A 57671-nucleotide genomic window follows, 5' to 3' on the forward strand; every position below is an offset into this window, starting at 1 on the left:
CAGTTAATTTGTTCTTTTATATAAAAAGGAGAGTAATAGTCGTCATCATCCAATTTAAATACATAAGGATAAGAAGATTTTTCAATCCCATAATTAAAGCATTCCCATAAAGGAGTATTTTCTGGTAATTGATAAATGGTTACATTTTCATATTCGTTTCCTTTTGCTTGCCATCTATCTATGGACATATTATCTTTGTTCAAGACAACGATAAGTTCTTTTTCAGGATAATTTTGTCGTTCGTAGTTTTCGAACACATCATTCATATGATTATCCCTAATTGTACAAGTAATGATGGAAACCATTTTATACCTCTCCTACATATAATTTAATAAGGATATTCTCCATATTCTTATGCATTTTCCCTATAATGGTGTAGGCAAATATCCTTATCCAATAGTTTTTTACCCAATGTTTCTATTTGTATAGCAAACTAAAAGAGACCCATACTGTTATTTGCATTTCCATTTTCTAACTAAAAAACTCTGTTAAACTTTGGTGTTGATTTTCGCTTCAGGATGTGGTGCAGGAGCAAACAGTAGCGAGTGGCACCCAGATTCGTATTCTCAGGGTAGACCTCCATGGAAATGAAAATTTGCACCATGGAGTATGAAAATACAAGTTTTTATTGCAGTTTGTGTGAGCGGAAGCCCACGAGACTCCTGCGGGAACAGCGAGCCAGGTAAGACCCCACAGGGCGTAAGCCCGAGGGGGCTTGCGGTTCGCCCGCGGAAAGGGAGTGGGCTGCAGCGAATACCAACTCAGTATTTGTATTATACGAGGGTAGACTTCTATGCAATAGTAATTTTGCACCATGAAAAATGAAAATTTTAGCCTGCATAGGAATGAGCGAAGGTCCGTGAGAAAGAGACAGCAGAAGTCGCGAGGAGGCTTGGCAGGTCACCCACGGAAAGCAAGCGGGCCGTAGCGAATGACAACATGATTGATATTTTCACGGTAGCCTAATAAAAAAGAAAGGGAAATGTATTATAATAAATCAATGTTGAATAGGAGTTATGTGTAATGAAGATTTTAACTATTCTCCTCAGCTGGAATCGTCCAGATTTACTTACCCGGACAGTAGAATCCTATTTTGAAAATACATCCTCACCTTTTGAATTCATGATTGTGGATAATGGATCCGATAAAGAGACCTTAAAAACATTGGGGGATTTATCCGGTAAATATAAGATGAATGTTTTGAAGTTAGAAAAAAACATAGGGGGATTAGCATTTAATAAAGCTTTAGGCGGTATCGAATTAAATCCGTATGATTATATTCATTTTTCAGAAAACGATATTGAATACTTACCTGCTTGGGACCAGATTCTCTTAAAAAAACTGGATATTTTTTCTGACATAGGACAAATTTCTCCCTTTTCCCCATTCCCGCAAACATCTCAAGGAGAATTCTCTTGGGAAAAAGCAGCAACGAAAGTATCCAAAAATAAAGAAACGATTTATATGGCAAAACACAATGTAGGAACAACTTCTATTATAAGAAGCAATTTAATTAAAGATGGTCTTCGTTGGACAAATCTAGAACGAAGCAACGGAATTCGCTTCCCACATGATGGCCGCTTTTCCCGTCATGTCAAAAGATTAGGTTGGAAAGTAGCCTTTAATGACCGTTATGTTGTAAAAAACTGGGGGCATACAATCGAAGAACTGCAGAGGGATTTAGATTATTATATCAAGAACCATCAGGCTAAATCATTCCATCGTTTTGAACAAAGGTTGGATGACTTTGGCTATATTATTCAAAAGAATTCATCGGGTAATTTTACATTAAAAAAGAAGTAATGGTTTCTCGTCTATTTACCCACTACTTCTAGGTGAATGAGTATATACTTGTTTCCCTGTGTATGAGGCTATTTCTCTAGTAAAATGGGGGTAACGATGACGATAGTTTCTATCGAGTCTTTCTCCTACCTTTTCGAGGGCGTAGAAATTATCCCACTCATAATCATTTGGTTTATATTTCCTCATTCCTAATCCCTTTAGCATTTTTTTCTCTTTTAAAATAGGGAGCTCTGGAAATCTGTCCATTCCAACAGAAAAGGCAAAGTCAATCAAGATAATCCGATTAAATGTTCCACTCGTATTTCTTGTAACAAAAATATTCCCTGGTCGTATGTCACGATGAACAATCTTCTCTTCAAATAATATCATACCAATTTCTAATAACTGTTTGAAAAACTCCTCCTTCTGCAGCTGACGTTTTAATGAGCGTCGATACAGATAACGAGTTAACATCTCTCCCTGAATATACTCAAAGGCAGCAAAGGAAAAAGATTCCCTTTTCCCTTCATACAAAATTTTAGGGAAATGAGGGGAATTTTTGATTAAAGGGAGCTTGAGAATATCTACCTCTCGTTCAACGGACCCGCAACACTGTTTATCTACTTTAATAAATAGTTTTTTCTTCGTCTTTCTATCTATTCCAGTATAAAATTCATGAAAATGGCTATTTTTTTGTGGAAAAACTCTTTTCAAATCAGTCGAATTAGTTAACGTTCTTGACAAATAGTCTATTAAACTCATCGAAGACCATATCCTACTATCTTTCTATTAACAAATACAGTCCGGTCTTTTGGCTTTGTATAACGGTATCCCTTTTCCCTTAAATAAGACTCTAAAATTTTCATTAATACTGTAGGTGTTTTAAAATCTTCATCGTCTAAATGAAGATCTAATTTATTGGAAAGGTAAATCAATTTTTCTTTATAATCCTCTGCTATTTTACGTTTATGAACTAATGCGTGATATAGCAAACTATAAAAATAATCCGTCTCATTAGGAATATAGAACCCATTAGGGTGATAAATACGATTTTCTAATATTGACTCTTCCCATGTACTGTCATAATAATTGTCACCAACATAGCGAAAGTCAAAATAAACATCTTCGTTTGCCACTTTTACTTTGTAATGAACCCGATAGGATTTAGGAAAGACTTTCTTACCATTTGTGATCAGAGCCATATTATTTAAGTCATTTGTTAAAAGATCAACGTCACCATGGGAGTTTACTGTATATTTATGGGGTAACCCTTCATAATTCCTAAGTATTACATACTTTGTCGTTCTATTAAGAACCGTTAGTAAATGTTCCATGCTCCACCAACCATTTGCTCCTACAATATCCTCCTCATGCTGTTCTATCATTCCATTCCACTGAGCCTCATTCAAATAGAAATGGATATCCTTATCTAACAGCAGGGCGATATTATGTTCCGCTTCCTCCTGTGAATTCGTCCCATGAATTCGATGGCCACCACCTGTCCAATCTCGATACAATTGCTTTGCATCGAACACGTTACTGTTAACAACAGCCATACCTCTAGACGTTTTTCTTTCTTCATATTTTGGATTTACGTCTTTAACAATTACTAAATGAAAAGGACCTGATCCGCAATGCTTTTCCTTTAAGTTACGTGGAGATAAATTCATACCGTAAAACCTAGATAGATTTTGAGTAAATAAACGTCGTGTCCATTTAACTTTAATCACTTCCAGAATGGTAAACTTTTTTTCTATATCTGTTATAATCTCATCCATTTGAGGAGTACTTTTCTCCCACAAAATAAACAAATGAATTTCATGCTCCATTCATTGGACCTCCTGACAAAACATTTTGACCTTTTAGTATATGAATATACAACTTTGATTTGACCTAGTAAATGAAAAAACTGTATTATAAATTGTTGTTGTTTTAAGGAATATAAGCTTGGATACACTACAGGCGGACGCCTTCCGTTTCTCCAAGCTTTTCAAATAAAGAAACAAAGTTTGTAAAAACAGCTATAAAAAAGAATTGGCACAATGTTTCTTCAAGAACTACATTGTGCCAACCCTTTTATCTGTTTTTTGTTATATAAGCTCATCAACATAGGTACCCTTACCAGTTAATTGGTTTTCCTTCCCTTTTGTCTTTTTAACTTTTTTACGGTTGTCATCCGTCGGTTGTTCCGTTCTATTTCTAAGTAATGGATTTGCTGCAACTCTGTGGAACGTAACGATCTGTGTAGGGGGAACGATGGGAATTCTAGCAGAAATAGGTTGCTGCCTACTAGAATATAATACCCACTGCTCCTCTCTGATTGGCGGAATATACCCCATTCTTATCACCCCTAGTACTGTTATCTCTCAAAAAATTGGATCAAATCTCATTACTTATAAATATCTTACGTGCTTTTTCGAACTTTTCTCCCTCCACAACCACATCCAGATTTCTTCTTTCTAGGGTGGGACCCTGTCCATGTTCTCTTTTTTACTTCTTTTCCCCTGCTGACTGTAGTTAGTTTCTTCTCAGTACGTCTTTGAACCATTTCTTATTCCCCTCTCTAACTATCTCACTAACAAGCTATGTGTTTAGAGGGGATTTTGATACCATTTACATTAGACAAACAAATTACTTGTTTTTTCGGTTCTTGTTGACTTTTACTTGATTTTGAAGATTACGAGTGAACCATTCCGTTTCATCCGTGCTTTTTAATATTTCCTTACTTGTTTCTTGGTTAATAAACGGACTGTGTTCTTTCTTTTCCACTTTGTTAAATCGTTCTTGAACTTCCTTCAATTCTTCAAGTAGCTTTTGATTCTGTTCTTCTTTTTTACTTAAATTCGTCTTTATCTCGTTAATTTCCTGTTCTAATTGTTGGTTTTTTTCATAAATTTCTTTATAGCTCGTTTCAAGCAGCTCATTTTTATCCACCAAGGCCTTGTTTTCTTCCCTTAGTTCTTCTAGTAGACTGTAATGGTAATTTTCTTGGTAATCGTTAATCTGTTTTTTGTATTTTCCTATCTCTGACTGCAAATGAATGATTTTTTGCTGTAATTGTACCGGAGTCAATTTTATTTTTTGCATTTTTATTCGCCCCCTATATTTGATTAAAATCTTCTGTCAATAGCATATGTCGTCAATCGCCCAAAGTTGCATAATCTGAGCCCATCGTTTGAAATTCGAAGTAGGAACCTGCACAAAATCCACTCTTTTTCATACAATGAAGTAGTCCCGATAAAGAATAACTATGATGAAAGGATGATACGAACAATGTCCAAATTAGAACGCCTCTGCATCCGAGTTCCTAAAGTATATGACTGGGTAACTAGACAGGTAGATAAAGATTTTAATTTTGTCGGAGAAGAAGGCTTAGACAGATTATCATTCCAATGCAATGGTACTCCTGATGCAGATCCATGTGAATTACTTGAAGATGATCAAGAATTTATCGTGTCCGTCATCCCTACAGATGCACAAGGAAACGAAATTGATTTAGATGAAATTGAATGCCGCGAAGTGGGACATCGCAGAGATGTCTTTGTAGAGGATTTAGGGATCGAGCTTCAAACTGTTAAACTTAAAAAGCAAGGATTCTTCAAAATCCTACTACACTTAGAAGAAGATGGTGCAGTGGTTTGTGAATCTGCCCCTATCCCATTCTGCATATTTGAGAAATTCTTATTATGTGCACCAGAAGGAACAGATATTGAATGCCACGTATTTGATTTCTTCGGTACAGGGGTTGTTTGCTGCAACAACGGGCAATTCATCGACTTAGCACTGACACTAACAATCTGCCAATCCATTCAAGCAGAAGCAGATGTTAAAGTAGAAGTGGAAGGTCGAATTTGCAAACCACGGGAAGATATTATCGAACCAATCGTTGAAAGAGTTTGCCCTGAAATTGAATTCCCACCACAATGCCCAGAAATCTTCCCACCAAAACACTAAGGGACGAATTTCAATCAAGTTGATGGATAACATCAGCTTGATTTTTCTTTTTCTAGACAAAAAACATATTTTTATGCAGAGCTCATAATTGATCCGCCTGTAACGGATTCAAGCTATGAAAAAATGAAAGAAATCTTTATACTTACCTATCCGTTTCATGCATACATATTGTTATAGATGTTTGTATATATGGGAGGTTTTTTTATGTCAAACAAATATCAGAAACTCATAAAAAATAAGGAAGATAAAATTTTACAGCTTAATCAAAAAATCCTTCATTACCGATCCGAATTAGAGAAGTATAAAAGGCAAATTATTTTCCTTTCTAAAAGGGGACAGCAGGTACAACAACCTGAACCCGTACAAGAACCTAAGGAAGAGTCCTTTAAAGTACAATTTGAAAAGCACGTTCACCCTATAATAGCTTACTTTAATTATGCTACATTTCTGGAAGAAAACGACAATAATGAAAAAAAGCTCGATGTCTTTGGTAACCTCACTTTCCAAAATCTTTCGGACACGGAGTTCCAAGAACCCGTAATTTGTATTCGCGTTAAACCTATAGGGAAAATAAGCATCGGCGGAAAAATAAATATAAGTCCAAGACAAATTTCAGACGAGTATTCCCTTAACCAGGAAGAACAATGGGTATATGTTCAGGAAAATTGGAGACAGATGGTTAATCAAAAGGGGGAGCATTGGTTAAAGCCCCTTCATTTAGATATCTTAAAACCTTTTGAAAAACTGAAATTCTCAAACTTTAATATTTCATTTAATCCTGCACCTGAATACTCACATTATGTCGTTGAAGGTTTCTTCTATGCTCGTAACTATCAAAAGGGAATACCCGCAATAAATACTGTTTCCTTTTATTTGTAGGTAGGGATACATTGTGAAAACTATCTATTTACAAACCCCTTATAAAGGGATTTATAAATATTTGGAAAAATCTATTATTGATGCCTTTAAACAACATAATGTTGATATATTATCAGTCCCCTACCCATATAAAAGGAAACACATCCAAAATTTAATTAAGGAACACCAGTCAGATTTTCTTTTTACTTTAGTTGGAAGGGGTAGAAAAGAGTTAACACATTTACTAAAATACATTCAGATTCCAAAAGTCGGATGGTTCTTAGAGGATCCTTATTTCCTTAACGAAACTGGAACTCTTTCGCAGCAATTCACCATCACCTTTACAGTGGAAAGTGCTGCAGTTGAATTCTATAAATCTTTAAAAAGCAATGCTGCTTACTATATGCCGCTAGGTTATGATCCAGCAATTTATTTCCCCCAACCAATCGAAGATACTGAATATAGGAGTGATATTTGCCTAGTTGGTTATCCTTACCCCAATAGGATTTCAATAATGGAAGAATTATTAAAAGAGACAAACTGGGACATTACAGTAGTTGGGGGAAGATGGGCATCAGAACTAAATAAATGGGTAAAACGTAAACGACTTAACTGTATAAGTAAATGGATACCTCCAGAAAAAGTAGCTTTATATTATTCCAATACGAAAATCATATTAAATCCACATCGACCCTTTGAAGCTTTGAACACAAGAGGAAATACCAACATCACGCCTATAAGCCCTAATAATCGATGTTTTGAAGCAGCAGCATGTAATACCCTTCAGGTTTGTGATTATCGCCCTGGAATTGAAATGCTATTCTCTAATGATAATAAAATTCCAACCTATAAAGGAATTAGTGACGGAATTGACCTTATAAACCGTTATATTGTTGATGAAACAAAACGTAGAGAGAAGGCAGAAAACGCATTTACTACTGTTAAAGGACAACATACCTTTTACCATAGAATTAAAAAGATTTGCCAATTAGTCCAACAGTACCTATAATTTTGCGAAAGGTCCGAACCGTTAAACTACCTATTCTTTGTTTCCCAATCAAATCCAATACTTTCATCGTCCCACGGAATTCTATATTCATCAGGCGCATTTGGATTATAGGCTTGACTCGTTAAATAAACAATAGTAGCTGGTGATGTTCCTAGAACACGGTAGCCATGGGCAACACCCTTAGGAATTACTAATACAATTGGATTCGTTTCCCCCATGTAAAAGACGTTTGTTTCTTTATAAGTGGGGGAGTCTTCACGGAGGTCATGAAGAACTACCTGTGCATTACCCACTGGAAAGAACCAAACATCATCTTGATTCTCATGGTAATGAAAAGCTTTAATAACTCCAGGGTAACTCATGGACAAAGATAATTGACCGAAGCGTTCTAAAAGAGCTTCATCTTCCCGGACAAGCTCCATGAAAAATCCACGATCATCCACGTGGTGGATACACTTTTTTTCTTTTACCCCTTCAATCATCTAACCACCCTCTTCTAACTAAATACTCTTCCACTGCCTCCTTCCAATGTCGTTGCACCACCACATTGGGTTGAAGAGTAGAATATGAGGGGCGACTTGCTGGTGCATTCCATTCCTTCGAAGTTATGGCTGTAACTAGTTTCATAGGAGCACCCACTTTCTCATATATAAACTGAGCAAGCTCAAACTTCGAACACTCTCCCCTATTTGTTACATGGTAAATACCAGCAGGTTGTTCTAATAGGTTTAACAAATCTTTTGATAAATCCTCTATATAGGTAGGGGAACTGACTTGATCTTCCACGACCATTATTTTCTCCCCTTTCCTCCCCTTATGAGCAACGAAATCAACAAATCCTGCTCCTCCTCCAAATAAAGACGATGTGCGAACAATCCACCAAAGACCAGGGTAACGCCGAACATATTCTTCCCCTAACCATTTTGTATAGCCGTATTGATTAATGGGGGTAGGGCGATCTGCACTGTCATAAGGCACTTTCTTTTTCCCATCAAAAACAAAGTCGCTGCTCACGTACATAATAGAACTTGAAAATGTCCTAGCACCATCCAAAATATTTTTAGTCCCATGTAGATTAATCTCTATCATTCTTTGAAATTCATTCTCCCCTCGATCCACGTCCGTCATGGCAGCTGTGTGAATAATAATCGAAGGTTTCCATTGACCGATTACTTCCATAACCTTTTTCTTATTTGTAATATCCATTTCACGCTGACCTAAAGCAACAAATGGAAGATTATGAGTAGATAAACACCGCTGCAAGCTTTTGGCTACCCCCCCTCTTTTTCCAGTAATGAGTATAGGGTTGTTTAGAGCCAACGGTTTATTCCCCCTCGATAATACCATTGAATGGTCTTATCCAAAGCTGCACCAAAGGTAAACTTTGGCTTCCAGCCTAACTGATTTAATTTATCATCCTTCTCTAGAGAATACCTTTGGTCATGTGCTAATCGATCCCCCACATAAGAAATAAGAGACACAGGCTTACCTAGACGGGATAAAATATTTTTTACCACATCGATATTCCGTTTTTCTTCGTTTGATCCAATTAGGTAAGTTTGCCCCACTCTCCCCTTCATTAATATTATATAAAGTGCTTCACAGTGGTCCTTTACATAAATCCATTCCCTCATTTGATTTCCTGAACCGTAAACGGGAACCTCCCTATCCATTAAGGCGTTAACTATTGTTTTAGGTATTAATTTCTCAATATGCTGATTCTCTCCAAAGTTGTTGCAGCTCCTTGTTGTAATGACAGGAACTTGGTAAGTCTTATAAAAGGAGCGGACAAATAGATCTGATGATGCTTTACTTGCCGCATAAGGATTGTTTGGTGAAATGGGACTTTTCTGGTGAAATGGAGGGGCTTCTTTTGTTAAGGAACCATATACTTCATCTGTCGATACGTGAATCATTCTCTTTGCTTTTCCTTCCTTCAATGCTTCCAAAAGTCTCACTGTTCCTAGGACATTGGATTGAATAAAGGGAAAAACAGAATGGATGCTTCGGTCTACATGTGATTCTGCTGCAAAATGAATAATAGCGTCATAAAATTGATCAAAAATTTTAGAATAATCGTCTTTATTAGCAAGATCTGCCTCTTTAAGTCTGTAATTCCTTAATTTATTTAAATCCGCTTCTGTTTGTTTATTTACCGCATATGTTTTTTTATCTACATTCGTAATCAGTGTCTCAGGATGCTTCTCTGAGATTAACTGAATAAAATGGGAACCAATAAATCCTAATCCCCCGGTTACAAGGATATTTTTCATTGGCAGCCTCCCTCTTTCATAAATTTATTCGTAGTTAAACATAGCACTATTTACGTAATTAAGGGATTCTATTGTACCTGCATCACACCAAAATCCCTTTAAATTTTCAATATTAACTGTAGAGCTTTTCAAATAAAGTTTGTTAATATCCGTTATTTCCAGCTCTCCTCGCTCTGACGGAGTAACTTCCTTCATAAATTCAAATACTTTTTCATCGTATAAATAAATACCAGTCACACAAAGGTTGGAATCGACCTCCCTTGGTTTTTCCAATAGCTTCACCACGTTTCCCCGTTTATCCGTGACAGCTATACCGTACCTTTCAGGATCGGCTACTTTTTTTACGAATAATAAAGCGCCTTCCCCTGTTGCCTGAAATGTATCTACAGTCGTTTTTAAATTATCTGTAAAAACATTGTCACCTAGTATGACAAGGAGCTTTTCGCCCTTCACCTGGTCCTCTGTTTTTGACAGGGCATCTGCTATGCCCCTTGGTTTCTCCTGAATTGTCCAAGTTATGTTTAGGTTATTTAACGGTAAATCAGGGATTATTGCTTGAAAGTTCTCTACATCCTTTTCATTGGTTACAACAATAACGTCCTTTACCCCTGCCTTCTCCATTGCCCTTAATGGCCAATAGATCATTGGAAACCTTCCAACAGGAAGTAAATGCTTATTTATTACTTTTGTATATGGCGTTAATCTTGTACCTGTTCCTCCGGCCAATATTACTCCCTTCAAAAGGATCACCTCCAATCCATTGGCCATTTCTTCTAATCTAGATACCGAATGACGAATGATTCTAATATGGCAGCAACACCTGCTGCAGCAAGAATAAAGATAATGATAGAGAAGGTGAACGGAAAGGAAAGATAACCAATTAAAAGAAAAGCACTAGACCAAATTCCCAAACACCAATGACAGGTTAATAATTCTCCGATCCACTTTCTCCACCCTTTATCCGCTATAACTAATACTGTTTCAACTGTCCCGTCCGATGCTTTTTCGTTTTCATAATGAATAAACTTCTCTCTAATAGACTCTGTTATCGTGTCGTAAATGAGTAAATGGGTCAATCGAAAAACTGCTAAAGCAAATAAAACAAAATGAAATGTTTCAATTGGCATAACAGCACCCTCATTTCCTTTGAAAATATAAACGAATGCCCCCTATTTACCATATGTAAAAATAAAAATATTGGGATTAAAATGAATAAATTTTTTAGGCGAATGTTGTATATTACATTGCGAGGGGCTTGGCAGGTCACCCACGGAAAGCGAACGGACCGTAGCGAATGAGCAACAAGATTTGTATTTCCATGGTAGTAAATTTAAAAGGTACCCCTTGAATTGGGATACCTTCTTTTCATCCTTCATTATAATTTTGAGTCGTCAACTTGATTTAACCATTGTTCGATTCCGCCGATAACGGACTTAACACAGCCTTCCTGGAACGGTGAAATTAAGTTTGCCTCGTCAACCAATTCAGTGAAAGGAAGACTTCCACCTTTTTTACAAAGGTTGATATAATCCTCCCATGCTTGGTCATGGTCCTCAGTGGACTTCTTCCAGAATTGGAAGGCACAAATCTGCGCTAAAGTGTAATCGATGTAATAGAATGGCATTTTGAAAATATGTGCCTGTTGATGCCAGAAGCCACCCTTTTCTAAATAATCATTTTCCTCATAATTACGATGTGGAAGGTACTTCTTTTCAATATCTCTCCATGCCTTCTTTCTCTCCTCAGGGGTTGCCTTTGGATTCTCATATACAAAATGTTGGAATTCATCGACAGATACACCATATGGGATAAATTGCAGTGCCCCGCTTAAATGGCTAAACTTATATTTTTCCGTATCTTCCTTAAAGAAGAGTTCCATCCATGGCCACGTAAAGAATTCCATGCTCATGGAATGGATTTCCGCTGCCTCAAAAGTAGGAATTGCATATTCTGGTACTTCAAATCCACGGCTTAAGTAAACTTGAAGTGCATGACCTGCTTCGTGCTTTAGAACCCTAACATCTCCTGATGTTCCATTAAAGTTGGAAAAAATAAATGGGGATTGGTATTTCTTAATATACGTACAGTAGCCACCGCCAGCTTTTCCTTTTTTACTTACTAAATCCATTAACTCGTTATCAATCATGAAGTTAATAAATTCATTCGTTTCAGGAGAAAGTTCCTCATACATCTTCTTTCCTTGTTCTACAATCCACTCTGGACCACCCTTTGGTTCAGGATTTCCTGTCATGAAGTTATAGTTATCATCATAATATTGGAGGGAATCAACACCAATACGTTGTTGCTGCCTGTCTTTAAGCTTGGAAGCAACTGGAACAATATGTTCAAGCACTTGACTTCTGAAAGACGCTACCTCTTTTGGTCCATAATCAGTACGATTCATTCTTGCATAACCTAATTCAACAAAGTTATCATAGCCAAGCTTTTGAGCCATTGCTGTTCTTACTTTAACTAACTGATCATAAATGTCATCTAACTTAGCTTCATTTTCTGAGAAATAGGCGTATTTAACTTCATGTGCTTTTTTTCTAGTCTCCCTGTCTTTTGATAAGAGAAACGGACCCAACTGTGAAAGATTTCTCTCTTCTCCTTCAAATTCAATTTTTGCTGCGGCTAGTAGCTTTACATATTCACTTACTAGCTTATTCTCTTTTTTAAGATCCTCTAAAATCTCTTCAGAGAACGTTTTTAATTTTGCTTCGGCAATGTTAAATAATTGCTTTCCCCACTAACTCTCTAGCTCAGATCGATAAGGTGATTGAACCAGCGTTTCGTAATATTTATGTATTAAGCCTTGATAAACAGGACTCCACTCATCAAAGTAATCCTGCTCTTTTTTGTAGAATTCATCTGTCGTATCAATGGTGTGACGCGTACTTACAATTCTCATCATCGACTCGAACTCTGTTCTAAGTTGAATGATCTCATCAACAACTTTGTTTTGCTCTGCTGCATTCTTGACCTGCCCCATTTTTTCCAAAAGAGCATTAAATTCCTTATGCACTTCCTCCATTTCAGGACGCTTGTATTCGAATTCGCTAAATTTCATAAACTCCACCCTTTCGTGTCTTTCATTAGTTTACGTTGTAGTTTAATTATATAATTTATTGATAGAAACGGAAATGAATTTATTTAGAAACTCGAAGCTTTTTTATAAAAAAAGGGGTTATATCCTTAAGGCGATAGCTCGTCCCAGGATATAACCTTTTATTCAATCATTACATTAATCCAATTGTATTATAACCACCATCAACATGGAGCAGTTCTCCAGTGATTCCTCGGGACATGTCACTCATGAGGAATAATGCCGTGTCTCCCACTTCTTGTTGGGTAACTGTACGTTTAAGTGGTGCATTTTCTTCCATTTCCTTCAAAACATCGTTAAATCCGCCAATTCCCTTTGCTGCAAGGGTTCTTATTGGACCTGCAGAGATGGCATTTACACGAATACCTTCTTTACCAAGGTCATTAGCCAAGTATTTTACACTTGCATCTAAGGAAGCTTTCGCCACACCCATAACATTGTAATTCTTAACAACTCTTTCTCCGCCAAGGTATGTAAGGGTAACTACACTTCCACCCTCTGTCATTATTGGACGAGCAGCTTTTACTACAGCTGTTAAAGAATAAGAGCTGATGTTATGTGCTAATAGGAACCCATCACGAGTTGTATTTAAATATTCACCATCAATTTCATCGCGGTTCGCGAAGGCAATACAGTGTGCAATTCCATGGATAACACCTGCTTGCTCTTTTATTGAAGCAAATGTTTTATCAATTTCTTCGTCATTTGTAACATCACATGGAAGAATAATGGAATCCTTACGCTCCAATGTTTCAGCTAAGTCACGTACATTTTTTTCCAGACGCTCACCTTGATATGTAAACACTAAACGTGCTCCTGCACTAGCCAAGGATTCTGCAATTCCCCAAGCAATGCTTCGTTTATTGGCAACTCCCATAATCACATACGTACGATTACTTAAATCAATTTTCATGGAAAAATCTCCTCCAAAGTTTTAGAAGTAGTTATTAGTACTTGGTCATAATTTTACCCTACTATCTTGAGTTTCGTCAATGATAATAAGTTAGGGGTGTCCATAAATTGTAAAATATCCTTTCTTTCGAGATAATGACTATATCTAAAATGATAAGCTAAAAATACAGAAATGATACAAGTTTTAGTTAAGTAGGAATGAGGTGGTCTTTTGTATGATATTATAGGCGATATTCACGGTTGTTATCAAGAAATGACAGAGTTAATGAAAGAGCTTGGCTACGAATTAAAGGAAGGTAATATTTCTCACAAGGAGGGACGTATTCCTGTCTTTTTAGGTGATTTAACCGACCGTGGTCCAAATTCACTCTCTGTTATTTATGCCGTTACCCATTGGGTAAAAAATAAGCAAGCACTTTATTGTCCGGGAAATCATTGTAATAAATTATACCGGTACTTTTTGGGGCGAAATGTTGTGGTCAGCCACGGTTTAGAAACCACTGTAGCGGAGTTAGAAGCGTTGACAAGCAAAGAATTCAACCATGTCTCTAGTCTCTTTAGAAACTTATATGAAAGCGCTCCTTTATACTTACAGTTAGATGACGGGAAACTAGTGGTAGTGCATGCTGGGATTAGACCAGATTATATTGGTAAAACAAGTAAGAAAGTAAAAACCTTTGTTTTGTACGGGGATATTACCGGGGAAAAGCATCCAGATGGCAGACCTGTACGTAGGGATTGGCCTTCGAAATATACGTACGATTGTACCGTAGTTTATGGACACACTCCTGTTAAAGAACCAAGGTTCGTTGGAAATACAGTGAACATCGATACAGGTTGTGTTTTTGGGAATAGATTGTCAGCTTTCCAATGGCCTGAGACGACAATCGTTTCTGTTCCTTCTCAGCAGCCATTTGTGGAAGAGAAGTTCAATCGAATTGATCCTCATTAAGTTTTACCTGGCAACACTTACGGGAAATCCTCTTACTTACTCTTGTTCGCGTTTCAACACTCGCTTTTGGAACGCGAAGCTCTCTCCCTGACCCGGGCTCGCGTTTCAACCTAGGACTCTAAATCGCAGAAGAAAGCTTTTTCACCAAATCAAAAATAACTTAGCACGATTAAATCATGCTAAGTTATTTCTCCATTTTTCAACTAACCTTTCCATGTCCTTCGGAAGTGGCCTTCGAAGGATGTGTACTTCATCCGTTAAAGGATGGGTGAACTCGAGAACGGAAGAATGAAGGGCTTGCCTATCAATTCCATCTTCCCTCCCACCATAAAGGGTATCGCCAATAATAGGATGTCCTTTATGGCTAAGGTGGACACGAATTTGATGGGTTCTTCCTGTTTCCAGCTTTAATTGAACTAACGTTGCTCCTCTGTACCTTTCTACCACTTCAAAGTGAGTTACGGCACTCTGACCGTCAACGGCATCTGTGACAGTCCGTTCTATGATACTTCCTTCCTTTCGGCCAATTGGAGCATCGATCGTGCCACTTGAATCCATAACCTCCCCGTGAACTAATGCTAAATAAGTTCGCCGAACATTTTTTTTCACATGTTCCTTCACAAACAAATCATGGATATGTCTATGTTTCCCTATCATCAATAATCCAGAGGTGTTTTTATCTAATCTATTAATAGCATGAAAGGTGGATCTGATTCCATTCTCCTGATAATAATGGATGACAGCTCCAGCTAAGGATTCCTCATTAATTCCCTTCGATGGGATTGTCGGTAAATAGGGCGGTTTATTTAATACTAACAAATGGTCATCCTCAAAAACAATATCCAGTGGAAGCATAGTTGGTTTTATCCATTCGCTCACTTTTTCCTCTGGAAAATTAATTGTTACAACATCACCAGTCGCTACTACATATCTAACGGTTACTTCCTGATCATTAACGGTAATTTTACCGCCCTTATATTTTATGTCAGCGAGAGCTCTTCGAGAAATTCTCTTTTCCTCTCTTAAATAATTTCGCAGCAATTGTCCATCTTCTGATGGCTGAACAGTCCAAGTAAACGTGATGGAAGACATTAGTCCGCGATAAAGGATTCCTTTACCCTTTTCCAAAAGGGAAATGGCCGGAATCTGGCAAACTTTACTTTTTCTTCAGCAACTCGACATTGTATAGATTTCACTTCTTGCTGCAATAATGTAAGGTGATCAATAGTAACCTGGAAATCAGCATCATTATTAGGTTTTAACAGACATGTATGATGCTGGGGAAGAACTAATGGTGAACCTATTGTACGATAAACTCGATTATTTATGGAGGCCATTTCTGCTAACTGGATGGAGGGTAAGGATGGGTGTAAAATTGCACCTCCAAGGGCCTTGTTATATGCTGTACTTCCTGAAGGCGTGGATATACATAATCCATCCCCTCTAAAGGTTTCAAATAGCTCTCCTTTTATTTCTATATCCATCACTAAGGAGCCTTCCGTGCTTTTTACTGAACATTCATTTAAGGCCAAAAATCTTTCCGATTTCTTATTATTATGATGGCGGATAATAACTTCTAGGAGTGGATATTCCACAATTTTAAATGGAGTTTTTGCAATATGGATGACTAGTTTTTCCACTTCTTCTGGCTGCCAGTCAGCGTAAAAACCAAGATGTCCCGTATGAACCCCAACAAAGGAAGTCTCTGCTAACCGATGGGTAAATTGATGGAATGCTTCTAATAAAGTTCCATCACCGCCAACGGAAATAACAATATCCGGTTTCTCAGGATTATAGGTTAGTTCAAATTCCTTTAGGTATTTTATTATTTTTTTTGATATCACATTGGAGACATCGTCTCCCCTTGAACACACTGTGAAATTCATACAAGTACTTCCCTTCTAACTTAATTCGACTTCTCCATGGAGCCTCTCTTTTTGGAAATGATCTGCTGGGCCTCCTGAACTTCACCGCGTATCTGTGACATTTCTTCATCCAAAAGAAATGCTGCTTCTGCTGCCCTTTCCAGCCTTTCTTCAATTTCCCTTGGAATTTTCCCGGAATATTTATATTGTAAAGAGTGCTCAATGGTCGCCCAAAAATTCATTGCCAACGTACGAATTTGAAGTTCTACCAGTATTCTTTTTTCGCCCCCCTCAATCATGTGAACTGGGTAGCGGAGTACAAAATGGTAGGAGCGGTAGCCACTCCTTTTCTTGTGTTTTATATAATCTCTTTCTTCCACAATTTCAAAATCGGTTCTGTCTCGAATCAGTCCAACAACTGTATCAATATCACCAACAAATTGACACATGACCCTAACTCCAGCAAGATCTTGCATCTGTTCCTCTATTTTATCAAGTGGAATATTTTTTCTCTCAGCCTTTTGAATAATACTTGATACAGGCTTTACACGTCCAGTTACAAACTCGATAGGTGTGTGCCTAGATGACAGCTGATACTGCTCTCGTATTCCTTTTAGCTTAATTTTCATTTCATTAACAGCCTGTTTATAAGGGGCTAATAATGTCTCCCACTCTATCGTCAAGGGTATCACCACCAAGTATGAATTCTCGATGTATTAAATACTGAAAAGGAATCCATTTATTCAGGAAAATTCTTTTCTACTGCGTTCACCATTTCTTCACCATAATTTGCATTACCACGAATATTTTCAATGAGGCTATTTAATTCAGTAAAGAAATGAGACAGCTCAAGTTTCATTTGATTCTCTGGTGTAGAGAATACTGCAAATATAGGGGTTTCCCTATTTCTTAATTCTTCTAAACTTCCCCATAAATTTATTGGTAGTCTTATATGTACGAAATTATCTGGATCTTCTAATATATAAACAAATGCTAAATCATTAGAATCAACTAATATTTGTCCTGCAGCATGTAATTTTTTTAAATAGTCGATAGGTTCACTGGCCGAAATTAATATCTCCCCAGAACCTGCTTTTTCTTCTAATTTTTCTGCAATCCACTTATTCATTTTTTTACCTCCACTGAACGTTAATTATTCCATATTTTAGTTTAACATAATTTTAATTGTAACTCGACGAAAGTGGTGTGACATATAAATGCGTCCCCTCAACCATATTCGACAAAAAATACTAAAACGTATTGTAAACATAATAAGCCTATGGAATAATAAAGACAACGATTGAAACGACAAATTGAAGGTGAAACAATGACTCAGGAAATTGAGATTGAATTTAAAAATCTATTGACTAGGAATGAATATATAAGCTTAATGAATGCTTTTGGTATTACAGATAAAGAAAAAGTCGGTCAAACCAACTATTACTTCGATACAAAGGAAATGCAATTAAAGGAAAATAAATGTGCCTTAAGGATTCGAAAAAAAGGTGATCATTACATCCTCACCTTAAAAGAACCCCTTAAAGAGGGCTTACTTGAAACACACCAAACCCTTAGCTCCCATGAAGTAGATCGTGCTATTTCAGAGGGGATTCTACCTGATACTGGTGACGTGGTTTCACAACTAAAGGATATTTTAAAAACAACTAACCTTATACAAATGACGTATTTAGGTGAGTTGACAACAGAGCGATTGGAAAAAACGCTACCTGAAGGACTGCTTGTTCTCGATAAAAGCTACTACTTCGATATTGTCGATTATGAATTGGAATTTGAATGTGAAGAGTGGAGCACCGGCCAAGCATTTTTTGAAAGTATGCTCTCAAAACACAACATACCAAAACGTAAAACACCGAATAAAATACTTCGATTCTATAATGAAAAAATCCGGAGATCTTCATAAAACGGAGGAAACAAGAAGATGAAAACAAATTGGAAAAATGATTTTTATCAATGGCAGGTTTTACGCTCTTGGGGTGAAAAAAAGGGGCAAAGTTTGCTCACTTCCTCCCAAATGGTGGAGAAAACCTTTAATAACCTTTTACAGACTGAGCTTCAAAGTAAAATGAATACAACCACTTCCCTTTTGTCTAGTAAAACATTGGCGGAGCCTTCCTCTAGGTCCATTCCCTTTAACGTTCGGGAAAAAGCCTTTTCGTCCTTGATTGAGGAAGCATCTAAAAAACATGGTGTTGATCAAGCACTCATTTATGCAGTAATAAAGCATGAATCTAATTTCAAGCCACAAGCCATAAGTCATGCAGGTGCTAGAGGATTAATGCAGTTAATGCCTCGAACCGCTCAAAGCCTAGGGGTTACTGACAGCTTCGATCCAAAGCAGAATATTGACGGAGGAACTCGCTACTTAAGATTAATGCTAGATCGTTATAACGGAAATAAAACACTTGCTTTGGCTGCGTATAATGCAGGCCCAGGTAATGTAAACAAATACGGTGGGGTTCCCCCCTTTAAGGAAACTCAAAACTATGTAAGAAAGGTATTAAACACAGTGGAAGAACTCACTTCCAATTTTGGTTAATAAGGATGGTTCATAGGTTAACATCAACCTAATGAACCATCCTTATTATTTTTAAAATTGGCTCTGTTAAATTTTGATGTTGATTTTCGCTTCAGATACTCGCTTTCCGCGGGCAACGCTTCAGCCTCCTCGTCCCTGTGGGGTCTTCAGCCGTTGCTTTTCCCGCAGGAGTCTCGTATCTTACGCTTCAATCAACTATGTAAAAAAATCAACATATCCTTTAACAGAGCTTTAAAATTACTAATTAACCCCTATAATAATTTTGTATTATCATTTCAGGATTATGTATATAAATACTGTAATAAAAGTGGAAAAATTTATTAATTGATGCACATTTGTTGATGATAAAATGGATGATTGCTACAATAAATTTAAATAATAGATCTATGAGAAAAGTACTAATCTTTTTTTTAATAAGCTAGTGCAAAGGAGATTGTTATGGAGTCAACAAATGACAGAACACCCAATGACCATATTAGTGAAGAAAAACTCCATCAACTTGTAGACCGCTTCTATGAGCTCGTATCTAATCATCCTGATCTTGCTCCTATATTTCCAGATGATTTAACGGAAACAGCTCGTAAGCAAAAGCAATTTCTAACACAATTTCTTGGAGGGCCTCCCTTATATACAGAGGAACACGGGCACCCAATGTTACGTGCAAGGCATATGCCCTTTCCAATTACACCAACCCGTGCAAAAGCATGGTTATCTTGTATGGAACAGGCAATGGAGGATGTGAACCTTCAAGATCCGTTCAAAACCTATTTTTTTAATCGATTGACATATACAGCAAATCATATGATAAATACACAAGAGTAAATATTTGCTCTCTTCAAAAAGGAGGGAAAATAATGTCTTCTAAAAATGAAAAATTCGTTTGTTATGATGAATTGGGCCTATGTTGTCCAGAAGAGCCATCATCCTTTTATATATCAGATAAAAAGAAAAAACCTTTAGAAATTTATATGGTTATCGACCCTTTGTGTCCGGAGTGCTGGGCATTAGAACCTATTATAAAAAAACTTCAGATGGAGTATTCTCCATATTTTACGTTAACGACAATAGTAGGTAATGAGATAAAGTCTTTGAATCAGCCATGTGGTTCAAAAAAATCGAGCCATGTAAAGCAATTAGCTAAGATGTATGATGAAATTGCTACACGTACGGGAATGCCTTGTGATGGAGATGTATGGTATGAAAATTCTTCCTTTACTCCATATTTAGCAATTATCGCAATTAAAGCCGCAGAGCTACAAGGTAAAGCAATCGGAGCGAAGTACCTCCGCCGCCTTCGGGAAGCACTATTTGTACACAAAAAGAACATTGCATCGGAAGAAGTTTTAATTGATTGTGCTAATAAAGTAAAGGGAATGGACGTTCAAGAATTTGAACATGATTTACAATCACAAAGTGCCACAAAAGCATTCCAAGCGGATGTAAAAACTACGAAAGAGATGAATGTAACTACCCTCCCAACGTTAGTTTTCTTTAACGATGACGTCGATGAACCTGGGGTTAAGGTTTCTGGATTGTACGATTATTCCGTTTACGAAAAAATAATGTCAGAAATGTTAGGAGAGACAACAATGGAAAAATGCCCTCCCCTATCATTAGAAAGCTTTCTTCAATTCTATTCTGTTGTTGCCACTAAAGAAATTAGTGTCGTTTTTGACTGGAGTACAGAACGGGTAGAAAAAGAAATGAAAAAGCTTCAAATTCAACAGAAAGCAGAGCGGGTTCCTGTTAAGTATGGTAACTTGTGGCGTTATATGGATTAATTCATTTTATTGAAATGAAAGAGGGTGACTCTAAAGGTATGTTATTAACCTTTAGAGTCACCTTCTTTTTTTGGTGATCCCGTTTTGGTAATAGAAAAAAATCAGGCGGGTTGACCTGACTTTTTTCACGGAACATTGTCATTGTCATGAAAGGAAGTCGTCCAGGGTGTGACGTTTATATTACACATTAACTTGGGGGAGTTATGCGATACCCTTCACATTTACAATTTACCAAATCCCATTACTATTTACAATACAATGTGAAACATTTCACATTTTTGTCAAATGACAGTGAGCACTCACAAACATTCGTCCATACATCATCATCCTTTCTCGTGCTTTTTCTAAAGTTTGTCTATTTTCAACGAAACAAGCATACATATAAAAATGAAATAAGGAAGAAAGGATGAATAGAGATGGCAGGCGTAATCATCATTACCATTATAACTATTATCGTCAGTTTCTATTTAGTAATCATAAGTTTCATGAATATTTTCCCTACATGGATTGCACTCCCATTACTCCTTTTGTCCATTTTGTTTTTAGTTAATCTATTAAATGGCAGACATCGTTTTAAAGGTTTTCGTTCGCGGAGACTTTTTTAGAGAAGGCTGAATTAGCTCGAATACGTTTCAGGCGGACCCTTTCCGCGGGCAACTAAAGAAACGAGACTGCGTTTATTTTCACCAGTCTCGTTCATTTATTAATTATTGTTCAAATAACAGCTCTTCTAATTCATTTAGAGTTGCTTCAAATACGGAAAGTGCTTGTTTGATTGGCTCTGGGGAAGTCATATCTACTCCTGCTTTCTTTAGCACTTCAATTGGATAATCGGAGCTTCCTGCCTTTAAGAAGTCTAAATATCTGTTAACAGCAGGCTCTCCTTCTTCAAGGATTTGTTTTGCCAAAGCTGTTGCTGCACTGTAACCAGTAGCATATTGATACACATAGAAATTGTAGTAGAAGTGTGGAATTCTAGCCCATTCCAATGCAATTTCCTTGTCAATAACAATGTCTTCACCAAAATATTTTTTGTTTAAATCGTAATATAAATCACTTAATAAATCTGGTGTTAATGGCTCTCCATTTGCAGCCTTTTCATGCATCAACTGCTCAAATTCAGCAAACATCGTTTGACGGAAAACCGTACCCCTAAATCCTTCTAAGAAGTGGTTTAACAAATACAATCGCTTCTGTTTATCCTCTGTCACCTTAAGCATATGATCATTTAAAAGGGCCTCATTGCAAGTAGATGCAACTTCAGCTACGAAAATAGAGTAATTGGCATACGGGTATGGCTGCTCTTTTCTCGTATAGTAGCTGTGTACTGAATGTCCAAACTCATGGGCTAACGTAAACAGGTTATTTACATTATCCTGCCAATTCATTAACACATAAGGCATTGTACCGTAAGAGCCAGACGAATAGGCACCGCTTCGTTTTCCTACGTTTTCTTCCACATCCACCCAACGTTTATTGAAGCCTTCCTCAACAATAGATACATATTCTTCCCCTAATGGAGCAACTCCCGCTTTTACTAGCTCCTGAGCCTCTTCATATGGTACCTTCATTTTCACTTCCTTCACTAAAGGAGTATACAGGTCATACATATGCAGTTCATCTACACCCAATACTTTTTTCCTTAGGCTTACATATCTGTGAAGTAAATGTAAATGCTCATTTATGGTGGAAACTAATTGATCATACACAACTTCAGGAATATTATTCTTGCTTAAGGCAGCTTGTCTTGCAGAATCATAATTTCGAACATTTGCGTTAAAAATATTCCGCTTCACATTCCCACTAATGGTACTAGAAAAGGTGTTTTTAAACTTGCCATACGTTTCGTAGACACCCTTAAAAGCGTCTTCCCTCACTCTTCTATCACTGCTTTCTAAAAAGCGAATGTAGCGGCCGTGAGTGATTTCTACGTCATTCCCCTCTTCATCCTTTATCGTAGGGAACTTCATATCCGCATTATTCAACATACCGAAAGTATTGGAAGGGCTGTCTGTTACCTCACTTACTTGAGCGAGTAAAGATTCTTCTTTTTCACTTAATACATGTGGACGCTGACGATTTAACTGGTCCAAGGCATGCTTATACAATTTTAACGGTTCATGTTCCTCTAAGAATTTAGCAATTGTCTCTTCTGGGATAGCCAAAAGCTCTGGAGTTACATAAGAAGCTGCATTCGTTACTTGAGAAAGTAACTGGCTAGCACGATCATTTAGCCCTTGATAAAAGGAATTGGTAGTGTCCTGATCGTAACGCATATGTGCGTATGTATAGAGCTTTCCTAGCTTTTTTGAAATTTCATCTTGGTATTGAAGCAACTCATATAGAGTTTCAGCAGATTCACTAAGCTTCCCTTTATAATCTTTTAGCTTTGGGAGCATTTCCTTTATCTCTTTGAATTCCTGCTCCCAATCTTGGTCTGTAGCATAAATATCTTCCAGATCCCATGTTTTATCCTTTGGGATTTCCTCCCTTTTTGGTAACGCAGCAGTATTTCCTGCCATACCAACACCTCCTATATTCTCATCCATTAATCGTGCCTCTCTATACTTCTAGAGTAAAGCAAATAAATCCTTGTTTTCTAATAAAATATTTTCATTATCGAAATAGTTCCCTGCTCCACTCTCCTTTCCATTTTTCAATAACATAAACATCATCTAAGCATAGTGTATCCAACTGCTTGTGAATATTAATATGATTTTTCACTTTATATATCCCATTTAACTCCTTCTCCAAAACTTGAAACAAACAGAGGGCATCAAAGTACTCCACTACCGCTTCCCTAATTAAGTCTTTCGGGTGGAGATTAATAGGCCTAACATGAAAGTAATTTGATAAAAGCATCTGATACAGAGCATTTGTAATGTTGCTAACAGAAAAACGCTCTCCTAACGACCCTTTATTTATTTTTTCTATAATAAGCCAGGATTGCCACCACTGAGGCGGAGTCAAAAAATGATAATTTTTTCTTAAAGGAAGGCTTCCTAAGGCAGGGAAATAGTTTAAATTAAGGTGAAACTTTTGGAATACCCTAAGCATCTTCCTTTCTGTGGGGGTTACTTTCAGATAAACCTTCTGGCGCTTTTGTCTGAGTTCCCTTAACCATTTTGAAAAAAATAGGTTATGGAAGTTATCACAGTTCATGGGGAATTTAACTTTAAAATTTAGCAATTCTTTTGGTGGAAGATGAAACTCTGTTTTTATGGGCAATGCCATTGTTTTTTGGCGTGATAAATAATGGAAATGAGTAAAAAAGTACCATGATGGATCTTCAACTGCTAAGTAAATGGAGTGAAGGTAAGGGGCTGACCGGAGGAGCAAATGATCTAGCTGCCGAGTCGAGTACGTATATTTATCTATTTGATTAATCGAAGAATAGATTCCTATCCATATAGGCTCAATATTCAGTTTACAGTAATTTTCATGACGCTTTTGAAAGCTTTCTTCCATGATCGACGCCCTTTGAATCTCAAAAACATATTTTTTCCCATCAATAATCACAAAAATATCGGGCCTTTGTTTAATTTCCTTCAAATAGTGTTCTACCTGTGGTTCATAATTGTATTTCTTTAACCACTCTACAATTAACCTCTTACCCTTTCGATGATCTTCTGTCTCCCCTTTCTGCAGCCTACAAGAGCTATTAGCATGGTGGGCGAAATGCCAAGCTTGCTCATAGCCAAGTCGTAAAATTACCTTTTCTTTACATTCAGGACAGCTGTACTGATATTCCCTCCTATCCCTCTCCAGCTCCTTTCTTGTCCATTTCTTCTCATACAAAGACATGCTCGATCCATCACAACGATTTGCAGTAAACAATACCAAACACCTCCAGGTTTTTTTATAAAAATGATGAATGTATTACTTTCTTGTTATTGAAAAGCTTGGAAAAGCGGAAGGCGGTGACTCCGGTGGGAAAAGCAACAGTGCTCTTCATGCGACGAGTAATCGTAGGAGCAGCTGAAGTCCCCGCAAGGACGAGTGTTACTTCACGAGTAAACTACGAGATGTCTCGGAGCGAAGCCGGCAGAGGAATAGACACAGTTTTTTCCCGAGGAGACTGAAGCGTTGCCCGCCGGAACTTGGATGGTGACATTACTCCTGTAGCGTATCCAAGCCAAACATTATTCCTCAAAAACCGAAAAGTTAATTTAATGAATGGATTAGAAATAAAAGGGAGTGGACCTCGATGGAATGAATATGTGCAGAGGTCCACAAAGCAGTTATAATAGAGGCGATAATAACCTTGATGTGGATTCAATAACCTTAGAGGAAAGGGAGCGCTTCTTAAACACACTCAGGCGAATGACTGTGGAGTGCTCCATATCATAAATAAAATCACTTACTAATGTATCTACACTTCTTGTTTGGTATAAGAAGGCGTTTGCTTCAAAATTTAAATGAAAGCTTCTCATATCCATATTGGCTGTTCCAATAGATGCTATTTCATGGTCGATAATAATAAGCTTGCTGTGCATAAAACCTCGATGGTACTCATAAATCTTTACACCTGCTTCAAGTAATTCAGGAAAATAAGATCTTGATGCGTAAAATACTATTCTTTTATCAGGTCGACTTGGCACTAATATTCTTACATCTATACCACTGAGAGCTGCTATTTTTATGGCGCTAAGAATATCTTCATCGGGAATAAAGTATGGCGAAGCAATCCAAATGGACCTTTTCGCTGATGTTATCATTGTAAAAAATAATTTTTTTAATATTTCCCACCTTGTATCAGGTCCACTGGCAATCATTTGTACTCCACCCTCCTCCAACTGTTCGGGCTGATCCGGAGATAGGTAGCTTTGCTTCAGTGCCGTTTCCCCTGTAGCATAGTGCCAATCACGGAGGAATATTAACTGGAGACTTCGAATGGCCTCCCCTTGAACAAACAAATGGGTATCGCGCCAATGGCCAAAATAACGATTTTTGCCCAAGTATTCATCCCCAATATTTAACCCTCCAATAAAGCCATACTTTGTATCTACAACAATTATTTTTCGGTGATTTCGATAGTTGATCCTATGATTAAAAAGGGGAAATCGAACGGGAGAAAACGGAATGATCTGAACACCTGCTGCTTTTAATTCCTTAACATATTCCTTACTTAACTTCCAGCTTCCAACGGCATCGTATAGAAATCGAACGACAACACCTTCTTTGGCCTTTTCTATTAAAATATTTTTTATCTCTTGGCCAATCTGGTCATCTCGAACAATATAATATTCCATGTGTATATGGTCTTTAGCTTTTTTTAGTGCTTCTTTTATATAGGCAAAGGTTTCTTTCCCATCTGTCAGAACCTTTGTATTCGTTTGAAAGGAAATTGGGTTATTGGCCAACTTATGAGCAAGACGGAATAGCTTTTGCTGATGATCTGGCATTTCTGCCATTTTGGATCCATCTAATGGCCGGTTTCCCTCAATACGGTAAAAGGCCTGCTCATCAGAAATAGCTTTTTTATTAAAGGATTTTTTCTTTCTAAGATTCTGACCGAACATTAAATAGAAGAAGAAGCCAACAATAGGGAATGTCCCTAAAACAATAAGCCATGTCACTGTTTTAGTAGGATTTCGATTTTCAAGGAAGATAACAATTGCAATAAAAAAGGCAGATAGGGAAAAGATTATACTAAGACCACCAACAAGCCAATTCTCCCAGTATTCACGTGTTACGAATAATATACTCCCCAATATAGTTAGAAACACAATTATCTGAAGTCTTTTTAACATATGGGTTCCCCTTTTATCTATCTATTGTAGGAAAAGCGTAACGTTAACCCTGCATAAAATCAGTCAGAAGGAGTATTGGTTGAACTGCGATAAGTAATTTAAGTGGCGCAGGAGTATTTTTTTCTTGCAACGAGTAAGTTATAGTTAAAACGATGATTTTACGAAGAAGAATAGGCAGAACAGCTTTGCTAAAAATCTTTTAAACTTTTCTTTAACTCCAATATACTACGAATTAAATCGTTGTCAAATATTACACAAAAATTTCACAAAAGTGCTTAAAACACAAAGAAAATGATTATCTAATTCTATTCCCTATTCTAGTAATTCAATGCTTGTTCAAAAAAAATAAAAAATCTATTTTTTCTTGCAAATTAGACATTTTTTTCATAGAATGATGTTGAATATAAAAAATTAAATAGTGAAAGGAAGAGTGAAACCTTAATGTTCACTAAACCCCGAAGCCCCTCCGATGAATTAATGACCCTCCGTATATTAAACTCCCGTATGGACCTAGCAGATAAAAAACAAAATTATCTTAATTTAGAAAAAGGCTAGGAAGGAGAATGCTTGTTTGATACGTATTTAGAAAAGATATCCCATAAGTGGATCATACTTAACGATCTTAACTTAAAACATAACAAATCATTTCAAATTGACTCTGTGCTTATTGGAGGCCAGTCCATCTATCCAATCGATGTAAAGAATTTTGAACATGACTACTATATGGAGAATGGCCAATGGTATCATCCTAATTATCCAAACGATGGAAAAGACCTGCTACTTCAATTACAACGAAGCAAATCATTATTTCAACAATTACTCACAAATCTCGGTTATTCAAACTTCACCTTTATATCGCGCCTCGTTTTTGTAAATCCTACCTTTACGTTATACGAAGCACCAAGAGACCTACCAGCTATACTTCCAACACAAATGAATGGATTTATTGAAAACTTAGGTAAACAAGCTGTACATGTAGACTTCAGCCACAGAAAGCTTGCAGATAAACTCATCTCCATGCACCGTACTAAATCCGAATACTCTATTATTCCAGCATATGATTTTGAAAGCTTGGAAAAAGGAATATTCCGTGAGAAGTGTAGGCGAGAATGGAATTGGAAAGAAGAGAATTTGTAAAATGCAGCAAATGTGGTTTTGTGGAAAAACGAGATGATGCTGTCATGAGAACTATAGAAGAATACATTCTACTTTTCCCAGATAGAGAAATAAATACACAAAATATCAATCAGTGGTGCAAGATTGTATCCAAAAGGACTATCTCAAGAGTCCTTAATAAAAATTTTAAACGTATTAATCATGGTAAGTATTCCACTTATATTAAAGTTTTTTCATAGATGTGTTTTATACTTTTATTTAATCGGACAAGTTTGAAACATCACAAAATGAACTTTTCATAGAACAGGTAAGCATACCTCTTCTTGCTTTTCCTGTTTCATAAACTCCTCATGGAACAGGTAAGCTTATCCCTTCTTGCTTTTCCTGTTTCATAAACTCCTCATGGAACAGGTAAGCTTATCCCTTCTTGCTTTTCCTGTTTCATAAACCACTCATGGAACGGGTAAGCATACCTCTTCTTGCTTTTCTTGTTTCATAAACCTCCCATGGAACAGGTAAGCATACCTCTTCTTGCTTTTCCTGTTTCATAAACTCCTCATGGAACAGGTAAGCTTATCCCTTCTTGCTTTTCCTGTTTCATATACCATTTCATGGAACAGGTAAGCATACCTCTTCTTGCTTTTCCTGTTTCATATCCCCCCTCATGAAACAGGTAAGCATACCTCTTCTTGCTTTTCTTGTTTCATAAAACTCCCATGGAACAGGTAAGCATACCTCTACTGACTTTACCGGTTTCATAAACCTTTAATGATACCCGTAACAAAAGTGAAAATAGTCTTTTCAGTTTGATGAACCCCATTGTAGACACTTAGTTGTATTAACGTAGAATTCTCTTGTTTCTTAAAGACCTTATCTATACAAAAGCATAGAAAAGATAACCCAAACAAATTCCTCCCCCCTTCAGAGCACACAAAAAAGCCGATGACCATTCATCGGCTTTTTTTAGGCAAATTTAGTTCTTATTTCCGCTAATGCGTTGTCTTCTATAATTGTTGTTCCGTACTCGGAAATTCGGTGAATCGTTACATCGGATTCATAGCCAAATTCCAACATTCTGCTTAGGAGGTTATCCTGTTCGTCATCACTATATTTTTCATCTAAAGTAACATAAATGTAGTAGGTACCTTCAAAGCTGTGAAGACTTGTATCCACTTCCTCTGTAAAAGCATGGCTTAGTGTAATAACATCCTCAAAGTCCCTAAATCCTAAAACAACGCTCAAGGAATGATCTTTTATAATGTCATTATCCTTATCTTTCGCAAACTGACTGTCGAGCAGGTCAACGATATTATTGTCCACAGGCATCTCATCCTTTTCATCGTCATCCAATGGAATTTCCAGTTTTACATTTCCATCACTTAGTTGGCCACGTGTAACGATAATTTCTAGCCCCTTTTCAAGCGCATGTACCTGCACCCATAACGGGCCTGACATTTCAAAGCTTTCTTGATCATTGGCTTCATTCATCATCTCGAAGAAGAGTTCCTCTCCCCTTTCGCGATTATACCAAATCTCATCTTTATTGAACCCACGACGTTCCATGTCGTGGTATGTTATATAAAACTTTATGGTTGAATCATTAATTCTTTCAATATCCATGTTGTTCTCACCCTTTCAAAAAAGTAGTCCGACTCCTTGAGAACAATATCTCATTTTTATTACCCTCAATGTTAAAAAGTAAACCATCCTTATGCTTACTTACATTGTATGACATAAATCAAAGAATTAAAATAGTGTAACTATGTTTTACCAAAATTATTGGGATCTGTAAATACATTTGTTTGGTTCTTATTTAAATAATGCTTGTATATATATATAAAAGATTCCTTGTCCTTATTCACTGACAATGATAACTACATCTAATATTACTTCTATTTTATATTGGATGACCAAGGAGGATCAACCTTTGAGCTCAGAATTTATCATTTCTTTACTAACAATTATTGGTATTGATATTATTCTTGGTGGAGATAATGCCATCGTTGTTGCCCTTGCCTGCAGAAAGCTTCCCCCCCACTTGAGAAATAAAGCAATAATACTAGGGATAATGCTTGCAATTGCAGCAAGGGGGGTCCTAACTTTAGTTGCTGTACACCTATTAACCATACCTTATTTAATGTCCATTGGTGGTATTCTTTTATTATGGATCGCATTTCGTTTGTTAACTGGAACGGAAGAAGAACACCAAATTACTAGTGAGGCAAAATTTAGTGATGCCATAAAAACGATCGTTATTGCGGATGTTGTTATGGGATTTGATAATGTGTTAGCTGTTGCTGGTGCTGCAAATGGTAACGGATTTTTAGTACTCTTAGGACTCTTAATCTCTGTACCGATTATTATTTGGGGTAGTAAGTTAATCTTATACTTAATGAATAAGTTTCCTTTTATCATCTATATCGGAGCTGGGATATTAGTTTATACAGCTGCTAAAATGATCTTGCACGAAGATATCATCGCGGAAAAACTTCAACTAATTAACCTAAATAATAGTGTTTTCACTTTGGCACTTGTAATAATGGTCCTTTTCAGCGGCTGGTTTTTTAATCATGTTAAAGGGATTCAGTGGTTCCACTTTTCAAGAAATAACAGAAAAGACGGGTAACAATTATTGATTCTAAAAAAATATTAGGGTGTGTCCAAAAGGTCGGCAACTTCACCTTCAGACACACCCTAATCATTATTCGTTTACTAGTTTCTTAGTTGCTTCTTGCAGTTGGAATGTACGAACCTTTCTTGGAAGGAATCGACGGATTTCTGCTTCGTTATAACCAACTTGAATTCTCTTCTCATCCATAATAATTGGGCGTCTTAAGAGACCAGGATGATCACTGATTAGTTGGAAAAGCTGTTGTAACGGCATAGAATCTAATTCCACTTCTAGTTCTTGGAATACCTTTGAACGGGTTGAAATAATTTCATCTGTTCCGTCCTCCGTCATGCGAACTACCTCTTTAACCTCTTCAACAGATAATGGCTCAGAAAAAATATTTCTCTCTACGAATTCGATATTATTCTCTTGTAACCAAGCTTTAGCTTTACGACATGATGTACAGCTTGGAGATGTGAATAGTGTGACCATTAAACTAATTCTCCTTTCCCCATCTTATATATAAAAGTTTTTACATTTCCCTTTAATAATAACAATTCTAAGTAACAACTCTTATTATACTATAATTATTATAATTTGAGTAGAGTATATTTAAAAAAGTTGATTTAAAGTTATGTATAATCATTTATACCCATAGAGATCATTTACCCAATTAATTAAAGGATTAAACGTAAAAAATTAAATATTTTATAACTTTATTTTGTATAAATAAACTTATCCCTATATTACATACGATTTACAGCAGTAAAGGATTCACTTTTTTATAAAAAAATAAAATTTATTTTTACCTAATTGATTTTCAATTAGAATTATTTATTTTCAATAGACAATCGAAAAGACTGCCTTGACTATACAAGACAGTCCTTTTTCTAAGCAATTGTTTTAGACTGAGAAACTGGTTGTCTTTTTGGGATTTTGTTTACTTCATCCCAACTTCTTTTTAACAAATCCTTCAAAAGATCCTTTTTCAGCTTTTTTCTTTTTTTACTAGCCTTCATAGCAAAACACACTCCTTTCAGTGTTTTGAAAATTAAAATTTAGACTTTAAAACAGTATTTCCATTAACTTTTTTCTTTATTTTGACTAATAATAAGATCCAAACTGAATTAGGTGTTGTTAAACTCTCGGCTCATCTCCTTGATCGAAGGTGAGTACTTCCTCAGGTTCATCATATGTTTGACCATACAATTGTTGATCTTTATACGTATGAATATTTTCATACGTGTGTAGCATTTTTTCATAAATGCTTTCTTCCGACTCGTCCGCCGGTGACCAGTATAGAATTTCTAATTCCGTTACTTTACCCGTATCTAAAGAACGGCGTCGATAGCCTATAGACTTGGCATGCTTAAAACCTTCCCTATGGTAAAATCGCTGTCTTTTTTGAGTATCCGTATCTTCATAGTCAATCGGCTCCACCTCTAAAATAATTGGTTTCCCCTTCTTCTTTAATTTATCTAGCAGCTTTTTACCAAGTCCTTGCCCTCGTGCATCCTTCGAGACAAATAAATAATCAATGAATATAAAGTCGTTCATCTCCACATACATTAATACATGATTTGGACCATCGTCTTTTTTATAAACTTCTTTCTTTTCCTTCAATAGAAGCTCCATATGCTCTTTCGATTTCATTTCTTCTATTGGAAAATATTGATTGAGCTTTTCGTACCAATTCATTTATTTGTTAAACCTCCATCATTTCCTGCCATTTTTCCTGTTGAAATAAATGTAGCGGTCAAACACTTCTTTCATTTATATTATATGCTATTTGCAAAAAATGATAAACAAGGTTTAAGATCGTTTAACTTGCGTATTCGTAGAAACAATGCTATTTGTCCCATTAACCAACTTGACGGTGAATGTTTCTCCCATATCCTTTAATTTCCTATAGGAATGAATAAAGCTGACTGGGAAGTTCAATGACTACAGTCAGCTCATTAACGTTTATGGATTCAAATAGTCAACATCTGGTGTATACCTGTTTCCTGCGTTCCAGAGAAGGAATTCATATATACCATTTTCATAAAGAGCACGAATTTGTGCTTCCACTTCCGCCTTGCCGTATGTCATAAAGTTTCCTGGCCCTAAATAGGAAGCAGTAAAATCTTGGATCCACGGACGTGATGTTGGAGGGTTTTCTAATTGTCCTAAAACTTCATTCTCCACTTCTGCATATGCTGAAACCAGCTCGTAAGGATAGAGGTCTGGTTTGTCTATTCCGAAATATGGTGTCCAGTGACTTGGATAAATCATAGAGGATATAACATCCACATTTTCAGAAATTCTAGAGAAGTTTTGACCGATACCTGGAGCTGCCTCAATTGTTGCAGCATAGCCAAAGATATCGACGGAAACATCCACATTGTACGGCTGTAATTGTTCCCTCGCAAATGCAACGAAATCAGTAACAGCATCTACACGCTTTTGTACATTATCTTCACCGTCAGTGTACTTACCAACTTCATATTCTAAAATGTCATCTCGGCGTTCGAAGCCTTCTGGGAACCGCACATAATCAAATTGGATATCTTGGAACCCTAACTTTGCTGCCTTTATGGCAATATCTACATTATATTCCCAAACCTCTTCCAAAAATGGATTAACAAAAGCTTCTCCCCGTCTATTTTTCCAAACTTGCCCATTTTCTAAGAAGGAAAGGTCTGGTCTCATTTCTGCGAGAACAGAGTCTTTAAAGACAACAATTCGTGCAATAGGATAGATCTCATTTTCCTCTAAAACCCTCATCATTCCCTCTGGGTCGCGAATATAATTTCGAGCAATATCGTAGTATGGTGAATCTTCATCTGGAAGGAACGTCAAATTACCCCAGTCATCCTTAATGTCAATAACCATTGTGTTCAAGGCTGTTGTGTTTATCAGTTCAAGTAAGGTTTCAAATCGTTGGCCGCCTGCCGAATGGCCTGTTACATAAATTCCCCGTACAGCATCTGGATACTCAAATGAAAACCCAGAATCGAAAACAGCAAACCGAGCAACTTCTTCCGGCCAAGGTCTCTCCACTAAATTCCCCGTTTTTTCTGGATGGAATTTTACTTCAAGAGGATTAGGTTCCTCTTCCCCTTGAACAACCCCTTGTCCCATAAAAAGGATAAAAAAAGACATAATACAGATCATGATCCCTTTAACTTTCCCCATCATATCACACCTTTTCTACCTGTATTTCATAAGATGTCAAAATCACTTCCAGCTGTTTCCACTTTTTTTTATCGTAGTACATACAGTTATATATATCTTACTCAATTATACAATGAGAAATGACAAGAACCAATTAAGATTTTTAACCAATTTGTAATTTTCCATAAATTTGAGTGTTTATTCCGTAAATTCTTATTGACACAACACCACCATCGCCTTAAAATATTGAACAATATACTTTTTTATAAAAAATAACATTGGAAATAAATAATAAGGGAGATGAAACAATGAAACGAATTACTTTGTTGGAAATTTACCGTCACCCTATTACTCAAAAATACGTAAATCGTTCAGGATTAGCCCATGCTATTTCCACTGCAAGTTACGCCTTCGATTTTGCTGACCAAAAGAAGGTAAATCACGATTTAGCTGTAAAAGCTGCTTTTTTGCATGACATGGGTCATTACTTATGGTATCGAAATGGAAAATGGGATTATCATCTTTATAAAGAAAACGATATTCATGCCATAAAGGGGGCGGAGCGTGCACATAAATTATTGATTCGCTTAGGAGAAAATCCAGTTCATGCAAAGAAAATTGCCTTAGCTATCCTTCTACACACCGATTCTTATTTGCCAAAGGGAGAATTAGAGCTGGATCCTTTACAAGAGGTAGTTGCCATGGCAGATAAGGCAGACGAAGAACCTGGAGGGGGACATCACTATAAAACCATTTCTAATAAGGAGGCGGTTAAGCGGATTAAGGAATTGGATAAAAGGGTTGAAGAAAAAATGAAAGTGGGAAAGGATCAATCCGCCTCTTGAGTCCACCGATTCTTTCCCCTGTATTATTTTTCACTTGACCGTTCCGTTAACAGATGATAGATTAATAGTAATTGAATAAGACCTTTTTTAAAAAGGGGAGTAGCGACCATTATATATGGTTAATGAATCGTCATTTCAGCGATAATCCGCTCGGTTCATTAAGCTTTCAAGTGAAGTACGCAAGACCTTTTTATGAAATATAATCTTCATTTTTTAGAAGAAGTATTTCATAAAAAGGTCTATTTTTGTTTAATTAAAGGAGACGAAAAAACATGATGTATTTTTTATTTATTGTTGCGGCAATGGTCACTATTTATTCAGCTATAAAACTCTCTACTTATGCCGATGTGTTAAGCGAACGTACCTCAATGGGAGGTATGCTTGTAGGAACCCTCCTTTTAGCAGGTGCAACTTCATTGCCGGAAGTCACCACAAGTGCTACGGCGGTATTCGTAAACAACCCTGATATAGCCGTAGGAAACGTTCTCGGAAGCAATCTTTTTAATTTGTTTATCCTGGCGACTGTGGACCTTATTTACCGTAAAAAAAGAATGATGACTCAAATAAGCAAAAACCATACAATAACGGCACTTATTGCATTGGGATTAACAGGGCTCGTATTAATTACGATATTATATCCAACAAATATAAGCTTCTTAGGCATTGGTATGGAATCCTACTTGCTGATTATCTTTTATGGGATAAGTATGAAATTCCTTTCTAATCCTGCTGAGGAAATGCCTATACAAGTAACAGAACGTGAAATATCTGCTTCCTCTGAAAAGGAAGGGGCCAATAACAAGATAGATATGCCCAGTAATGCAAAGGAAATAATGGAATCGTACCATACACGAGCTATTTCTGTTAAAAAAGCAAAGTATGGTTTCGTTTTTTTCGCTATTATTATCTTCGTAACTGGGTCCCTATTGACTATAGCTGGTAATAATATTGCTAATGCAACTGGGATTAGCTCCAGTTTTATAGGAAGCTTTCTTATCGCCGGTGCAACCTCCCTTCCAGAGTTTGTCACTGTCCTCGTTGCCATACAATTATTAAATTATAACCTTGCAGTGGGTAATATATTAGGCAGTAACATCTTTAATATTATGATTCTAGCATTTACGGACTTTTTATTTCGAGGTGGTAGCATTCTTGGGGCTGCAAGTCCAGTGACTGCAATAACTACTTCTGCAGTTATCATTTTAAATATTATCGTCATATTCGGAATTATTTTGTGGCAACGAAAGGGAAATGTCCCGTTCGGCTATCCTTTCCCTTCCATTTTATTAATCGTCTTTTATGGTGTCTCTAGTTACCTCATTTTCACATTTAGTTAATTACGAAGAGGGCGGCTCAAAAGGATTGTTTCTTTACCTTTTGAGTCACCCTCCGACTTTAAACCTTATGTGAAAGTATCTTTTTTGGGGCTTAAATTACTTATTTATAATTTGACTCTCTAACATTTTTTCGACGGTAAAAAAGCCATCAACCCGTGTTTCAATAATACCTTCCTTATCTATAATTAAGCTAATTGGAACTCCATATACATGGTAAAGGTCTTGAGCAGCACCCTCTTCGTCTAATAAAAAGACTACGTCATCAAGGGTAATGGATTCCGTATAAGCAATTACATTATCCACGTTCCGCTCCCCTTTAGTGAGATTAACAGCAATAACCTGCACATCATCTAAAAGACCACCCTTTTTTGCAAGCTCTAATTGTCCCCATTGCTCACCACAAATATGACACCAGGTTGTAAAAAATATTAAAAAAACATTTTCCCCTTTAAAGTCACTTAAGTTTACCTGTTCCCCTGATAAGTTATTGAGAGTAAGAGGACTAGCTTTCTCCCCTTGCTGCACCCCTTCAGACACTTCCGTCATTGCCCTTTGAGTTAAGGCCCATTCATGATTAGATTGAAGATAAAACGCACCGGATATGAATAAAACAAAACAAAGGATACCCCATTGAATTTTTCCTTTCATAACACCTACACCTCCCTCTAAAAACATCCTATGATTTTTTTGGGACATCCATTCCAATGAACTGTTAGGTATATTTTTTTCTGGATGTGGCAAAGATGAATATAATTCTTTTCCAGAAAAACGAAAATTACATTTGCATCTAGGAAGATTTGGTCGTATAATAAATAACAAATTTGAAACTCATGTTGGCTATGACAAAGAGTAGTACTTTTCATCACTACATTTTCAGAGAGTCTGCAATTGCTGGGAGCAGACAATGTAACGAAAAGGAATGGACTTTCGAGCCATCAAGCTGAACGGTGGAATTATATACTGAGTAGGCTTCGACGTCATTCAAACGTTATCTTGAAACCCCTTTCTAATGGAAGTGAAGTTAGTGAGGGAATGAAGTGATTTCAAAATAATTTGAAATAATCAGGGTGGCAACACGGTCCATTCGTCCCTATAAAAAGGAGACGAATGGGCTTTTTTTATTGAAATCTGTTCGCAAACTTTGTTGCTTTTTTGGAAAAGCGAAAGGCGGCGACTCCGGGCGACGAGTAACCGCAGGAGCAATGCTCTGTAGTGTATCCGCCGAGACAAATTGATGTATTTTCTAAGAAGGAAAGCTCTTTGTAGCGTATCCAAGCAAAAATATACTTAGTGTTAGAAAGGTAGGAAGATGAAACATGAAAACAATTTTTTCAGGAATTCAACCAAGCGGTACATTAACTTTAGGAAACTATTTAGGAGCAATGAAGCATTTTGTGGATTTGCAAGAGGAAAACAACTGCTATTTCTGTATTGTTGACCAGCATGCCATTACTGTACCACAAGACCGTTTGAAGCTTAGGGAAAATATTCGCAGTTTAGCTGCTTTATATCTTGCAGTTGGGATTGACCCTAATAAATCTGTGTTATTTATACAATCAGAAGTGCCAGCCCACGCTCAGCTGGGATGGATTATGCAATGTGTAAGCTACATTGGCGAACTTGAGAGAATGACTCAGTTCAAGGATAAATCAGAGGGTAAAGAAGGAGTTTCTTCTGCTTTGTTAACTTATCCGCCGTTAATGGCTGCAGATATTTTATTGTATGGAACTGACATCGTACCTGTTGGAGAGGATCAAAAGCAGCACTTGGAATTAACAAGAGATTTGGCAGAGCGCTTTAATAAAAAATACAATGATATTTTTACAATACCGGAAGTGCGCATTCCAAAGGTTGGGGCAAGAATTATGTCATTAGTTGAACCTACGAAAAAAATGAGCAAGTCTGATGCTAATGTGAAAAGCTTTATCTCTATGTTAGACGATGAAAAAACCATTACGAAAAAGGTTAAAAGTGCAGTAACGGACTCTGACAATGAGGTTCGCTATGATAAAGAGGCTAAGCCTGGGGTATCTAATCTCTTATCCATTTATTCCCTATGCTCCGGAGAGTCAATAGAGGATCTTGTGGATAAATATAGTGGAAAGGGCTATGGAGAATTTAAAACAGATGTAGCTGAAGCTGTTGTAAATACTTTAGCACCAATCCAAGAGCGTTATAATGAGCTGATTAACTCTGAAGAATTAGATGAAATTCTAGATATGGGTGCTGAAAAGGCAAATCGTCAGGCGTTTAAGATGCTGAAAAAAGCAGAAAAGGCTATGGGGCTCGGGAGAAAGAGATAAGACGGGAACTTTCACTCTAATGCAAGGTTCGCGTTTCAAACACAACACTTTTGTTACGCGCTTCAAACGAAATACTATTGTTTCATACAAAAATAGGCTGTCCCCATTAATTTAGGGCAGCCTTTTTCTAATCCTATTGTCTCTTATGTAACAATACATATTCTAGCGCACATTTTTCTTTTCCATTGGTCCCTGTTGGATTTCCCATAGCTTTTCGAAGAATGGTTGTCCTTTTACCATCGTGTAACAATATTCTTCGTGCTTCTTCGACCATCCGTGCTTTACCTCTTCAAAAAGGCCGTTCCATGCCTCTTCGAAGCTCATTTGCTGAATTTGGGCGTATTTATCCGGTGCCCATTCCGTATACCAATATCGAAGTTCAGCTTCTTCCGCATCATTATACAGCTGGTCAAGTACCATGAACAGGAGCTGCTTTAATTGTCGTTCTTTACGAATAAGACCGTGCATAAGCGCTGGCTCAGGTGACAAAATGTGATATACCTTTTCACAGTCTAAATAATCCATATAGTAATCTCTAACAGGCTCCGTTTCAACTAGGGCCATCAATTGCTCTTCCTGTCTTGGAACTAATCTGCTTTTACGCACTGGTGTGTGATATCCAAGGGTATCAACTACTAAGGTTCGTTTTCCATCCGTAGCAAGAAAACAATATTCTAATTCTACCCTTTGGCTTTTTCGCCTGATATAGCTCTGCTTATATATATCAGCTAACAGCTCTTCTGGAAGCTCCAGCAAGGAATTTTCAATATAATCAAATAAATTTTCTCGTATTTTAATTACCGCTACCTGATCCAGTAATTCAATTCGGTCTTCTTTTCGCCATTCATAAAATTCACAAACGTTATAACCATTTTCTTCACCTTCAAACCAATTTACCCATACATCACGCATATGGAGCATTGCTTTAAACCCCCTTACATGATTCGTTAAGAACAGTATGGTCATGAGAAAACCAGTTTATTCCACTTAAGGGGATTCTTTTTTCCATTATTTCTTATTTAAGGGTAAATAGATCATGATCCAAACAATCAATATGCCGACAACGAAAACATAAAATTCAATTCTCCCAAGCAAAAACAGGAAATAGTCGGTCAAAGAATAGCCGACCGTTAATAAATTTAAATAGGCAAGGACACTTACTCCACCTGCAACAGCAAGTCCAAAACCAATGAACAATAAAAAAAATCTAAATAACACAGGTTGTCCCCCCTCCTCCTTCCTATTTCCAAACCAACGAACATATTACTTTGGTCCTTCTCCAGCAATTCTAACCTTTTTTTATTTATATGCTAGTTAGACAAGAATAGGACACTCAATAGACAAACTAGCCCTTTTTTTGCAATTAAGGGGAAAAAATTGATCCTTTTAGAATTTCATTCGGCGGGGTTTTCAAAAGTTTTATTGGAGGTGGAGGATTATCTTTGTATTTTTCAAGGTACGATTCAACCATTAGAAACCCTAATCCATACCCCAACCATAGGGGATAACCGTGTGTACCACCATAAATAAAAGGTATATGTTGTTTTCTCCCCTTTACATCCTTTCTCACTCTAATTTTCTTACCCCACCATGATAATAGAGACTCCTTTGTATGTTTTTTCATCCATGGTGAAACATATTGTTCTCCAAGTAATCTTTTAACTTCCCATTCAGCAAGTCCTTCCATGATGATGGATTCCAACAGAGTTACCGTTTCCACATCTTTCTTTTGGTGATGTAATCTACAAACATGATGATATTCATGTAAGAGTAAAGCTTGCTTTTCAAATACTGTTAATTTTTCATGAAAAAACAAGAGAATAAATGTTGGAAATGAGATGCCATTTCTTCCATTCATTATCTTCAGTCTGGATTTATCTATATGGTTGAAAGGGAATAAAAATATATCTACATCTGGCCCTTGAAATGTCTCTACTAGCTTTGAGTACAATTCTTTCATCCCTTTAATTGGATCGTTCTTTTGCCAATTTTGCCAATTACCCTCTGTTTCATCAACTATTGGCATCATCCCCTGATTATATAAGAAATGTAGCCATTCTTCTGTACTCCAATTCGGAAAATGCTTCATAAGCGGTTGAAATGACGGAAGTTTTCCCCTTTGGTTTTCAAGTTGGTCAAATAATTCCTCCACCCATACCTTTGTTGGAATAATTGCCAATAAATTTCAGCTCCTTTTAAAGATCCTAAGATGTAAAATAATATTCAAATAGTGATTTTCCTCACTTTTTAACCTGACATAATATGCTATGCTCATGATAGGTAAAGTGACTCACTGAATGTACATGGAAGGGGAAGATAGAATGAATGTAGAGTTAACGAAAAAGAATACACCATTCTTTCAGCAGCTTTCTCCTGAAAACCAACATATCTTATTACTGCACGGAACAGAAATAACAGTCAGAGAAGGGCAAGTTTTATTTTATGAAGGAGAAGAAGCAAAATATATTTATTTAATACGTGAAGGGCAAATACGTTTAAGTAAAATGACCATTGACCATAAGAAATTTTTCCTTCATTTAAAACAAACGGATGATATCGTAGGGGAATTTAGCCTTTTTAATGAAATGAAAGCCAGTATGACCGCAGAGGTCACTTCCTCCTCCAACCTCATTCGATTTGATCGTAAAAATTTGGAAGCGTTATTTACACAAAATGGAGAGATTGCAGTAGCATTCATAAAGCTTTTCGCAAGGAACACGCAAGCAACACAGGCTAAATTTTCAGATTTACTCCTTTATGGAAAAACAGGAGCCTTTTATTCCATTCTTATTCGTTTTGCTAATTCTTATGGAATCCCTCATCCCAACGGTATCCTTATTGATTTAAAGTTAACAAACAAGGAATTAGCTAATTATATTGGTACGAGCAGGGAAACGGTGAATAGAATGATGAATGATTTAAAACGTGAGGACGTTCTGAAGGTTCAAAGTGGAAATATTATTATTAAAAATATGGAATATTTAAAAGGACATTTGCACTGTGGGAAATGTCCTCTGCAAATATGCACCATCTCTTAACTGTAATATATGGTTAAGAGTTTTTTATTAACCTAAGTTAAATTATTTTTGTTTGCGTAGATTGCGGCTTGAGTGCGGTCATCCAACTCTAGCTTACTTAAAATATGACTTACGTGAGTTTTTACTGTCTTTATCCCGATATGAAGGGTATCTGCAATTTCCTTATTTGTCTTGCCGTTTCCTATTAAGGCAAGCACCTCCCGCTCCCTTGCAGTTAGCTCTTCGTGTTTCGGTTTGGAATGCATATGCTTAAACATCTTTTGGGTAACCTGTCCTTGAAAGGTAGGTTCCCCTCTATATGCTTTTCTGATAGCTGAAACAATTTCATCTGCACTGGACGTTTTCAGTAAATAACTAAATGCTCCAGCTTCCATTACTGGAAAAAGCATCTCGTCATCAAGATAGCTTGTTAAAACAATAATCTTCATATCTTCCTTAGCAAGTTCCTTTGTAGCCTCAATACCATTCATACCGTCCATTAATAAATCCATTAAAATAACATCTGGAGAGAGATCCCTCGCTTTTTGGATTGCTTCCAATCCATTAGCAGCCTCTCCAACTACCTCGATGTCATCCTCCACACTCAAATAGGTTGTTAAACCCATTCTGACCATCTCATGATCATCCACAATTAAAAGACGAATTGGATTACTCATTACAAACCACCTCTTCTATCAATGGAGTACGATAGGTACTCTAAATTCTAGCTTTGTACCCTTATTTGGGTAAGATAAAATAGTAAAATGCCCCCCAAGCTCTACGATTCTTTCCTTCATGGAACGTAAACCATAGCTGACATTTTGTTTTTCATTTAATTTCTCCATATCAAAACCAATGCCATCGTCCTCTAAAATAAGAAGTACCCTTTCCCCTTTATGGGACGCATGAAAATTAATTTTCTCCGGGTTTCCATGACGCAATGCATTGGAGAGTCCCTCCTGAATAACTCGAAACAATTGTTCCTCCGTACCTGGATCGAGCCTTGGTAATTCTTCGATAACACATTTTATTTGCAGATGGGGATGTTTACGCTTCAATTCTTCAAATAATGTTTCAATAGCTTGAATAAACCCTTTTCCTTCCAATGTCACTGGTCGAAGATGCATGATTAATGCCCTTAATTCCTGCTGAGCCTGATGAACCATTTTTTCTGTTTGTTTAAAAACATCCTTTGCCTTTTCCGGTTTGGAGTCTAATAATTTTGGCATTGCACCAAGTGACATAGAAACGGCAAATAATTGTTGGCTAACCGCATCATGTAAATCCCTTGCCAGTTTCCGCCTCTCTTCTAAACTTGCTGCCCTCTCTGCTTCTGTAATCAAATTAGCATTCTCGTTAAGAAGACGTCGCATAGAAATAATTTGCTGCTCCACATCCCTTGTTAAGGTAATGATCTCTTCGGAAAGCTTTTGCAGTTCGTCATCTCGATCAATAGATATTGTATGACGAAAGGAACCACGCTGAAATTGCTTAAGCTGATGAATTAAATGAGTAACAGATCTTTTAAGTGATGCACCATAAGAGTAAGTAAAAATCCATGCTGTACATAAATAAACAACAAAAAACAAGAAGAATAGTCCCATATAGACCATTGGTGTTGCCATAACAGACCCGATTATTCCGTTGCTTCCAGGGAGCGGTCTAAAGTATTGCGGAAGTAATGTTTGTAATATTAATAATAGAAAAAAAGTAGTAATTAATGCAGTGGAACTAATTTTTATTTGTAACCGCAAGAGGTCCCAAAGGATCCCCTTTAATCCTTTTTCCCTTTTTCCTATCTCGAACGATTTCTTTTCCTTTTTAATCAACTGTCATAACCTCCACATCACCAATATTTAGGTTAACGTGAAGGATTACTTTTTTCTCCGCCTCGTAAAAATTCTCACTCGTATAGGTTGCGTTTCTACTTGTACCTGAATAGGAATCATCAAACAACGTTACCTCACCAAGTCTTACATCTGCAAATGCTTTAAGAGCCATATCACGGGGAACCAAAATTTTTACTGAACCAATCCAGCCAGCAATATTTAAAACATTTTCTCCTTCTTTTAAAATAGCCTTTGTGAGATCAACATTTATATCACCAATTCCCATAGCAACATCGGCACCATCAAGCTCCCAAGGTTGCTTTCCCATTTGAATATCCCCAATAAATTGGTTGTATTTTACTCTATTGCTTTTCCATTTCTTCTTAATCTTTTTTATTTTAGCTTTATCCCAATGATCACTATCATCCTCTGATGATGAAGGACCTAAATTTATCACAATATCCCCTGTTTTGTTAAATAAAATTTTAATGCCGATATATACAATGAGCACAGGCCAAGTCCAGCTCCATAAGTCAGCAAGACTAATGGAAAACCATTCTGCATTGTTCCCTAACAAAATAACACCTATGGCTAGGATAAAGGCACCCCAAACAGTTTTCCCAATATGCCACTTGTCCCTTCTGATGCTATGAAAAAAATATATTATTCCTTCAAAAAAGACCTTTAAGCCTATTAAAATAATCAAAACTGGCCAAAATGTGGAGAATAAGCCCGTTACTTCTGTATTAATAAGACCAGTATTAGATAGTAGAAATAATAGACCAATTGTTAAAATAAATAATCCAATTATGTTTTTCATTGTTCCATTCCCCTTTTTGGTGAAGAGTGACTAATAACTCTTCCATTTCTATTGTAGCTTTTCCTTCTCTAACCGCCAATTGATTTTTTTAGGAATTTCTCGAAGGTTTTATTTTCTTATTTATAGAATAGCTTTATAAAAAGAGTATCAAAACAGACGGCGGACCGTTTTCCTCTCCGCCCCAAGGCTGATTTTTCTTCATTTAAGTCTTGGACATTATCTGTTATAATCACAATTAACAGAGGTGACCAACGATGACCAATTTTCTTTTTAAACTTTCTATCCGAAAAAAAATATTTCTCCTTATTTCCTTAGTAATCATCCTTACAGGCCTCATTACTGTTGTCTGGGCCCAGAATGACTATAATAAAGCTCGTGAAGAATCATTACGAAATATTGAAGAAAGTGGCGGTACTGTTCCTTCCAATGAGGAAATTGAATTTAATGCTTCAGAAGAAGATCTTGACTATATTAATGTACTCCTTGTCGGATTGGATGACGAGGAAGATGTTGCTAGGACAGATACTATAATGATAGCTCAATATCGTCCAGATGAAGGGGAAGCAAAGCTAGTTTCTCTCATGCGTGATACATATGTTACAATACCAGGTCACGGAAACAACAAAATTAATGCTTCCTTTGCCTTAGGAGGATTAGAACTTTTACGGCAAACGATATGGGAAAACTTTAAAATTGACCTTCATTACTATGCTCAAGTTAATTTTGATAGTTTTGAACGGATTGTAGATACTTTAGCACCTGATGGAATTGAAGTAGATGTCGCTAGAAGAATGTTTTATCAATCTGGTTCCTTAACTATCGACTTCCAACCGGGACTGCAAACAATGAGTGGAGAGGAAGCGCTTAAATATGTGAGATTTCGAAGTGACTTTGAGAATGACTTCGGCCGTGTTAGGAGACAGCAGCAAGTTTTGTCTATTTTAAAAGATGAAGTTCTCAGTATATCTGGGGTACGCCGAATTCCACAGCTTTTAGGTGCTATTGAACCTTATATTCAAACAAACGTTGGAACACAGGATATGCTCTCTTATGGAAGAGATTTGTTTCTAAATTCAGTTGATGAAATTGAAACATTAACTATTCCTGTTGAGGGTGGTTATTGGGATGAAACATACCAGCATGCAGGGGCAGTTCTTGAATTAGATTGGGAAAAAAATAGGCAAGCATTGCATGAATTTTTGCAAGTAGAAATGGAAGAAGAGGATGTCCCATAAATTATATCGAGGGTATCTCAAAAGGTTAAAACCATACCTCTTGAGACACCCTCTTGTTTTATTGTTAATTATTACTGATATTTTCTAAATACTAATGCTACGTTATGTCCCCCGAAACCTAAAGAGGTACTCATTACCGCATTTACGTCCTGACGGCGGGCTTCATTTGGTACATAATCAAGATCGCACTCAGGATCAGGTGTTTCGATATTCATTGTTGGTGGAATTATTCCATCTTCAATTGCTTTTACTGAGAAGAGGGCTTCCACCGCTCCAGCTGCACCTAGTAAATGTCCTGTCATGGATTTCGTAGAACTAATGGCTAGCTTATATGCATGATCTCCAAAAACATTCTTCGCAGCAAGTGTTTCATATTTATCGTTATATTCTGTACTCGTCCCATGTGCGTTCATATAAGTAACTTCTTCAGGCTTCATCTTGGCATCCTCTAGAGCTTGTTTCATTGCCCTAACAGCCCCTTCCCCTTCAGGTGCTGGTGCTGTTACATGGTATGCATCACCTGTAGCACCATAACCACATATTTCTGCATAAATATGGGCACCTCTTTCAAGAGCTGACTCTAATGACTCAAGGATTAAAATACCAGATCCTTCTCCCATCACAAAGCCATCACGATTCTTATCGAATGGACGTGACGCTGTTTTTGGATCAGGATTAGTTGACATAGCCTTTGCAGAACTAAAACCTGCAAGTGCCATTTCTGTAATTGGTGCCTCCGCACCACCTGTAACCATAACATCTGCGTCTCCACGCTCGATAACCTTGAAGGCATCCCCAATGGAGTTTGCCCCTGAAGCACAAGCTGTTACTGTACAGGAGTTAACTCCCCTAGCACCTAATGTAATGGATACTTGTCCGGACGCCATATCTGGAATCATCATAGGTACGAAAAATGGGCTGACACGACGATGACCTCTTTTTTCATACATACGGAATTGGGTCTCAAATGTCCCCATTCCTCCGATACCTGATCCAATCCATACACCTACACGATGGGAGTTACTGTCATCAATGGTTAAATTTGCATCCTTTACGGCCATAAGTGCGCTGGCCACCGCAAATTGAGTAAAGCGATCCATTTTTCTAGCGTCCTTCGGATCCATGAAGTTACCTGGATCAAAGTCTTTAACCTCAGCAGCAACTGTTGTGGGGAATTGTGCCTCTTCATATTTAGATAGCTTGTCAATTCCTGATTCTCCATTTATTAATCGTTTCCACGTGGTGTCAGCATCATTTCCCAACGGCGTTACTGCTCCAATACCAGTTACCACAACTCGTCTTTTATTCATTGCTGAAACTCCTTTCGGTTGTCCCTAATCTAATTATTATCTTCCCCATCTTAAGGCTACTGCTCCCCATACGAGGCCAGCACCAAATCCAACAAGGACAAGTAAGTCTCCATCTTTTATCTTACCACTTTCTACCTCATGCATTAAAGAAAGGGGAATAGAAGCAGACGAAGTATTACCATAATAATCTACTGTCCTTGACATTCTTTCAACTGGAAGGTCTAAACGTTGTCTTGCTGATTCCATAATTCTTATATTTGCTTGATGGGGGATAAGGAAATCTACGTCTTCTTTCGTTAGTCCTGCCTTTTCCACTACGTGCATAGAAGACTCACCCATTTGTCGAACGGCAAACTTAAATACCTCTCTCCCATTCATTTGAATGAATTCTTTCGGCTGTTGAATATGCTCTCCACCACTGCCATCTGCGCCTAGCTCAAAGGAGAGAATTCCTTTATCCTTAGAAACTTCGCTCATTACTATGGCACCTGCTCCGTCACCAAATAAAACAGCCGTGTTTCGATCTTCCCAATCTACTACTTTCGAAAGCTTTTCAGCTCCTACTACTAAAACATTTTTATAGGCTCCCGTTTCAATAAATTGCATAGCAGTAACCATTCCATAAATAAATCCAGCACATGCCGCACTAATATCCATTGCAGCTGCCCTATGAGCTCCTAATTGGTGCTGAATCATGGATGATACAGATGGAAATGGTTTATCTGGCGTAACTGTTGCAACAAGGATAAGATCTAAATCTTCACTGGAGATCTTTGCATCCTCCAACGCTTGTAAAGCAGCATAATAGGACATATGGGATGTATCGATCTCATCCGTGGCAATACGTCTTTCCCTTATCCCCGTTCTTGTTCTGATCCACTCATCATTTGTATCTAATTTTTTTTCAAGATCCTCATTTGTTACAATATTTTCAGGAATATATTTACCAATTCCAATAATACCAGCTTGCATCCCACTTCCTCCTTATTTCACTTCCTCGATTCCTTTTAACTGATTTTAGACTCTTTTCGTATATATTGTTTTTTTATGAATATATTTTTGCCGTAGTAAACCTAGAAGCTATACTCGTCGCTGGAGTCGCCGCCTTCCTCTTCTCCAAGCTTTTTAAAAAGTAGCAAAGTTTGTGAAAACAGCCTAATTTAAATTTCGAGTCTGTGCAAAAAGCCAAAAACCGACCTTTTTGAACAGACTGTTATACTTAATATTATGACCTAGTACTAAAAAAAATGCAATAAGAAAAGCATTAAGATATAAGGAATGAGAGGGTGACTCTAGAGGTAAAAAAACATCCCTTTAGAGTCACCCTCCGCTAGATTAACGCTTAGGATGTGCGCTTCCTAATTTTGGTGCATAATCAGGTCCATATTGCGGGCCATAGTCTGGACCATATTGTGGGCCATAATTAGGTCCATATTGCGGGCCGTATCCCGGGCCGTAGTTTGGTCCGTAATTCGGGCCATAATTAGGTCCATAACCTGGGCCATAGTAAGGTGGTGGATATGGTGGCGGATAGTGACCTGGACCATAACCAGGACCAAATCCTGGACCTGTGAATGCTGATGCCAATAATCCACCTCCTAAACCACCGGCCAAACCGGCCATTAATGGTAAAAAAATGCGCTGATTAGAATGTCCCCCATGGTGATGATGCCCATGATGTGGATCTTGATGACTTCTATACCACCCGTGATGATACATTGGTGTATACACGATGATAACCTCCTTTTTTCCCCTCGAGGGAATGGTATCACCCTGACAAGGTTTTCCCTAGTATCATATGAGGACATCTATCTCTGTGTTCCTGTCCCAAGTCACTCTCCTTGCTCTGTTTGTTGAAAAGCACTCATTAATTCATGGAACATTTCTTCCACCCTATCCTTAAGAGCTTGTTCTTTATTATTTTTAATTTCGTATTTTTGAAGTTCTTCATAGGTATCCAAAAAGGGGTCAATATCCTTTGAACCGATTTGGGATATGGCTAAGTAACATAAAAAGGTAATGTTTGGTTTATCCTCCTGATGTAATAAAGGAGAGATTGGTTCTAACAACTGCTTTGCTCGTTGGAAATCTTTGTTATGAACAGCCTCATAACCTTCAATCACCCTTTGGGCCATTTTATTTATGGCTTTATTATCCTGCGTCATTTTCAAAACTCCTTTTGTATGCAATCTTCAATCATTCTAAAAGGCTGTTTTCTAAAAGAATGTTGTTTTTCGTTATTTAATGTTCCTTGGGTAAGCTACAGGCGGACGCTTTCCCCTTCCCAAAGCTTAAAAAAAGCAACAAAGTTTACAAAACAGCTTCTAAAAAATATACTTACATTAGTATAACTGAGTTAATCCTCTCTTTCATGTGGGAGCTTACCTGTAGCTATATAGACTTCAATGGACTTTTCGATTCTTTCACGAATATCATCAGGAACCTCACTGCTGAATGTGCCTAAGGAAATAACCCCATCCTCAAAATCAAAGTACTTGTTACCGGTAGAAAGAGTACCGTTATTTAAAGATTCAGCTACAAATTCATAAAGCTTTTCAACATGCTGTACGGTGCTCGTAAGAACCGTTGTTTCCCCCAAATCGATTTGATCCCCAACATATCCAATGGCATATAATCCAGACTTTTTTACTTCCTTAATAACAGCAACATGAAACCCATCTCCAGCTGGATAGTATATATCTACCCCTAATTCTTCCATTTCAGTAAAAAGATCTATTGCCCTCGTTTCATCAACCCAGTTATGTACATATTCTACGAAGACTTCCACATTATCTTTATTATATAATGCTCCATCCTTAAATCCCTGAACTTCAGGCTGGAATTCAAAAGCTGCAATGACTCCTATTTTATTACTACTTGTCATTTCACTTGAAAGCATACCCGCAAAATAGCCCATAGCATATCCCTCAAAATGTAAGCTTGTAATATTGTCTCCATCAACCTCGCCATTAAAACTGACAAAATACATCTCAGGATACTTGTCCTTTAATTCCATAAAGTAATCTGCATATAAGTGACTATGACCGAAGATTAAATTAACACCATTTCGGCTAAATTCATCTACCGCTTCAATAATTTGGGTTTCTGTTTTAATATCTTCTTTTACAAAAACTTGTACCCCAAATTTTGACTGTATGTTCAAAATACCTTGATAGGCTTTGGCATTCCATCCTTTATCATCAATAGGGGCAGATAATAGAAGACCCGCCTTTTCAAGCTGACCTTCTACAGGTTGAGAGCACCCTACAAGAAAGAGTATTAAAATCAAGACTAGCTTTCTAAAAAGATTCATTCGTGATGCCACTCTCCTCTAAAAAACTTTATATTATTCTATGAGATTTGCAACATAGACATGCTTCTTCTTCGTTAATCATGGCACTTTTTGGTTTTTATGTATTATTAACTAGTAATTATCTCCTTTTTTTAGCCTGTACAGGAATACTTCTCCTAGTACCCCCATTAAAATGGAAACGATTACAACTGCAGCTTCATTCCAATCCGTTAATGTGCTAAGGGTAATAAACGAAAGGAGGGTGACTATTGCAAACACAACTACTCCATTAAATGCCTTCAATTTGTCACCCCTTTTCATACAATCTCATATTACTTTTCTTGGTATTCTATTATAATGGCAAAAATCTGTATTTATAGCAACAGAAACTTTAACTTTAAAACTATTATAACCAAATCTTCTAATCTTCAGTCTTAAGCATTCGTATATTTTTCTTTTCATTATTTTTGTAAAAAGCAATAATTGGATCAATAAACTGATCTATTGTTTTCCCAGGTAAAAAATAGGTAGCAATTAGCGTTTGTTCCTTTTCTTTCCTAGAATTTAGGAATGGCCGGATTTGATTGTCCGGAGAGTAAGGTGCCTGATAAATAACTTGAAAAACCCTAATAGGCTTAGTAGCAGGGAGGGTATCCATTTCTTGTTTTCTCTTTTGGCAAACCTCTTCAATACTACCTTCATCTATCCCATAGGCCTCTGTTATTTCTTTGACAAAACGCTTGTAAAAAAAACGATTTTTCTTTTCCTCATCCATGTGAGCTAGCAGATCTAGACAAGGATTAAATAGAACAAGGGAACGGACGTGAATAAAGGGGTGGTGAATTAAACGGATAGCTAGAAGCGTACCCATACCTTCAGCAAAAAGGTGAATTTTCTTATTTAGAATCTCGTTTCTAAGGACATAGTTAACAAGCCTTTCCACTAATCGAAAAGCTTGGTCATTCCCCCAGTGGGCAATCCCTAAATCACAATAAAATACCGTATATCCTGCATGAAGAAGCCCATCTATAAAATCATTTCTTGATGGATGCTGAAGCCAAAGGCTTGAGCTTTCTTTGACGAAGTGATTTCGATCTCCCAATATCAAGATTGCATACCCATTTGGTCTTGCTGGAAGATGGATGAGACATTCTTCTCCTTCAATTGTCGTATTACGTTTACTGACTGACATGATCATCCCTCTCCAGTTTTTTACTTCTCCTACATAATATGCTATTCACATGAAATGGAGGCCGTTCTTAAAATAAGAAAACATTTTTCAAGCTTATTCCTTGAAAAATGTCTTCCTTATTACATTCTATTCAGTTATGTGTCTTCCCATTATCATTGTTTATGGTTTTCTTTTGTAGGTCCATATTCGATTGTGATTGGTGTTATCAGGGAAAGTATCTCCGGCTTTTAACTTAATTTGCTTTGGATTATTTACCATGCTCTCTGTTTCCCCGATTTCCACATAAATCCCGTTGTTTGGTGCCTTATCTCCAGATTTAAATTGTCTCTTTTGGGACACTGCGATTCACCCCTTCTTTTTCATTTTCTGTTTTACATTTCCCTAATCGAAGAGATTTTATCAGCACCTACCTTGAAAATAGGTGGCACAAAAGATGTCACTTTATCTTTTGTGCCACCGAAGCAATGAGCGAAGCCGCCGCAATCTTTACAAAGGTAGCTAGGAGTGGGGGTTTCCTAGCTATCTTTTTTACGACGAGTAACCGCAGGAGCAACCGCGCGGCGAGCGGAGCCATTGCCGACACTTCTCATCATCCATGATGCAAATTTTTACTTGCATGGAGGTCTACCAATAAATAACTAAAAGGAAAAAGAGAACACTGTTTATGATTTCTACAACTCCTATTTGCAGAGGGCGTTTCAAATAACTTTTAGGAACATACAATGTTTTAAGTAGACTTAATAAAAATGTCAATGCTGCACCAAATAATTGAAGAACAGCTGTAAATATAACGACCATTATATGATAAAAAATGGAAGTACGTTGAAACATTTTATTGTTTTTTTCACGTATCAAAGACTTCACGTGAAAAACACTTCCGGTAAAGAATAGAACATTTAATAAAACATATTTATACGCTTCAAAATGAATGGCTGGTTCCGTTAATCGATAAGCTAACAACAATAAAGATGATAGTGCGATAATTGCAATTAAATCATTAATAAACCACCGCTCTTTTTTTAACTTTGCAAAAACAAGGTTTATCATAAACAAAGGTAAAATACTTAAACTTATCCAAAGCAATGAAAAATTAGTTAAAAAAAACGGTATGATGATGATACTCCCAATGGAAATATATGCAAAAAATGAAGGCCAAACATCTTTGTTTTTCGGATTTCGAATGTATGTCAATAATGGAGCTTGAGCGAAATAGAGGGCAAAAAGTCCGATAAAAAAAAGTAAATGGGACCATTGAACTCCACTAATGGAAGCTCCTATCCAATAAGGAACGATTAGCATTGCCCACGCCCCATGCTCTCTAGGTATATACCATTTCACTTAAATCCCTTCTTTCTAACTGTGTAAATGTTGTTTACACCTTTATCTTACTCAAAGGGACTCGATCACAATGTGATTCTAATCACTATTTAGCCTCTCCAACTGTAAAGTTCAATTTTTATACACTTTTCATTGTGAACTTTTATACAGTGAAACATTTAACTATTTGTTAACATTTAAATTAAAGATAGGCTATTTTTACAAACTTTAACTCTTTTTCAGAAAACTTGGAGGAGTGGAAGGCGGCGACTCCAGCGACAAGTAATCCCAGGAGCAACCTTTTATAAAAGAGCCTAATAATATAAATTGAGGTGAATGTAAATGTTAACAACAGAGGTTATATATAAAAAAGACGGAATGCTGAATACTCTATTACAGTCTTTTGGATTCCATTTAAACAATGGAGAATATTCATTAGCCCTCCCTACTACAAAAAGAAAATTAAAGCTAATTCCATACCAAGATAAAAAAACTCTTAAATTAACTTTTCCAGAAAACGTATCTATGAAAGATTGTCAGATCATTTATGAAATCATTTATACACTTTCAGAAGAACTGCAAGGTAACGTAAAAGACGAGAATGCTTTACTTGGTTACGATAATGCTGGTCAAAAGGTATTTATTTATCATGGATTCCCTAATTGGAGTGATTATATCAACGAAGCAAAGCATAAATCACTTGAGGGGCAAATGGTCTCTGTATCTCATGGTGAAGAAATTCTCGGTGAAGGCATGCTTTTAACTTACGATAAAAAGGAAGATACCTCCAATGGTACTATCTTTATCTCCTGTGACATTTTAACCAAATCGGGAGAACAATCCTTCTTCGGAGAAAATATCGAAGTAACACCAATAACCCAATGGTAAGCCTTTTCTCTAAAAAAGAGACTGGGACAAAAGTATTTTTACTAATAAGAAATCCGAACAAACTAGATGTAGGTGCAATCTACCCGCTTCGGAAATATACTTCGCTTTCCGCGGGCAGCTGGTGAGCCTCCTCGTGCTAACGCACTGTGGGGTCTCACCTCTGCCTCTGCTCCCGCACGAGTCTACGTATATTTCCTACGCTAAGGTAGTGTATTGTTCGTATTTCCAATTAAACACTTTTGTTATGTCCCAGCCTCTTGGTGTTAAATTTTAAATTGTACAAATCTCAACAGGGCAATCTCCACAATGTAAATAATCCTTAAGGAATTGGATATTATGAAGGAGTATACAGCCTTCTCTCATAGATAAAATCCTTTCCTTCTTAAGATCATTCAGCATTCTATTGACACTTTCCCTTGTTGTTCCGATGTAGTTAGCAATATCTTGGTTTGTTAATTGGACGTTAATTAAAATTCCATCGTCTTCCAAACTTCCATAAGAATTACTGAAGCGAATAAGAGTGGAATAGAAAGCTCCTGTTTTACCGCACAAAATTAAATCTCTAAACTTAGCTTGTGTTGATTGTGTGTGCCGTGCAAACCATTTCATAAATGCTACGGCTATTTCTCCATTCTCCCGAAACAATGCTTCAAGGGTGTGACGGTCAAAGCGAACAAGGGTTGCATCTTCAATTACTTCGGCACTTACACTGATGGCCATTTCGTTAAATAACCCCACTTCTCCCACCAATTCGTCCTTTTGCTTTAAGTGAACGGAGAATTCCTTTCCATCGGCTGTCATTTTACTTAAACGAACTTTTCCTGAACGGACCAAATATACATGCTCTGGAAAGTCTCCTTCGTAAAAAAGAAATGTTCCATTTCTAACCTTTATCTCTAACCCATAGGTAAGTAGCAGCTGCTGGTTTTCATCTGACAATTCATTAAAGAACCTTTTCATTTCCAATTGTTTTTTCTTCATAGTGAAAACCTACCTTTTAAAGAATTCAATATTGTCGTTCCTAACTTCTAACTTAATGTTAACACTATTTACATAGTCACTAACGACCAATGTTTGACCATTTATTGAATAATTTAAGTCAGATTTATGAAGAAATTATGGGAATGATTTTTAAAAACAGACTCTGTTAAGTTAGTCTCGGTTTTATCACACTGTTGATTGTAGCGGAAGATACGAACTGTCTCTTCCTCTACCAGCTTAGCTTTGTAGCTTAACCGTCGAGACAAATCGATGTGTATTCGACGAAGCAACGCTCTTTCCTGAGGGAAAAGCAACGGCTCAAGACACCGCAGGGACGAGCGTTACTTCAGAGGAAGAGACATGGCCCGAGGAGGCTGAAGCGAAAATCAACATCAAAATTTAACAGAGCTAAATAAAAAGGGTGATCATGCAGGAAGGTGTAATTCTGCGGATCATCCCTTTTGGATTAAGCTGATTTCGTTTTTTCATTAACATCTAAATTCTCAGTAGCTTGCTGTTCCCTATCCACTGAGGAAAGAATATATTCATCACCGTGAGCACCCTTTGGTTCCTCTAAGAAGAATAAGCAATAAAAGAAACTTATGAAGGCTCCACCTGCTAAAATGAAGAAGAAGGTTTGCGGTGTCACTAATGTGTAGATGGTTAAGTAAACAACAGCTCCTACATTTCCGTAAGCACCAGCCATTCCTGATATCTGCCCTGTAATACGTTTTTTAATAAGTGGGATGACTGCAAAGGTTGCCCCCTCTGCTCCCTGAATAAACATGGAAGTGAGTACAGTCACTGCGATTGCTAAAATGAGAGGCCATTCGGAATTAATAAAGCCCATTCCTACTAAACCAATTCCGATCCCGAACATATAAAGGAGCATAACCGTTTTCCGTCTTGACATCTTGTCTGACAGCCACCCTCCTAATGGACGTGCAAACAGATTTACAAAGGCAAAAGAGGATGCAATTAAACCTGCTGCTGTTACAGATAGTTCAAATGTGATCAAAAAGAAAAGTGGCAACATAGAAACAATAGCGAGCTCTGCACCGAAGTTGGCAAAATACGTCGTATTTAAAGCAGCTACGTTTCGGAACTTATATTTATCATCCTCAGGGACACCTTTTCGTAAAATCGGTAAGTTCACTCTTAATATTTGAATGATTTGATACACTAAGCTTATGGCTAATACGACAAAAATAATATACATGGCTTGCTCTGATAAAAAGTCTAAATTTTGCAGCCGCCAAGTAAGTAATGCTAAAGCCCCAACTAACGGTACCGTCCAAATAATAAGCTGAATCATATCCCCGTAGGTACTTACTTCCATTGCTGCTACTTTTCTGGGCTTTTGATACGTCTTCCCTTCTGGTGTATCACTGACAGAGAACCAATAAATAAATCCATAAATGATACATACTAAACCACTAAAGGCAATGGCATAGCGCCAGCCTTCATCACCACCGAAGGCTGTAATGGCCATCCATGGAAGTACAATGGCTGCGACAGCAGACCCGAAATTTCCCCAACCAGCGTAGAATCCTTCTGCGAAGCCCACACTTTTTGGTGGAAACCATTCTGAAACCATTCGAATACCAACTACGAAACTGGCGCCAATGGAGCTTAGTAACAAACGGGAAACGAACAGTTGCATCCACGTATTACCAAAGGCAAACATAAAGGTAGGGATAGCCATTATGACAAGGAGTACAGAAAATACTTTTCTTGGACCATATTTATCTAGGACCATCCCAATTATAATTCTTGCAGGTATTGTTAAAGCCACGTTTAAAATAGCCAATGCTGCTAGATGATCGGCAGTTAACCAGCCTACTGAATCTATCATTGTTCCAGCTAAAGGAGCCATATTGAACCAAGCAAAAAAGGATACAAAAAAGGCTCCCCAAGTTAAATGCAGTGTTCTTGTCCTTGGATTTTTAAATTGAAAAAGCTCTTTCACACTCATAACACGTTGCTCCTTTGTCCCTTTAGTAGGAGAAGGAGAGCTGGTTATGGCAGAAAGTCATTTAAACCAGCCCTTCATACTCTTTTTGAATAGACTTTATAAGGCATTAACATTTAATCGTTGCATTTTTGTTAGAGTAATAGTACCAAGTAATTACAAGACTAATGACATAGTAAGCTATGAAAATATATAGTGCTAAATTGGCTGTTCCAGTTGTATCTAGGGACCATCCAAATACTTGTGGGATAATGTAAGCTCCATAAGCACCGATTGCTGAAGTCCACCCGATAACAGCTGCCGCTTCCTTTTGATTATTAAAGATAAATGGAATCATACGGAAAGTAGACCCGTTTGCAATACCTGTTGTTACAAATAGTACTAAGAACATAATTAAGAATCCTGTAAAGTTTCCAGCATTATAAAAATAAATAACCCCAATTGTGGCAGCAATCATTACCACGATATCCCAGAAGGTTACAATAGCACCGCCGACTTTATCTGAAATCCAACCACCTACTGGTCGGATCAATGCACCAACGAGCGGACCTAGGAAAGCAAATTGCATGGCATTTACTTCAGGAAACTCCGTACGGATTAGCAATGGAAATGCTGCGGAATATCCGATAAATGAACCAAAGCACATGACATACAGCCAAGTCATGATCCATGTATGTTTATTTTTGAAAATCACGGCTTGTTCTCTTACGGAAGCTTTCGTTCCTGGAAGATTATCCATTCCAAACATCGCAGCAATAACTGTTAAAATAATTGGAATTACCCATATAAATGCTGCATTTTGAAGCCATACATTCGAACCATCAGGGAGTACCTGTGGGTTACCTGCTACTGCACCAAAAATGGCTACAGTTACAACTAATGGAGCGAGAAATTGTACTGCACTAACCCCTAAGTTTCCAATACCAGCATTAAGACCTAAAGCGGTACCTTTTGCTTTTTTCGGATAGAAAAAGCTGATATTAGACATGGAAGAAGCAAAATTCCCTCCACCTAGACCACAAAGTGCTGCTAATATTGCCATTGTTGCGAAAGACGTTTCAGGATTTTGAACCGCGATTCCAATTCCAATTGTTGGTATTAATAAGGAGGCAGTACTTATAACTGTCCAGTTTCTCCCCCCAAAAATAGGAACGACAAATGTATAAATAATTCGAAAGGTTGCCCCAGTTAAACCTGGTAATGCTGCAAGGGTAAATAATTGGGCACTAGTAAAATTAAAGCCAATATCATTTAAACTAGCAGCAACAACAGACCATATCTGCCACACGGCAAAAGCTAAAAGTAAAGCCGGAATAGAGATCCATAAATTTCTTCTCGCATGACGCTTTCCTTCCGTTTCCCAAAAATGTTCATCCTCTGGGTCCCATCTTGTAATTCTAGCCATCGGTAATACCTCCTATTTAAATCCACAATCTTTCTAGTTTTTTAGTTTATAAAAGGGGAGTTTGTACTCCCCTTCCCTATCATTCATCGTGACTTTCACTGTATTCTAATTTTTTCCATTGCAAATAGGTGAAGAAAGCAATGAAGACCATTACGATACTTATACCGGAGTAGATGGGTACAATGCTATATTCTCTTCCAAGGGTAGCTTCCACTGTCCACTGGACCATGACAACATTGACTG

63 protein-coding genes, 1 pseudogene and 1 other annotated feature (2 of these 65 cut by a window edge) are annotated in these 57671 nt (G+C 37.1%); of the genes and pseudogenes, 18 read left to right on the forward strand and 46 right to left on the reverse strand.

Annotation, left to right across the window (positions count from 1 at the left end):
* Positions 1 to 305: the start of a glycosyltransferase family 2 protein gene (locus J2S74_RS13375; RefSeq protein WP_307326293.1), read on the reverse strand. The gene continues 376 nt to the left of window position 1, outside the view; 305 of the gene's 681 nt are visible here — the first part of the coding sequence; its start codon is at positions 303 to 305; its stop codon lies off the left edge, out of view.
* A 718-nt stretch (positions 306 to 1023) separates the two neighbouring features.
* Here J2S74_RS13375 and J2S74_RS13380 point away from each other — a divergent pair.
* The gene (locus J2S74_RS13380; protein WP_307326294.1) at positions 1024 to 1803 is read left to right on the forward strand and encodes a glycosyltransferase family 2 protein; all 780 of its coding nucleotides are present in this window, start codon (positions 1024 to 1026) and stop codon (positions 1801 to 1803) included.
* A gap of 15 nt (positions 1804 to 1818) precedes the next feature.
* Here J2S74_RS13380 and J2S74_RS13385 read toward each other — a convergent pair whose 3' ends face one another.
* From J2S74_RS13385 to J2S74_RS13405, 5 genes are all read right to left on the reverse strand, one after another.
* Positions 1819 to 2544 (reverse strand): protein kinase domain-containing protein, encoded by a 726-nt coding sequence (locus tag J2S74_RS13385; RefSeq protein ID WP_307326295.1) that lies wholly within the window; start codon positions 2542 to 2544, stop codon positions 1819 to 1821.
* Positions 2541 to 3611 (reverse strand): hypothetical protein, encoded by a 1071-nt coding sequence (locus J2S74_RS13390; RefSeq protein ID WP_307326296.1) that lies wholly within the window; start codon positions 3609 to 3611, stop codon positions 2541 to 2543. The genes J2S74_RS13385 and J2S74_RS13390 overlap by 4 nt, the downstream gene beginning before the upstream one ends.
* A 261-nt stretch (positions 3612 to 3872) precedes the next feature.
* On the reverse strand, positions 3873 to 4121 hold the full coding sequence (locus J2S74_RS13395) for a hypothetical protein (protein ID WP_307326297.1): 249 nt from the start codon (positions 4119 to 4121) through the stop codon (positions 3873 to 3875).
* Positions 4122 to 4186: 65 nt separating this feature from the next.
* A complete protein-coding gene (locus J2S74_RS13400; RefSeq protein ID WP_307326298.1) occupies positions 4187 to 4330 on the reverse strand; it encodes a hypothetical protein in 144 nt (47 codons plus the stop codon).
* A gap of 83 nt (positions 4331 to 4413) precedes the next feature.
* Complete coding sequence (locus tag J2S74_RS13405; protein WP_307326299.1) at positions 4414 to 4869, reverse strand: hypothetical protein; 456 nt, start codon at positions 4867 to 4869, stop codon at positions 4414 to 4416.
* Between the two features lie 186 nt (positions 4870 to 5055).
* On the opposite strand from J2S74_RS13405, the gene J2S74_RS13410 reads away from it, so the two are divergent.
* The 3 genes from J2S74_RS13410 (at position 5056) to J2S74_RS13420 (ending at position 7603) form a co-directional block, all read left to right on the forward strand.
* Complete coding sequence (locus J2S74_RS13410; RefSeq protein ID WP_307326300.1) at positions 5056 to 5736, forward strand: BMQ_0737 family morphogenetic spore coat protein; 681 nt, start codon at positions 5056 to 5058, stop codon at positions 5734 to 5736.
* A gap of 204 nt (positions 5737 to 5940) precedes the next feature.
* Complete coding sequence (locus J2S74_RS13415) at positions 5941 to 6615, forward strand: hypothetical protein (RefSeq protein ID WP_307326301.1); 675 nt, start codon at positions 5941 to 5943, stop codon at positions 6613 to 6615.
* A gap of 13 nt (positions 6616 to 6628) precedes the next feature.
* The gene (locus tag J2S74_RS13420) at positions 6629 to 7603 is read left to right on the forward strand and encodes a CgeB family protein (protein WP_307326302.1); all 975 of its coding nucleotides are present in this window, start codon (positions 6629 to 6631) and stop codon (positions 7601 to 7603) included.
* 26 nt (positions 7604 to 7629) lie between these two features.
* Here J2S74_RS13420 and J2S74_RS13425 read toward each other — a convergent pair whose 3' ends face one another.
* The 7 genes and pseudogenes from J2S74_RS13425 to fabI form a co-directional block, all read right to left on the reverse strand.
* The gene (locus J2S74_RS13425) at positions 7630 to 8085 is read right to left on the reverse strand and encodes a dTDP-4-dehydrorhamnose 3,5-epimerase family protein (protein WP_307326303.1); all 456 of its coding nucleotides are present in this window, start codon (positions 8083 to 8085) and stop codon (positions 7630 to 7632) included.
* Complete coding sequence (rfbD, locus tag J2S74_RS13430) at positions 8078 to 8923, reverse strand: dTDP-4-dehydrorhamnose reductase (protein WP_307326304.1); 846 nt, start codon at positions 8921 to 8923, stop codon at positions 8078 to 8080. Before rfbD ends, J2S74_RS13425 begins: the two co-directional genes overlap by 8 nt.
* Positions 8914 to 9876: a dTDP-glucose 4,6-dehydratase gene (gene rfbB / locus J2S74_RS13435; RefSeq protein WP_307326305.1), complete on the reverse strand. Its 963-nt coding sequence runs from the start codon at positions 9874 to 9876 to the stop codon at positions 8914 to 8916. The genes rfbD and rfbB overlap by 10 nt, the downstream gene beginning before the upstream one ends.
* A gap of 24 nt (positions 9877 to 9900) precedes the next feature.
* Positions 9901 to 10617 (reverse strand): sugar phosphate nucleotidyltransferase, encoded by a 717-nt coding sequence (locus J2S74_RS13440; RefSeq protein ID WP_307326306.1) that lies wholly within the window; start codon positions 10615 to 10617, stop codon positions 9901 to 9903.
* A 32-nt stretch (positions 10618 to 10649) separates the two neighbouring features.
* Entirely contained in the window at positions 10650 to 11003 is a 354-nt protein-coding gene (locus J2S74_RS13445; RefSeq protein ID WP_307326307.1) for a DUF1360 domain-containing protein, read from the reverse strand.
* Between the two features lie 248 nt (positions 11004 to 11251).
* Positions 11252 to 12946 (reverse strand): annotated as a pseudogene (locus J2S74_RS13450) (M3 family oligoendopeptidase).
* Between the two features lie 169 nt (positions 12947 to 13115).
* A complete protein-coding gene (gene fabI / locus J2S74_RS13455; RefSeq protein ID WP_307326308.1) occupies positions 13116 to 13895 on the reverse strand; it encodes an enoyl-ACP reductase FabI in 780 nt (259 codons plus the stop codon).
* Between the two features lie 210 nt (positions 13896 to 14105).
* Between fabI and prpE the strand changes: the two genes are divergently transcribed.
* On the forward strand, positions 14106 to 14846 hold the full coding sequence (gene prpE / locus J2S74_RS13460) for a bis(5'-nucleosyl)-tetraphosphatase PrpE (protein ID WP_307326309.1): 741 nt from the start codon (positions 14106 to 14108) through the stop codon (positions 14844 to 14846).
* Positions 14847 to 15020: 174 nt separating this feature from the next.
* Here prpE and J2S74_RS13465 read toward each other — a convergent pair whose 3' ends face one another.
* Genes J2S74_RS13465 through J2S74_RS13480 form a run of 4 tightly spaced genes read right to left on the reverse strand, consistent with a single transcriptional unit; the run spans position 15021 to position 17840 of the window.
* Positions 15021 to 15974 (reverse strand): RluA family pseudouridine synthase, encoded by a 954-nt coding sequence (locus J2S74_RS13465; protein ID WP_307326310.1) that lies wholly within the window; start codon positions 15972 to 15974, stop codon positions 15021 to 15023.
* Positions 15938 to 16732: an NAD kinase gene (locus tag J2S74_RS13470; RefSeq protein WP_307326311.1), complete on the reverse strand. Its 795-nt coding sequence runs from the start codon at positions 16730 to 16732 to the stop codon at positions 15938 to 15940. The genes J2S74_RS13465 and J2S74_RS13470 overlap by 37 nt, the downstream gene beginning before the upstream one ends.
* Positions 16733 to 16752: 20 nt before the next feature.
* Positions 16753 to 17394, reverse strand: coding sequence for a GTP diphosphokinase (gene yjbM, locus J2S74_RS13475; protein WP_307326312.1), 642 nt, complete (start codon positions 17392 to 17394; stop codon positions 16753 to 16755).
* Positions 17395 to 17450: 56 nt separating this feature from the next.
* Positions 17451 to 17840, reverse strand: a complete 390-nt coding sequence (locus tag J2S74_RS13480; RefSeq protein ID WP_307326313.1) for a UPF0738 family protein — start codon at positions 17838 to 17840, stop codon at positions 17451 to 17453.
* Between the two features lie 198 nt (positions 17841 to 18038).
* On the opposite strand from J2S74_RS13480, the gene J2S74_RS13485 reads away from it, so the two are divergent.
* The 5 genes from J2S74_RS13485 (at position 18039) to J2S74_RS13505 (ending at position 21654) form a co-directional block, all read left to right on the forward strand.
* The gene (locus J2S74_RS13485) at positions 18039 to 18632 is read left to right on the forward strand and encodes a CYTH domain-containing protein (RefSeq protein ID WP_307326314.1); all 594 of its coding nucleotides are present in this window, start codon (positions 18039 to 18041) and stop codon (positions 18630 to 18632) included.
* An 18-nt stretch (positions 18633 to 18650) separates the two neighbouring features.
* Complete coding sequence (locus J2S74_RS13490) at positions 18651 to 19268, forward strand: lytic transglycosylase domain-containing protein (protein WP_307326315.1); 618 nt, start codon at positions 18651 to 18653, stop codon at positions 19266 to 19268.
* A 438-nt stretch (positions 19269 to 19706) separates the two neighbouring features.
* Complete coding sequence (locus J2S74_RS13495; RefSeq protein WP_307326316.1) at positions 19707 to 20090, forward strand: globin domain-containing protein; 384 nt, start codon at positions 19707 to 19709, stop codon at positions 20088 to 20090.
* A gap of 32 nt (positions 20091 to 20122) precedes the next feature.
* The gene (locus J2S74_RS13500; RefSeq protein WP_307326317.1) at positions 20123 to 21049 is read left to right on the forward strand and encodes a ClpXP adapter SpxH family protein; all 927 of its coding nucleotides are present in this window, start codon (positions 20123 to 20125) and stop codon (positions 21047 to 21049) included.
* 416 nt (positions 21050 to 21465) lie between these two features.
* Positions 21466 to 21654: a hypothetical protein gene (locus tag J2S74_RS13505; RefSeq protein ID WP_307326318.1), complete on the forward strand. Its 189-nt coding sequence runs from the start codon at positions 21466 to 21468 to the stop codon at positions 21652 to 21654.
* 102 nt (positions 21655 to 21756) lie between these two features.
* Here J2S74_RS13505 and pepF read toward each other — a convergent pair whose 3' ends face one another.
* From pepF to cls, 3 genes are all read right to left on the reverse strand, one after another.
* Positions 21757 to 23571 (reverse strand): oligoendopeptidase F, encoded by a 1815-nt coding sequence (gene pepF, locus J2S74_RS13510; protein WP_307326319.1) that lies wholly within the window; start codon positions 23569 to 23571, stop codon positions 21757 to 21759.
* Between the two features lie 94 nt (positions 23572 to 23665).
* Positions 23666 to 24886: a competence protein CoiA gene (locus J2S74_RS13515; RefSeq protein WP_307326320.1), complete on the reverse strand. Its 1221-nt coding sequence runs from the start codon at positions 24884 to 24886 to the stop codon at positions 23666 to 23668.
* Positions 24887 to 25290: 404 nt separating this feature from the next.
* The gene (gene cls / locus J2S74_RS13520) at positions 25291 to 26802 is read right to left on the reverse strand and encodes a cardiolipin synthase (RefSeq protein ID WP_307326321.1); all 1512 of its coding nucleotides are present in this window, start codon (positions 26800 to 26802) and stop codon (positions 25291 to 25293) included.
* Between the two features lie 567 nt (positions 26803 to 27369).
* Between cls and J2S74_RS13525 the strand changes: the two genes are divergently transcribed.
* On the forward strand, positions 27370 to 27939 hold the full coding sequence (locus J2S74_RS13525; RefSeq protein ID WP_307326322.1) for a nuclease-related domain-containing protein: 570 nt from the start codon (positions 27370 to 27372) through the stop codon (positions 27937 to 27939).
* A 588-nt stretch (positions 27940 to 28527) separates the two neighbouring features.
* Here J2S74_RS13525 and J2S74_RS13530 read toward each other — a convergent pair.
* Both J2S74_RS13530 and mecA read right to left on the reverse strand, forming a co-directional pair.
* Positions 28528 to 28677, reverse strand: a complete 150-nt coding sequence (locus tag J2S74_RS13530; protein WP_307326323.1) for a hypothetical protein — start codon at positions 28675 to 28677, stop codon at positions 28528 to 28530.
* A gap of 204 nt (positions 28678 to 28881) precedes the next feature.
* Positions 28882 to 29538, reverse strand: coding sequence for an adaptor protein MecA (mecA, locus tag J2S74_RS13535; RefSeq protein WP_307326324.1), 657 nt, complete (start codon positions 29536 to 29538; stop codon positions 28882 to 28884).
* 307 nt (positions 29539 to 29845) lie between these two features.
* Here mecA and J2S74_RS13540 point away from each other — a divergent pair, with 307 nt between their 5' ends.
* The gene (locus J2S74_RS13540; protein WP_307326325.1) at positions 29846 to 30544 is read left to right on the forward strand and encodes a TerC family protein; all 699 of its coding nucleotides are present in this window, start codon (positions 29846 to 29848) and stop codon (positions 30542 to 30544) included.
* 75 nt (positions 30545 to 30619) lie between these two features.
* On the opposite strand, the gene spxA is transcribed toward J2S74_RS13540, so the two are convergent.
* The 4 genes from spxA to J2S74_RS13560 all read right to left on the reverse strand — a co-directional run bounded on the left by spxA (position 30620) and on the right by J2S74_RS13560 (position 33706).
* Positions 30620 to 31021, reverse strand: coding sequence for a transcriptional regulator SpxA (spxA, locus tag J2S74_RS13545; protein WP_307326326.1), 402 nt, complete (start codon positions 31019 to 31021; stop codon positions 30620 to 30622).
* 398 nt (positions 31022 to 31419) lie between these two features.
* Complete coding sequence (locus J2S74_RS13550; protein ID WP_307326327.1) at positions 31420 to 31548, reverse strand: hypothetical protein; 129 nt, start codon at positions 31546 to 31548, stop codon at positions 31420 to 31422.
* A 118-nt stretch (positions 31549 to 31666) separates the two neighbouring features.
* Complete coding sequence (locus J2S74_RS13555) at positions 31667 to 32227, reverse strand: GNAT family N-acetyltransferase (RefSeq protein WP_307326328.1); 561 nt, start codon at positions 32225 to 32227, stop codon at positions 31667 to 31669.
* Positions 32228 to 32494: 267 nt separating this feature from the next.
* A complete protein-coding gene (locus J2S74_RS13560; RefSeq protein WP_370876010.1) occupies positions 32495 to 33706 on the reverse strand; it encodes a putative glycoside hydrolase in 1212 nt (403 codons plus the stop codon).
* 287 nt (positions 33707 to 33993) lie between these two features.
* On the opposite strand from J2S74_RS13560, the gene J2S74_RS13565 reads away from it, so the two are divergent.
* Together J2S74_RS13565 and J2S74_RS13570 are read left to right on the forward strand one after the other, a co-directional pair.
* Complete coding sequence (locus J2S74_RS13565) at positions 33994 to 34530, forward strand: HD domain-containing protein (RefSeq protein WP_307326330.1); 537 nt, start codon at positions 33994 to 33996, stop codon at positions 34528 to 34530.
* Between the two features lie 272 nt (positions 34531 to 34802).
* Positions 34803 to 35867, forward strand: a complete 1065-nt coding sequence (locus J2S74_RS13570; RefSeq protein ID WP_307326331.1) for a sodium:calcium antiporter — start codon at positions 34803 to 34805, stop codon at positions 35865 to 35867.
* Positions 35868 to 35963: 96 nt separating this feature from the next.
* Here J2S74_RS13570 and J2S74_RS13575 read toward each other — a convergent pair whose 3' ends face one another.
* Positions 35964 to 36515: a TlpA family protein disulfide reductase gene (locus J2S74_RS13575; protein WP_307326332.1), complete on the reverse strand. Its 552-nt coding sequence runs from the start codon at positions 36513 to 36515 to the stop codon at positions 35964 to 35966.
* 182 nt (positions 36516 to 36697) lie between these two features.
* Positions 36698 to 36962 (forward strand) — a binding site (T-box leader).
* Between the two features lie 221 nt (positions 36963 to 37183).
* Between J2S74_RS13575 and trpS the strand changes: the two genes are divergently transcribed.
* Positions 37184 to 38170, forward strand: coding sequence for a tryptophan--tRNA ligase (gene trpS, locus J2S74_RS13580; protein WP_307326333.1), 987 nt, complete (start codon positions 37184 to 37186; stop codon positions 38168 to 38170).
* 162 nt (positions 38171 to 38332) lie between these two features.
* Here the strand turns inward: trpS and J2S74_RS13585 are convergent, their stop codons facing one another.
* The 3 genes from J2S74_RS13585 to J2S74_RS13595 form a co-directional block, all read right to left on the reverse strand.
* Positions 38333 to 39091, reverse strand: coding sequence for a DUF3603 family protein (locus tag J2S74_RS13585; RefSeq protein ID WP_307326334.1), 759 nt, complete (start codon positions 39089 to 39091; stop codon positions 38333 to 38335).
* 87 nt (positions 39092 to 39178) lie between these two features.
* Positions 39179 to 39388 (reverse strand): YuzI family membrane protein, encoded by a 210-nt coding sequence (locus tag J2S74_RS13590; RefSeq protein ID WP_307326335.1) that lies wholly within the window; start codon positions 39386 to 39388, stop codon positions 39179 to 39181.
* A 145-nt stretch (positions 39389 to 39533) separates the two neighbouring features.
* Entirely contained in the window at positions 39534 to 40349 is an 816-nt protein-coding gene (locus tag J2S74_RS13595; protein ID WP_307326336.1) for a DUF2268 domain-containing putative Zn-dependent protease, read from the reverse strand.
* 142 nt (positions 40350 to 40491) lie between these two features.
* On the opposite strand from J2S74_RS13595, the gene J2S74_RS13600 reads away from it, so the two are divergent.
* Entirely contained in the window at positions 40492 to 41208 is a 717-nt protein-coding gene (locus J2S74_RS13600) for a Crp/Fnr family transcriptional regulator (RefSeq protein ID WP_307326337.1), read from the forward strand.
* 32 nt (positions 41209 to 41240) lie between these two features.
* Here the strand turns inward: J2S74_RS13600 and J2S74_RS13605 are convergent, their stop codons facing one another.
* The 3 genes from J2S74_RS13605 to liaF are packed head-to-tail and all read right to left on the reverse strand — an operon-like array spanning position 41241 to position 43836.
* The gene (locus J2S74_RS13605) at positions 41241 to 41864 is read right to left on the reverse strand and encodes a response regulator transcription factor (RefSeq protein ID WP_307326338.1); all 624 of its coding nucleotides are present in this window, start codon (positions 41862 to 41864) and stop codon (positions 41241 to 41243) included.
* 18 nt (positions 41865 to 41882) lie between these two features.
* Positions 41883 to 43016 carry a sensor histidine kinase gene (locus J2S74_RS13610; RefSeq protein WP_307326339.1) on the reverse strand — a complete coding sequence of 378 codons (1134 nt, stop codon included), beginning with the start codon at positions 43014 to 43016 and terminating at the stop codon, positions 41883 to 41885.
* Positions 43009 to 43836 carry a cell wall-active antibiotics response protein LiaF gene (liaF, locus tag J2S74_RS13615; RefSeq protein ID WP_307326340.1) on the reverse strand — a complete coding sequence of 276 codons (828 nt, stop codon included), beginning with the start codon at positions 43834 to 43836 and terminating at the stop codon, positions 43009 to 43011. The genes J2S74_RS13610 and liaF overlap by 8 nt, the downstream gene beginning before the upstream one ends.
* A 254-nt stretch (positions 43837 to 44090) precedes the next feature.
* Here liaF and J2S74_RS13620 point away from each other — a divergent pair, with 254 nt between their 5' ends.
* On the forward strand, positions 44091 to 45071 hold the full coding sequence (locus J2S74_RS13620) for an LCP family protein (RefSeq protein WP_307326341.1): 981 nt from the start codon (positions 44091 to 44093) through the stop codon (positions 45069 to 45071).
* 71 nt (positions 45072 to 45142) lie between these two features.
* Here the strand turns inward: J2S74_RS13620 and fabF are convergent, their stop codons facing one another.
* From fabF to J2S74_RS13665, 9 genes are all read right to left on the reverse strand, one after another.
* Positions 45143 to 46381 carry a beta-ketoacyl-ACP synthase II gene (fabF, locus tag J2S74_RS13625; protein ID WP_307326342.1) on the reverse strand — a complete coding sequence of 413 codons (1239 nt, stop codon included), beginning with the start codon at positions 46379 to 46381 and terminating at the stop codon, positions 45143 to 45145.
* A gap of 36 nt (positions 46382 to 46417) precedes the next feature.
* Entirely contained in the window at positions 46418 to 47353 is a 936-nt protein-coding gene (locus tag J2S74_RS13630) for a beta-ketoacyl-ACP synthase III (protein ID WP_307326343.1), read from the reverse strand.
* Positions 47354 to 47716: 363 nt separating this feature from the next.
* Positions 47717 to 48112 carry a hypothetical protein gene (locus J2S74_RS13635; RefSeq protein WP_307326344.1) on the reverse strand — a complete coding sequence of 132 codons (396 nt, stop codon included), beginning with the start codon at positions 48110 to 48112 and terminating at the stop codon, positions 47717 to 47719.
* A gap of 101 nt (positions 48113 to 48213) precedes the next feature.
* Positions 48214 to 48546: a hypothetical protein gene (locus J2S74_RS13640; RefSeq protein ID WP_307326345.1), complete on the reverse strand. Its 333-nt coding sequence runs from the start codon at positions 48544 to 48546 to the stop codon at positions 48214 to 48216.
* Between the two features lie 191 nt (positions 48547 to 48737).
* A complete protein-coding gene (locus tag J2S74_RS13645; protein WP_307326346.1) occupies positions 48738 to 49694 on the reverse strand; it encodes a BMP family ABC transporter substrate-binding protein in 957 nt (318 codons plus the stop codon).
* Positions 49695 to 49805: 111 nt separating this feature from the next.
* Positions 49806 to 49976, reverse strand: a complete 171-nt coding sequence (locus J2S74_RS13650) for a hypothetical protein (RefSeq protein WP_307326347.1) — start codon at positions 49974 to 49976, stop codon at positions 49806 to 49808.
* A 118-nt stretch (positions 49977 to 50094) separates the two neighbouring features.
* Positions 50095 to 50865 (reverse strand): alpha/beta fold hydrolase, encoded by a 771-nt coding sequence (locus tag J2S74_RS13655; RefSeq protein WP_307326348.1) that lies wholly within the window; start codon positions 50863 to 50865, stop codon positions 50095 to 50097.
* 159 nt (positions 50866 to 51024) lie between these two features.
* Positions 51025 to 51204 carry a YjzC family protein gene (locus J2S74_RS13660; protein WP_370876012.1) on the reverse strand — a complete coding sequence of 60 codons (180 nt, stop codon included), beginning with the start codon at positions 51202 to 51204 and terminating at the stop codon, positions 51025 to 51027.
* 285 nt (positions 51205 to 51489) lie between these two features.
* Positions 51490 to 52203, reverse strand: coding sequence for a YwiC-like family protein (locus J2S74_RS13665; protein WP_307326349.1), 714 nt, complete (start codon positions 52201 to 52203; stop codon positions 51490 to 51492).
* A 321-nt stretch (positions 52204 to 52524) separates the two neighbouring features.
* Here J2S74_RS13665 and J2S74_RS13670 point away from each other — a divergent pair, with 321 nt between their 5' ends.
* Positions 52525 to 53070: a hypothetical protein gene (locus J2S74_RS13670; protein ID WP_307326350.1), complete on the forward strand. Its 546-nt coding sequence runs from the start codon at positions 52525 to 52527 to the stop codon at positions 53068 to 53070.
* 270 nt (positions 53071 to 53340) lie between these two features.
* Here the strand turns inward: J2S74_RS13670 and J2S74_RS13675 are convergent, their stop codons facing one another.
* The 4 genes from J2S74_RS13675 to J2S74_RS13690 form a co-directional block, all read right to left on the reverse strand.
* The gene (locus tag J2S74_RS13675) at positions 53341 to 54051 is read right to left on the reverse strand and encodes a Crp/Fnr family transcriptional regulator (protein ID WP_307326351.1); all 711 of its coding nucleotides are present in this window, start codon (positions 54049 to 54051) and stop codon (positions 53341 to 53343) included.
* Positions 54052 to 54517: 466 nt separating this feature from the next.
* Positions 54518 to 56026: a NarK family nitrate/nitrite MFS transporter gene (locus tag J2S74_RS13680; protein WP_307326352.1), complete on the reverse strand. Its 1509-nt coding sequence runs from the start codon at positions 56024 to 56026 to the stop codon at positions 54518 to 54520.
* A 106-nt stretch (positions 56027 to 56132) separates the two neighbouring features.
* A complete protein-coding gene (locus J2S74_RS13685) occupies positions 56133 to 57428 on the reverse strand; it encodes a NarK family nitrate/nitrite MFS transporter (RefSeq protein WP_307326353.1) in 1296 nt (431 codons plus the stop codon).
* Positions 57429 to 57507: 79 nt separating this feature from the next.
* Positions 57508 to 57671: the 3' portion of a hypothetical protein gene (locus J2S74_RS13690; protein ID WP_307326354.1), read on the reverse strand. The gene runs 43 nt beyond the window's last position; only the last 164 of its 207 coding nucleotides appear in the window; its start codon lies beyond the right edge, outside the window; the stop codon is at positions 57508 to 57510.

The sequence above is a fragment of the Evansella vedderi genome (assembly GCF_030813435.1).
Classification (GTDB): Bacteria; Bacillota; Bacilli; order Bacillales; family Salisediminibacteriaceae; genus Evansella; species Evansella vedderi.

Coding starts and splice junctions, on each gene's coding strand:
- J2S74_RS13675 (WP_307326351.1), bottom strand. CDS start 54,051: ATGAAGAAAAAACAATTGGAAATGAAAAGGTTCTTTAATGAATTGTCA.
- J2S74_RS13495 (WP_307326316.1), top strand. CDS start 19,707: ATGGAGTCAACAAATGACAGAACACCCAATGACCATATTAGTGAAGAA.
- J2S74_RS13560 (WP_370876010.1), bottom strand. CDS start 33,706: ATGGGGAAAGTTAAAGGGATCATGATCTGTATTATGTCTTTTTTTATC.
- J2S74_RS13685 (WP_307326353.1), bottom strand. CDS start 57,428: ATGGCTAGAATTACAAGATGGGACCCAGAGGATGAACATTTTTGGGAA.
- J2S74_RS13425 (WP_307326303.1), bottom strand. CDS start 8,085: ATGATTGAAGGGGTAAAAGAAAAAAAGTGTATCCACCACGTGGATGAT.
- J2S74_RS13385 (WP_307326295.1), bottom strand. CDS start 2,544: ATGAGTTTAATAGACTATTTGTCAAGAACGTTAACTAATTCGACTGAT.
- J2S74_RS13670 (WP_307326350.1), top strand. CDS start 52,525: ATGTTAACAACAGAGGTTATATATAAAAAAGACGGAATGCTGAATACT.
- J2S74_RS13405 (WP_307326299.1), bottom strand. CDS start 4,869: ATGCAAAAAATAAAATTGACTCCGGTACAATTACAGCAAAAAATCATT.
- J2S74_RS13640 (WP_307326345.1), bottom strand. CDS start 48,546: ATGACGCAGGATAATAAAGCCATAAATAAAATGGCCCAAAGGGTGATT.
- J2S74_RS13620 (WP_307326341.1), top strand. CDS start 44,091: ATGACCAATTTTCTTTTTAAACTTTCTATCCGAAAAAAAATATTTCTC.
- J2S74_RS13585 (WP_307326334.1), bottom strand. CDS start 39,091: ATGCTCCATATGCGTGATGTATGGGTAAATTGGTTTGAAGGTGAAGAA.
- J2S74_RS13480 (WP_307326313.1), bottom strand. CDS start 17,840: ATGAATAAGTGGATTGCAGAAAAATTAGAAGAAAAAGCAGGTTCTGGG.
- J2S74_RS13555 (WP_307326328.1), bottom strand. CDS start 32,227: ATGAATTGGTACGAAAAGCTCAATCAATATTTTCCAATAGAAGAAATG.
- J2S74_RS13645 (WP_307326346.1), bottom strand. CDS start 49,694: ATGAATCTTTTTAGAAAGCTAGTCTTGATTTTAATACTCTTTCTTGTA.
- J2S74_RS13485 (WP_307326314.1), top strand. CDS start 18,039: ATGACTCAGGAAATTGAGATTGAATTTAAAAATCTATTGACTAGGAAT.
- J2S74_RS13565 (WP_307326330.1), top strand. CDS start 33,994: ATGAAACGAATTACTTTGTTGGAAATTTACCGTCACCCTATTACTCAA.
- J2S74_RS13530 (WP_307326323.1), bottom strand. CDS start 28,677: ATGAAACCGGTAAAGTCAGTAGAGGTATGCTTACCTGTTCCATGGGAG.
- liaF (WP_307326340.1), bottom strand. CDS start 43,836: ATGAAAAACATAATTGGATTATTTATTTTAACAATTGGTCTATTATTT.
- cls (WP_307326321.1), bottom strand. CDS start 26,802: ATGTTAAAAAGACTTCAGATAATTGTGTTTCTAACTATATTGGGGAGT.
- J2S74_RS13600 (WP_307326337.1), top strand. CDS start 40,492: ATGAATGTAGAGTTAACGAAAAAGAATACACCATTCTTTCAGCAGCTT.
- trpS (WP_307326333.1), top strand. CDS start 37,184: ATGAAAACAATTTTTTCAGGAATTCAACCAAGCGGTACATTAACTTTA.
- J2S74_RS13400 (WP_307326298.1), bottom strand. CDS start 4,330: ATGGTTCAAAGACGTACTGAGAAGAAACTAACTACAGTCAGCAGGGGA.
- J2S74_RS13490 (WP_307326315.1), top strand. CDS start 18,651: ATGAAAACAAATTGGAAAAATGATTTTTATCAATGGCAGGTTTTACGC.
- fabI (WP_307326308.1), bottom strand. CDS start 13,895: ATGAAAATTGATTTAAGTAATCGTACGTATGTGATTATGGGAGTTGCC.
- J2S74_RS13575 (WP_307326332.1), bottom strand. CDS start 36,515: ATGAAAGGAAAAATTCAATGGGGTATCCTTTGTTTTGTTTTATTCATA.
- J2S74_RS13410 (WP_307326300.1), top strand. CDS start 5,056: ATGTCCAAATTAGAACGCCTCTGCATCCGAGTTCCTAAAGTATATGAC.
- spxA (WP_307326326.1), bottom strand. CDS start 31,021: ATGGTCACACTATTCACATCTCCAAGCTGTACATCATGTCGTAAAGCT.
- J2S74_RS13415 (WP_307326301.1), top strand. CDS start 5,941: ATGTCAAACAAATATCAGAAACTCATAAAAAATAAGGAAGATAAAATT.
- J2S74_RS13505 (WP_307326318.1), top strand. CDS start 21,466: ATGGCAGGCGTAATCATCATTACCATTATAACTATTATCGTCAGTTTC.
- J2S74_RS13470 (WP_307326311.1), bottom strand. CDS start 16,732: ATGAATTTCACAGTGTGTTCAAGGGGAGACGATGTCTCCAATGTGATA.
- J2S74_RS13445 (WP_307326307.1), bottom strand. CDS start 11,003: ATGCCAATTGAAACATTTCATTTTGTTTTATTTGCTTTAGCAGTTTTT.
- J2S74_RS13390 (WP_307326296.1), bottom strand. CDS start 3,611: ATGGAGCATGAAATTCATTTGTTTATTTTGTGGGAGAAAAGTACTCCT.
- J2S74_RS13500 (WP_307326317.1), top strand. CDS start 20,123: ATGTCTTCTAAAAATGAAAAATTCGTTTGTTATGATGAATTGGGCCTA.
- J2S74_RS13550 (WP_307326327.1), bottom strand. CDS start 31,548: ATGAAGGCTAGTAAAAAAAGAAAAAAGCTGAAAAAGGATCTTTTGAAG.
- J2S74_RS13605 (WP_307326338.1), bottom strand. CDS start 41,864: ATGAGTAATCCAATTCGTCTTTTAATTGTGGATGATCATGAGATGGTC.
- mecA (WP_307326324.1), bottom strand. CDS start 29,538: ATGGATATTGAAAGAATTAATGATTCAACCATAAAGTTTTATATAACA.
- J2S74_RS13680 (WP_307326352.1), bottom strand. CDS start 56,026: ATGAGTGTGAAAGAGCTTTTTCAATTTAAAAATCCAAGGACAAGAACA.
- pepF (WP_307326319.1), bottom strand. CDS start 23,571: ATGGCAGGAAATACTGCTGCGTTACCAAAAAGGGAGGAAATCCCAAAG.
- J2S74_RS13380 (WP_307326294.1), top strand. CDS start 1,024: ATGAAGATTTTAACTATTCTCCTCAGCTGGAATCGTCCAGATTTACTT.
- J2S74_RS13630 (WP_307326343.1), bottom strand. CDS start 47,353: ATGCAAGCTGGTATTATTGGAATTGGTAAATATATTCCTGAAAATATT.
- J2S74_RS13655 (WP_307326348.1), bottom strand. CDS start 50,865: ATGTCAGTCAGTAAACGTAATACGACAATTGAAGGAGAAGAATGTCTC.
- J2S74_RS13570 (WP_307326331.1), top strand. CDS start 34,803: ATGATGTATTTTTTATTTATTGTTGCGGCAATGGTCACTATTTATTCA.
- fabF (WP_307326342.1), bottom strand. CDS start 46,381: ATGAATAAAAGACGAGTTGTGGTAACTGGTATTGGAGCAGTAACGCCG.
- J2S74_RS13395 (WP_307326297.1), bottom strand. CDS start 4,121: ATGGGGTATATTCCGCCAATCAGAGAGGAGCAGTGGGTATTATATTCT.
- rfbB (WP_307326305.1), bottom strand. CDS start 9,876: ATGAAAAATATCCTTGTAACCGGGGGATTAGGATTTATTGGTTCCCAT.